The sequence below is a fragment of the Alicyclobacillus pomorum DSM 14955 genome, from assembly GCF_000472905.1.
Taxonomy (GTDB): domain Bacteria; phylum Bacillota; class Bacilli; order Alicyclobacillales; family Alicyclobacillaceae; genus Alicyclobacillus_A; species Alicyclobacillus_A pomorum.
In genome coordinates this window covers 173,015-219,419 of sequence record NZ_AXAR01000005.1, presented here as the reverse complement: position 1 = coordinate 219,419, position 46,405 = coordinate 173,015, and the positions used below count along the sequence as shown (strand labels likewise).

Sequence of the window (46,405 nt, the reverse complement as noted above, 5' to 3'; positions counted from 1 at the left end):
CTCACGTGCCCCGTGACTGCGGCCCATCCCATGAGCGGCGGCACTGCGCCAGCGCCGCCCCCAATCACGATGTTTTGTGGTGTGCTGCGCTTCAGCCACATCGTGTAGATGACCGCGTAGTAGATGAACCCGACCACCGACAACACCGCCGTCGTGGTGTTTAACCAGACTGCGCAAACCACCACGGAGAGAACGCCAAGCGCTAACCCGAACCACAAAGCCGCCCACGCCGGAACCAGTCCCATCGGGATGGGGCGGTTGGCCGTCCGCTTCATCACTTTGTCGATATCGCGGTCGTACCACATGTTGATGGCGGCCGATCCGCCCGAAGAAAGCGCCAAGCCGACGACCAACGCCGCTGCCACCCGAAAGCTTGGCAAGCCACGCTGTGCGGCAATCGCCGCACAGTAGGCCGTCAACACCACAAACGCTGTAATGCGAGGTTTGGTCAATGTGACATAGGCTTTCACAATGTTCCAGAAGGAACTGTCCACCGTTGATTTCACTGCGAGTGACTCTGCTCGCGCGACTGACATGAGCGACACCTCCTTCCCGGAAGGATTCGACACCATTCCATGGGCTATTGAACTTGTGAGCTGAACGACATAATCCAAATCGAAGCACCGGCAAACACCACAGTGAAGAAGTACCCAATCGAGAGGACCACCGTCTGATAGGCAGGCTCCCCACTGCCATCCCCGTGCGTAAAGTGCATAAACATGAACAGTTGGACAAAAATCTGCAATACGGCACAGAACAGAATCCCTATCGTCAACGGCGTCGGTGTGAGCACGTGGTCAAGCACCAACCAGAGCGGGATGACCGTCAGCACCAGTGAAAGCACATACCCAATGACGTACTGCCAGGGAAACGACGGCTCGTGATGGGCCGTCGGCGTTTGATGTTGTCCCGCCATCTCACATCACCCCCATCAAGTAGACAATCGTGAACAGGAACACCCACACGACGTCGAGGAAGTGCCAGTACATGTTGACAATGTACACCTTGCGCGCCGTGATTGGCGTAATTCCGCGCTGGAACAGCTGAATGATGATGCCCGTCATCCAGAGAATACCGAGCGACACGTGGCATCCGTGCGTTCCAACCAGCGTAAAGAAAGCGGACAGGAAAGCGCTGCGCTGCATTGTTGCGCCCTCCAGGGCCATGTGAACGAACTCGTTGACCTCGAGACCGACGAAGGCTAATCCGAGCAGCGCGGTGACAATCAACCATCCAATCACTCGGTTGCGATGGCCGCGGTGCATCTCAAAGGTCGCTAGACCACCCGTAAAACTACTCGTTAACAAGATGAGCGTTTCTGCCGTGAAGATGGGGACGTCGAACAACTCTTTGCCCGTCGGTCCCCCGTCTGTATGTGTGCGCAACACGATAAACGTTGCAAACAAGCAGGCGAACAAGATGAGGTCCGTCGCCAGGAAGACCCAGAAACCTAGAATCTTGAGAGCACCGTCTTGGGTCTGGTATTCAATGGGCCTCTCGGGATAATCCACGTGAACATGGTCCCCGGCCCCGTGGTGGTGCTCCACGTTGTTATGGGCGAGCGTGGTCATCCTTGCAACCTCCCCAGTGCCGATTCCGTGTGGATGACTTCATCCACTGGAACGTAGTAGTCGGTGTCGTATTCAAACGAACGCCGGAACATACAGAAGGCAACGCCAAGGCCACCAATCACTTCAAACGGAATGACGCCAAACACAATCCCTAAGCCGATGATGAAGAACGAGACGGACAGAATAAATGGACGCCCCGAATTCTTCGGCATGTGAATCGGCTTGATGTCGTCCTTGTCAGGAAGGAAGTCCTTCTTGTCCAGTTCTCCTTGCTTCGCCATCCACCATGCGTCACGCCCTTGAATGGTCGGGATGGTGGCGAAATTGTAGTGCGGCGCCGGTGATGGCAAGGACCATTCCAGCGTGCGTCCATCCCATGGATCGCCCGTCACATCGCGTTTACCGTGCTTGATGCTGTAAAGGATCTGCCAGACGATGAACAGGAACCCAATGCCCATCATGTATGCCCCAATGGTCGAGATGAAGTTCGGGACGGTCCAGCCGAGCCCTGCTGGGTAGGTGTAAATACGGCGCGTCATACCCATGAGCCCCAGTGCGTACTGCGGCATGAAGCAGACGTAGAAACCGATGTTAAAGAACCAGAATCCCCACTGGCCAAGGCGTTCGTCGAGCATAAACCCGAACATCTTTGGCCACCAGTAATACATGCCGGCAACCAGGCTGAGCACCGCACCTCCAATCAGCGCCTGATGGAAGTGCGCAACCAGGAAGTAGCTGTTGTGGTACTGGTAGTCCGCCGGTGCAACAGCGAGCATGACACCGGTCGCGCCACCAATCGCAAAACACGGAATGAACGCAACGGCCCACATCATGGGCAGCGTCATGCGAATCCGTCCTCGGTACATGGTGAACAACCAGTTGAACACCTTGACCCCGGTCGGAATGCCCACGACCATGGTTGCAATGGCAAAGAACAAGTTGACGTCAGCGCCGGCGCCCATCGTGAAGAAGTGGTGCACCCAAGTGAGGAAGCCGACGATACTGATGGCCACGAGCGCAAACACCATGGACCCGTATCCGAACGTCGCTTTCCGCGAGAACGTGGAAATGACTTCCGAAAGCACACCAAACGCAGGCAGAATCACGATGTACACTTCGGGGTGACCCCAGATCCAGAACAGGTTGATGAACATCATCGGATTGCCGCCGTGCAGCATGGTGAAGAAGTGCGCACCGAGCGTGCGGTCCAGCAACAACAGCGCGAGTGCAACCGTCAAAGCCGGGAACGCGAACAGAATCATGACACAAGAACTTAGAACCGACCACGTGAACAGCGGCATGCGCCACAGGGTCATGCCCGGAGCGCGCATCTTCAAAATCGTCACAAGGAAGTTGATACCCGTAGCCATACTACCAATACCCGAGATCTGCAGTGCGAGCAGGTAGTAGTTTTCGCCAGGCCCGGGGTTGAACCCAAGTTCCGTGAGCGGCGGATAACTGGTCCACCCTGCGTCTGGTGACCCACCAATGACAAACGAAATGTTCATCAACAGCGCGCCAAAGAAGAACAGCCAAAAGCTGATGGCGTTCAGGTACGGGAAGGCCACGTCCCGTGCACCAATCTGCAGTGGTACAACAATGTTGAACAGCGCAAAGATGAACGGCATAGCCATGAACAGAATCATGATGATGCCGTGTGTCGTAAAGATTTCGTCATAGTGCTCCGCATCCAAAAACGACAGGTTCGGGAGTGCCAGCTGTGTACGCATGAGCTCTGCGTCCACGCCGCCGCGGAAGAGCATGAGCAACGCTGCAATCAAGTACATGATGCCAATCTTTTTATGGTCAACAGTGGTTAGCCATTCGCGCCACAACCAGCCCCATTTCTTGAACTTCGTCAGCACGAAGACAATCGCCACACTCGTCAGGACAATCAACACGTCGGACCCGAGAATCATGGGTTCCGTAATGAAAATCCCCCAATGTGGGACGGTGTTCACAGGTGTTTCCTCCTCTCGTCAGTGACCCATGTTCATATTCGACATATCCATGTTCATGTTCGACATGTTGCCCGAGCTGTTTTTCGTGCTGTTGGAGTTGCTCGGTGTCTGACTGCCGTACATGTACTGGCCGCCGTTTTGCATCACAACGTCGTTGAACAATCCAGGCGGATATGCAGAATACGAAGCCTCGTTTGCCAGGCCATCCTTCTTCAGTTCGTTGTATCCAGCTTTCGTCAACACGGGTGACGAGGTCTTCACGTGATTTACCCAAGCGTTAAAGTCGGATTGAGATGCCGCAACGACCTTAAATTTCATATGTTCGAATCCGACACCCGTGAAGTTGGCCCCGTATCCGTTGTACTGACCAGGCTTGTCCGCCTGCAGCCAGAGCCGCATGGCCATGCCAGGCATGGTGTATTCCTGACCGCCGAGCTGCGGAATCCAGAACGAGTTCATCGGTGCGTCGGAGGTCAACTCAAACTGCACGGGCACGCCCGTCGGAATCTCGCAGTAGTTGACCGTAGCGATTTTCTGATCCGGATACTCGAAAAACCACTTCCAGTTCAGCGAGATGACCTGAACCGTGATGGGCTTGATGTTCGCTTCCGGCGGTTTGGTCAAAGTGAATATGGTTTTCGCTGTAAAGGCGGCGAGAATCCCGATGATGACGATGGGAATACCCCACCACACATACTCCAGCGTCCGACTATCCACCCATTCCGGGTTATAGGGAGCGGTGTTGCCTGGCTTGTCTCTGTACCGATACAGAATCACGGCCAGCAAGATGAATACAGGGACGAGTACAATCGCAACCAAAACGGTTGAGAGAATAATCAGATGTTCTTCTGTCCTGCCAACAGGCCCAACCGGATTGAGTACTTGGTATTCCGGACTGCAGCCCGTGAGAAGTACCGTAGCCGCGGCAACGATGGCCGAGATCTTGCCGAGGTGCCGGGAAAATCTTCGAAACACTGCACCTCTCTCCTTTCCTAGCAATATCGCACAATCGCTCTCAAGCACGAACGCGCGTGTCAATGCGCCGTTTCGACCCTCTCACGAATCCGAATGATGCTCGTATCCATAAACTCAACTCCATGGCGTCATCTCGATTTCACTTCGCCCTACCCCTTTCTTCGGTAGCGTTCTTCCTTGACCAGCGTACCGAGATGTAGAGCAACTCAACAGACGAAAAACGGCTATATTGCACATGGTGCATTTGGACTATGTGGATAGTTCATACGAAAGGTCGACATAGTTCTGGAATACTGGTTGATGTACATCAACAGGGAGTTGCATGCATCGCAAAATGTAACAAGCGATGTGCGCAGGTCTGCCCCACACACAAACAGGGCGCTCAGTGAAGAGCGCCCTTTGCGCATCATAGAAATAAGTAGGAAAAATCGGTCCACGTAGGTTTACAGCCGGACTTGTTGGAGAGTGGATTGGCACATTGGAGTTAGCATGTTTCAATCAAGCCGTAGTCTCCGTTCCTCCGTCGATAGAGTACATTGACTTGATTGGTGTCTGCATTAGTAAATACAAAGAAGTCATGTCCTAACAGTTCCATCTGCATAGAGGCTTCTTCAACGTCCATTGGCTTCATGAGAAATCGCTTGACTCGAACAACTCTTGCCCCGGATTCAAAGGTGTCCACTCTGTCCTCGGCGACGCAAGGCTGAATTCGCGTTGCCATTCCATGCTTTCGAAAGCGCTCGTTGAGTTTTGTCTTGTACTTGTGAATTTGTCGGATCAGCTTGTCCACAGCGAGGTCGATGGAGGCGTACATGTCTTCCGAGGTCTCTTCCGCGCGGCAATGGTATCCATAAACGGTAAGCATCATCTCCACCTTGTGCAGCGTCCGTTCCGTGGACAATGTCACAGACAGGTCCACGTCATGTTCAGTGTCAAAGTATTTCTTCAATCGAGCGGCTTTCTTTTCAATATAGGCAGACAATGCATCAGTGACTTGCAAATGCGCTCCGTGTACCTTGATGTTCATCCTGGTCAGCCTCCTCGTCTAATCACGGACCACCAATACAGGTACTCGGGAACAGTACAGCACCCCGTGACTTACACTGCCAACCAATAATCGGTCCACATCGCCACTACCGTGGCTCCCCGTCACAATGACATCCGCATCGTTTTCCTTCGCAAATGTGGAAATCGCGATGGCAGGTTCCCCGTACATGTGTTTGAACACGATTTGTGAAGACCAGTTTGGAAACCATTCCGCTCGTGCGGCTTGTTCAATCTCCGTGAACCGTTTGAGTTCGTATGCGGAGGTCTCGCGTTCATCGAAACCCTCTGGTTTTGTCACATAGAGGACGTACAACGTTGCGTTGGGCCAGGCTTGCATCAGATGGTTGACCATTCCGACTGCCTTCTGCGCTGAATAACTGCCGTCAGTCGCAAACAAGATTCTATCCATCACATCGTCTCCTCCTGACGTGTCCATTATGTTTTACACAAGGAAACACGAGAATCCGCTGGATGACCCATTTTGGCATAGTTGATATGGACCATCCGGCTGCGACACAAAGACTAGCTTGGTTGTCACCTTGAAAAACGGCGCGCCGTGACGATGCAGTGTTTACCACGGATCTCCGAGCTTGAAACTTGACCGAGGTCCACGAGCCTTACAAGGCTTGTCAAGGCCTTTCCTTGAAATTCAGATACAACTTCCTGAATATGAGAACGAAAACCAAACCATGATAATTCACGGACGTTTGTGTCGTTCCTGGCCCTCGATGCTTGGAGGTAGCTCCGTTCCATCCAAAGGGCTTGGATGGACTAGTCTGTTCCTCACACCTAGATAGGCCTTACGAACCTTGTCACGGCCTTTCCTTGAAATTAGGGTAAAAGTGTCCGAAAGGTGGGGACGGCAGTACAACCTCAGACTTCACGGACGTTTCATGTCGTTTTACACACGGAGGAGGGGTCTGGCTATGAAAGCGCTCGTTTATCGCGGTCCCGGTAAAAAGGAATGGGCGGACAAACCCATGCCGACCATTGAAACACCCACCGATGCGATTGTGAGAATTACGAAGACCACCATTTGCGGTACAGATTTGCACATTTTGAAAGGGGATGTACCTGCGGTCGTCGAGGGGCGTACGCTGGGCCATGAAGGGGTCGGCGTGATTGAGGAAGTGGGGTCCGGCGTCCACAACTTCAAGGTTGGGGACAGGGTGTTGATATCCTGTGTCACTTCCTGCGCAAAGTGCGACAGCTGCAAGAAAGGCATGTATTCGCACTGCGAGGACGGCGGTTGGATTCTCGGGCATCTCATTGACGGAACGCAAGCCGAATACGTGCGCATTCCGTATGCGGACACCAGTCTATATCCGATACCAGACGGCGTCGACGAAGAAGCGCTCGTGATGCTGAGTGACATACTCCCCACCGGTTTTGAGGTTGGCGTCCTGAACGGAAAGGTCCAGCCGGGAGACACGGTGGCCATTGTCGGCACCGGTCCCGTCGGGTTGGCGGCGCTACTCACGGCTCAGTTCTATTCCCCCGCAGACATCATCGCGGTGGACCTGGATGACAATCGACTGGAAGTTGCGCGGAAGTTTGGCGCCACGAAGACCGTAAACAGTTCCAAGGGCAACCCTGTGGAAGCCGTCCTGGAACTGACCGGCGGCAAGGGCGTGGATGTCGCCATTGAAGCGGTCGGAATACCAGCCACGTTCGACATCTGCCAAAGTATTGTGGGAGCTGGCGGCCGCATCGCCAACGTGGGCGTACACGGCAAGAGCGTCAATCTGCACCTCGAGAAACTGTGGATTCAAAACATCACCTTAACCACTGGCCTCGTGGACACCAATTCCACACCGATGCTGCTCAAGACCGTGGTCGCCGGCAAGATTGAGCCCAAGTTGCTCATCACCCACCACTTCCCGCTGTCTGACATCCTACAGGCGTACGATGTCTTCGGAAACGCCGGGAAAGAAAATGCGCTGAAGGTCATACTCTACCAGTGACAAGACCGTAACCGCGGCGAGTTATACCACCGCTAGGCCGCCAGGAACAGTGGAGATCCCCTTCAAACGGCGTGAAGGGGATCTTTTTCATGTCGGTGGATCCCGATGGCCGGTACCCTTTGATAGACGATACATGACGTCTTTGCATCATGAGAACGGATAGTCATTTTGGACTAGGAATCGTCGTCCAAATGGACCTGGAACGATAGATTGTTTTTATCTGTTGAGAACAATGTTGCTGGGTTACCATGATAAAGGCATGAAACAACGACCCGCCTCTGACGGCGGCAGCTGGTGAAGAGACCAATGAATGTCATACAGGAAGTTCACCGTATACGAGTGCTGTTGTCCCAATTGGACGACAGGACACTCGCCTTTGTCCGCAACCGTGCAACTTTGATTGCTGCACTCATCACGCTGGGGATCTGTGTTTGGGGCTGGACATCTGGACGACATGAGTTTGTGTTTGCCATGACGGCGATGGGCGCCGTCGGGTACTTCGCGGGACTGACCGTTGCGTTGGTCGCGGGGATGTCGTTTATCGGCGTTGAGTTGTTCAATTCGTCGACACACATAGCGAGCGCGATTCTCTTAGAATGGGGCGGCTACGTTTGTATTGGGTGGTTGGGATATCGGCACAAAAAAGTGCAGAGGGCGCAGCTCGGAGCTGAGACACATCCGGCATGGGTTCTACCATGGGCAGTGGTGAATGAAGTGCGGACTTCCCTGGCGGCGGTTCGCTTTCTACTGTTCCCAACACACGAAGATCACGAAAACCAGGCGCTTCAACAAGCCACCAATGAATTGTCTAGGTTGGAACAATTGTTCAATGAACTGGAGCAGTCTCAGCGCCCTGGTGAAAAATCGAAGCGCCGGTGACTCCTTACAATGAATCTTCGTCCTTTGTCCTATCCATCACGTATCCTTCCCGGACAGCGTACGCTGCAGCCTGTGCACGATTCGCGAGGTGCAGTTTTTCGAGGATGCTCCGAACATGGCTCCGGACAGTATTCTCGCTGATGAACAACGCCTTTGCAATTTCACGGTTGCTTGCGCCCGTACTGAGGTGTCGCAACACCTCCACCTCGCGATCAGTCAACTGGTCTACGACGGGAGTCCCTTTCCCTTCAGCGGGTCTTGAGAATTCAGTGATGATGCGCATGGCCAAGTTTCCGGGGATGACAGGTTCTCCCGCGCTCACCCGCTTCACACTGTCTATGAGCAACGCTGGCGTCACGGTCTTTAACACGTACCCAGAAGCGCCAGACTTAATCGCTTCGAACAACATCTCCTCTGTGTCGGTGACCGTTAAAATGAGGATTCTAATGTCGGGGTGATCCACCTTGATTTGTCGGGTTGCTTTTAATCCGTCGCACACCGGCATGTTGATGTCCATCAGCACAACATCTGGACGATATTCTCTCGCTTTCTGCACTGCCACCCGACCGTTTTCGGCTTCTGCAACCACTTCCACATCATCTTCACGAGACAGAATGGAGCTGACACCCTGGCGAAACAGTTCGTGATCGTCCACGACCATCACGCGAATGGACGAGCCACTGGCTTTTTCACTCATGTGAAATCTCTCCCTTGGATTCAGTCACTCATTACAACCATCTACCAATTTTACCGAAACGGGTAGAATCCGAAACCTGACCGTACAAAGATTGGGATTTCTCAGCCGAGAAGTACAGATGAGGTGCTATACGAGTGGTAATTCAGTGATACGTGCGACGTCTGGGTCCCACGCAACAAGGTCTTCGCGATTCAGTTCGCGAATCGATGTCTTTCCAAGGGCCCGGATCCCTGTTTCCAGTTCCAAGGAACTGCTTTTCAGGAAATTCGCCAAACTTTGGGCCCCCTGTTTCTAGGTCCAACTTGTTCCACGATGATCCGTCCGCCAACGCCAACTGCGTTGGAGGTTCAAATGGCAGAACTTCATCCAGTTGTCCGTGCGCGACAGCAAATAGTGCGGCGGAGCCCAAGTTGACTGCACTGGCTCCCAGTGCTAACGCCTTCAAAATTTCGCCAGGTGTACGAATGCCACCAGATATGACTAGATCCACGTCCTTACTATAGCCATTTTCTTTGAGAAACCTGCAAAGTGCAGACAATGTTGGCAAATCTTCCCTGCACCACTGGGTCCGACGATGGCAATGGTTTCCCCGGGGTGAAACATAAGGCTATGACACCTTGATTGGTGAAGCAGGTGCAAGATTATCTGGGGGTGAACGCCAACGCCTCGCATTGGCTCGGGCAGTCTTGAGACCGGCACCCATCCTTGTGTTCGACGAACCTACAAACGCTTTGGACTCAGTGACTGAACAAAGCTTTGTACGTGCCCTGCGTCCCGTGATTGTCGGACGATCCACAATTTATATCACACATCGCCTCTTTGGCCTTGAAGAGATGGACGAAATCTTGGTGATGCAGCGCGGAAGAATGGTCGAGCGAGGCACTCATTACGCATTGTTAGAGCGAGGTGGTCTGTATCGCACCATGTGGGAATTGCAACGTGAAGTGTTGCGTTCGAATCCAGCGTAATTTGTGATGCTGCAGGAATGACTTGCGGTAGACGATGGATGGAAAGGCGGAGTAACCCGCCTTGAGGATGATGCGAGGTATCGCATCATGGCGAATCCACCGTCTTTCCTGTCACAAAACATACATGGTTGACGTATAACTCATACACCCATAAACCAATCGTTACTGGATGCCCAAGATGATTACAGAGCAGACATTGTGCCTAGGACGAATTCACAGATCCCAATCAGTATCACAATGCCAATGAAAAGCTTGGCCATTGGCTTTGGCCAAAACTTGGCCCCATTGCGATGATATAATGGTCCGTATTTGTCCATAGCCATTGCCTCCTTCCCAATATATAAAGATACCACAGGCACATGGCTTACACTGTCGCGATGGATCTAGGATAAATATTCAAGGCAATGATTCCTTTGAGGAGGACGGAAGGATGGATACAAAGCCAACAAAAAGACATCCATCGTTACAGCCATTATCTAGACACCATCATCATGCGCTGGTCGTTGCGCAAATGCTGATAAAGCAACAGGAACCACTTGACGTCATTCGAGACAAGTTGCGTGATTTTTGGGAACACGGAGGCAGAGAACATTTTCGCGAAGAAGAAGAATACTTGCTGCCGGAATTTGCGAAACATCAGCGATTGATATCCCCGAGATCCGTGAGCTCCTTCTTGAACATATTCGAATTCGGAGTTTGGTCAGCGAGATAGCCATCGATGCGCACCATGAAAAGATGAGTCAACTTGGCGAATTATTGCGTGAGCACGTCCGTAAAGAGGAACGCGTTGTCTTTCCCATGATTGAAGCTGGATTGCCAGAAGCATCACTGCGGAAACTGGAACCGTTTTTTTCGGAGCACAAGAAATCCTCGGTCTTTTCCAACCGCGATTCGGATGACTGAACGGAAGTACACTTATTCTGATTCATCGGTGCACAACGTAATGGCTCGCTTCGCTTCAAGGAGTTGTTGTCTATCGCCAATGTCATGTGCGTGGAGCAGAATGACAATGTTTGTGTACAGTGACCGGAATTTGGCTAACAAGCGCGTTTCGGGACACACGTCACCGTACGCCTTCCAAAAAAGAGGTCGGGCACTTGGTGGGAGAAAACTGTACACAACGGAGAGATCAACGGCAGGGTGACCGATGTGAGCGTCCCCCCAGTCAATCACGCCGCACAGGCCCCCCTCATCATTCACCAGGAAATTTCGGAAGTTCAAGTCCCCGTGAACCACAGTACTGCACTGCTGCTTGACGTACTCCGTCGTTGGTACACTCTCCGTGATGTGAAGCAGAGCGTATGGGTTGTCAATCAGCCCTTGCGTGTGCGCTTCTTCTACTTTGGCGATAAATATAGGGATGCGCTTATCGACGTCCATGCGACCCATATCGTCCGAACGAGCAATCCCCCATTCAAGTGCTTGATGGGTGGGAATGCCGTGCAAAGTACGAAGGAACTCAGCCCAACGGACGGCTGATTGAGTACGTTGCTCGTCCGTGAGATGCATCATATACGGCACAGTACCTGTCAGTTTCGGATATCCCGAGAAGGGAAACGGATACTCCTTCGTTGGCTGCCCGATAAAGCATGGATTCGGAATCGGAACAGGGAGATGTGAGGACAACGGTGGCAACATACGATTCTCCATCTCGATGAGGTCAACGGCAATCTTACGGCGAGGGAAGCGAAACACGTATGTCTCATTGACCAGGAACAACGAGTTGTCCCATCCCTCGCTGAGTGGTCGGAGTTGGATAGGGACGAGTTGCGGGAACTGCCGCTCTAATACATCCTGAACCAGTGTTACCGTAATGGGAATGTCAGCCGCCCACGGTTTGCTCATGAGAATCCTCCTATAAAGATGGAAACCGACATAAAATGTACCATTCTATCGAACCATATATGCTGAACATTAGGACTGAGAAGGAGATGTCTCATTGAAAAAGAAGAGTCTGATTTCTCTGTGTGCTACTACCATTTGTGCGAGTACTGCCGCCGTTTCAATGCCTTTGACCGCGTTTGCGAATGTTAATACTCCATCCATACATGAAAAGGCCATCGTCGTCAATCAACAACCTATCTCTAAACCATACGGTTTCATCCACGACAACACCACGTACATGCCGGTTTGGTACCTCATGAAAGCGCTCGAAAAACTCAATATTCATAGCACGTGGCACAACCATGCGTGGAGCCTCACCACATCCCGGCCGCTGGATTTGAATGATGTTCAGCCAGGTGTCGGATCGAGCTCGATTTATGTAAATGGCCACCTCGTGCAAAAGGTCAACGAAATTGTGGCGGAAGACCCCAATTCGGGACAACAGACGACGTACATACCTGCATGGTACGTGATGAAAGTCCTAAATCGACTTCACGTCAACTCCGGCTGGGATGGAGCTGTCTGGAAAATTGACACCGAACCTCAAGCGCCATCCAGTCAGTCGAATCCGCGCTCATCGGCCGATCACTCATTCTCGTCGGATGATTCGAACGTCGGTCATCCAATCACAGTGACTGAAGCCTATTTACTGGTGTTGGAGAAGTTCAAGGACCAGCTCTCAGATCCGAATCTCCGTGTACACCTGGACCACATGGACGGCAAGAATTACGTCTTTCAAGTATATGACCAGATGCCTCCACTTCAAGGGGATGACGGAACAACGTTTGGTGGACATACGGCGACCATTGCCTGGATCACAGTGACCGACACAGGAAACCTTCAGACCACTCCTTAATCGGTACCAAGCACGAGGAACATTGCACCAAAATGCCAGGACGACATCGAGATACTTCGCAATTCCCATCTGATTCCGACTGATGTTCCAATCTATGGCGCCATCTACGATGTCCAATGTCCACACAGGTCGACTGAGTCCACTCACGTAACAGATGTTACCTTCTCCATCATGATGCGCAGTCTGAACCACACTCCCTACGTTGTAGGGAGTGTCTTGCTTCGTACATCTGCCCCTTAGGCGTATGCCGACACAAGTGGTGGGCGATGGCATAGGATACGTCGTCAGATCCACTGGGTTCCACTGAACCGTGGTGAAGGAGTACGTCGAGGGGGGATGTGCGTGTATAAGGAAATCAAGGCACGACCTTTGCCGGATCGGCTGTTGAAACTCAACGGCATCTCGGCGCGCACCATCAAAGAGCACTATAAACTCTATGAGGGGTACGTGAACAAGGCGAACGAAGCTCGGGCGAAGCTTGAACAGGTGGACCTTGCCAAGGGCAATGCGACCTACAGTGACATTCGAGCCCTCAAACGCGGTGAAAGTTATGCGTTAGATGGTGTGAAATTGCATGAACTGTACTTTGCCGAACTCGGCGGGAAAGGCAAACCTGGCGGAGACATCGTGAAAGCGATTCAGAGCCAGTATGGGTCTTATGACCGATTTCTCGCTGAATTTCGAGGTGCTGGGTTGTCCGGTCGAGGTTGGGCAGTGCTCGCGTTGGATCCCGAGTGGGAAGAACTGTTCATCTACATCACAGACGATCAGCACAACGGCCACGTCATCCAGTCCGTTCCGATTTTGCCGATGGACGTGTTTGAACACGCCTACTACATTGACTATGGAACGTCCCGCGGAGAATACATCGATGCGTTCTTTCGGAATCTCGACTGGACGGTAATCAACCAGCGCTACGCACAAACCAAAAAAGCCATTCGACCACGGTTTCGTATCTTTGGCTGAGTGGATACATCTCCAAATGGCGTTCCGAAGGCCTAGCCTGATGACCATCCATTGGTTTGGACGATGGTTGGACCTCGGGCGGTTGGGCCTCGGTATCCGCCCTTTCTTTGTGTGGAAAACCGTCCTCCTCTTTCTTCGCGTGGTTGGAGAACGGTCTTCGTTATTGGGAAGGCCAGTGAACCGAGCGCAGTCAAGCCGGGCAGCTGTCGAAACTCCCATGATATGTGACAAACACCCGCCTAGAAGGCAGGTGTTTGCGACACATTCAATAACCGTAGCCAGATTCGTAGCCATCGTACATGCCATATCCACTGCACGGTGTTGCTGCCGCTGCCGTGTAACCAGCATACCCAGGAACTAACAGGAAGAACAACACGAAGATAATCAGGAATACGACTGCCCATCGGGTATATCCACCAAATAATCCGTCCATCATTCGTTACCCCCCTCCGCATCCGTCATGCGGTGTGCGACACGTGGGTCACTCTGTACAAATCGCTGTCAATAGTGACCGGGTCGGGGGCGAGGGCATGGGCATGGGCATCCTGGATCAACAACCACATTTTTTGTGATGGGTTGATAGTAATGCTTCGGCACGTTCACGATGACGTGTCTGTTGACGTTGACGATAGGATGGACCACAGGAACCTCACGCGGGACGTAGCAATCCCGAACAACGTATCGTGGGTCACACACTATCGGCGGGCAGTGATGTGATGCGGGTTGAGGTGCATGTGAGGTGTAACCTGGATCGTATACTTTTTTCACTTTCTGTACTTTTACCGTCGCTTTCACATGAGGAGCGTAAGTGTATTTTGGTTGTACTGCCGGCGATTCATCATGATACTTGTACTCGGGCTCAGAAACAGATTCATACTCGTGTACATGTTTGTACTTAGCGTGGTCATGTGGTTGGTATCCATACTGTTTTTCAGCCATCTCTGACACTCTCCCTTTGCGCGAAGTAATACTACATGTATGACCATCTAGTCAGCCAAGTCCTAGTCATTCGTCCATTTAAGACTGCTCCTGCGTAAAAAAGTACAACCGATAAGTCGTCCGTGAAGGCAAATGACCCATAGTTTTATACATCGGTGGATTGTCTACATTGGATGCAACGTTTCCAATAAGATCGGTCCCTTTGTCCATCGAGGACCTTCGTTGCGAAACATCGGGATGGCGAGATGCGACCCGGACAGTCGTTCTCATCTTCGACACAAAAAGCCACCGAAAACCGATGAAGTCGTCCTTCATCGCTTCCGATGGCTTTTGTCTGACTGAAATGATCATGTAGCGGAAAGTCGGTTACAGGTACATCCCGAGATTGTATGATGGAAACATTCACAATTGTCGTGTTACGCTCATAGCATTTGAGAGTGAATTAAGCGCTTACAACCTTGACGTGTGCACCTAGATGGTGCTGCACGATGACCTCACCTTGCTGCTCCGTTGGTAACTGGCAACCTGTGCATTTCCCGTACAGCACTTCAACTTTCTCACCGTCAACATAGTCTACGACGTCATTACAATCTTGACAGACAATGATGGTCATTTTGTACATCCCCTCCGCAATTGGTATGTACCATTTGTCAATTAGGGTATCACATTTAGAGAGGTGCGGGAAGACTGCAAATCATGTCCCGGGGAGCCATGCAGGGTCCCGATTACTTATTCGTTGTGTCTACTTTCTGGACTAGCTTTACCTTTTTCCTTACATTCTCTTAGAATCGCTTTAATACGATTGTAGATGGACCTATCCTCTAATTTCTCAAACAGCGTCCATCCAGGACCAGTGTTGGCTTCAATCATCCAAAGCTTGCCCTCTGCATCTACACCCACGTCTATGCCAATCTTCCTAGACACCTTGTAATCGTCAAATCGTTTACATATATTGTAACCGAGGTCAATCATCTCTTGCTGAATCGTTTCAACTTGTTGGTTATCCCATTGCAGTGATTTCTTCAATGCCTCATCCACTGTAAGAACTTTTCCGTTGCTTCGCTTGTTTGTAATGATCCACCCAGATCCAGCCCCTTGGCAAGCATCCCGATGTACTGCCACTGCCCGTTACCGTCTCGTATCATGATGACAAGCGTATAACATCACATCAAAATTTCTCTTATGTTCATTGGCAATAATTTTCCTATCAGGGTATATTACGGTCATGAAATGTAAAGGAGAGGAATGAAATGTCTAAACAAGTCGAGCTGGTTATCACGCGTACCTTCGATGCGCCACGCGAGCTTGTATTCAAGGCAGTTACGGAGCCAGAGCACCTGACGCACTGGTGGGCTCCGAAAGGTTACACGATGAATGTCGCCAAGTTAGATCTCCGCCCCGGTGGTGTCTTTCACTACAGCCAGCGGTCTCCTGAGGGCCAAGAAATGTGGGGCAAATTTGTCTATCGCGAAATCATGGAGCCGGAGAAGCTCGTCTTCACCAATTCCTTTTCCGATGAAGAAGGCAATACGGTGCGGGCTCCCTTTAATCAAACCTGGCCTCTAGAAATCCTGAATACCTGGACATTCGCCGAACATGAAGGTAAAACAACGCTCACAATGCGTGGAGTTCCCCTGTCCGCGACGGAGGAGGAACTGAAGACCTTTGAGGCGGCACACGATATGGTTCAGAAGGGATTTGCCGGAACCTTGGACCAACTCGCCGATTACCTGGCGAAGGCCTGAACGCTTGGCCTCGTCAGTAAGCTCCCAGGGCATCCTGGGAGCTTACTTCGCACATGGACAGCTAACGGTCGGCCCTTCAATAAAACGAACTATTCTAATCCTGCTTCTTCCGAAGCAATCATTGTAAGAGCGGACCAATCCTGATTTTCGCGACCTTTCGCTACAGAGGAGAGCAGACGGTCATGTAATAAACTAGCCAATGGCATTGGCGTTTTCGTGGCATTCGCTTCCTCTAAGACCAGGTTGCAATCCTTGAGGCCCAGCGCCAGCTGAAAACCTGCAGGTTCAAACACCTTCTTGGCAATCATCTGGCCGTACCCCTGGTACACGGTACAGTTAAATAAAGTGGACGCATACACTTTCGCAGCCAAGTTCCGGTCAATCCCATTCTTCTCTGCCAGGTTAAAAGACTCGGCCATGGCCTCCATTGCTGCCATAATCATAAAATTTCCGCCTAGCTTGATTACATTCGCACTGCTAGGATCTTCGCCAATGTCAAAAACACGTTGCCCCAGCGCCTCCTGCACTGGCTTCACTCGCTCCTTTGCTTCACTGGGGCCTGATGACAGCACAAACAGTTTCTGAGCTACAGCAGCCTCTGGGCGACCAAAAACAGGGGACGCGACATAGTGGCTACCATGCTGATAATGATATGCTGCAAGTTTACGCGAGGTCTCCGGGGAGACGGTACTCATGGATAGATGAATACCTCCAGGCCCCAGTTTCTCACCAAATCCGTCATCTCCATGTACCACGCTTTCTAGTGCCTCATCGTTCGCCACCATGGTGATGACAATGCCACCCGTTTTTACTACATCTGATGGACGGTACACCTGCTGCGCACCAGCAGCCACAACATCCTTTGCTTTATCTGGCGTTCGATTGTAGACCTTCACTGTAAAACCCGCTTTAAGCAAATTCATGACCATCGGCTGTCCCATCTTGCCCAGCCCAATAAAACCGATTTCTTCATTCATACGACCTACCTCCGCTCCTTTGGCTTCAACAGAAATGTTAAAATGTCCCGGTGTTAACGTGCAATCCTTGGACGTGCAACTCATTCATCAAACACCCACTATATCTGCGCTTATTAAGCATTGGTCCCATTTAACCCCATATAAAACATCACCATATAAGGAACTAACAACGCGATGACCATCAAACCTATGCCAATCATACCTTTCGTAAGAAATGAGTTTCGATTTGTCCCTTCTCTTAGGTACCACGCAGCCTGTAATAGGTGAAAAGCACCACTTAAAAACAAGAGAAAAAATACAGTAGCCAATACGACCATCATCAAAGGAATCAAACTCCTATCCAGAGGAAAATAAGAAAATTTGTTTGCGTATAACTACTCTTTGACGACCAGATTTCTCTGCCCATCACAATTGGGTCGAATACCATCTTCGTGTCAGCTCGCATTGCATTCCGCTACATATACATCGGAGTCATCGCCGTGTACCAGTTGAGCGAAGTCATTTTCTGAGACGACAACGTCAACGCTCTGAAAAACATCAGGAATTGCTTCAACATGATGTTCATGCACTTCATGAGCGACACGGTAGAATGCAGAGTAATCTGATAAATTCGCAGTTCTGATGCTTAAACTCATCTCGTTTCCCCTCCCGCTTGTTAGTCCAGATATAACAGATCACGTGCGCTCAAAGAAACTGTCCCTTTGTTACGCTGACTTCTTTAAGGAAAGGTTTCGAGCCTCCGTACAGCCTACACCTTGACATTGGATGGACGGGAATCTATTATAACTGAGGCGAACAGAACAACGTCTGCTAGCATTGTAAGGGAGTAGCTGCCGCGAATCAGAATGGATCGCGGATAAGAACGTCGTCAATACGGCTTGAGCCCGGCGTCTTACATGATACCGAGAGCAACATCGGTCATGAGCGAGACTTACAGTCCCTAAATTGGGCTGTGAGTCTCGTTTTTTGCATTTATCATACCCGAAAAGAATCATGAGGTGAGAATCTGTGAGTTGGTTCATTCTTCTTTGTAACGTCATACTGATAAACCTTATCCTGTCTGGAGACAACGCGCTTGCCATTTCCATGGCAGCGAGTAGGCTGCCCCACTCGCTGCGAAAAAAGGCCATTGTGCTTGGCAGTATTATGGCCATTCTATTATTAATCGTGTTTATTGCGATAGGATCTTATGTCGTAAAACTCCCGATTTTAAAGAGCATCGCGGGGCTTTTGTTCATGTGTATTGCCATCAAGTTAACAATCGATAGGATCAAGCCATCCTCTCAAGAAACGCCATCTAACGTTGCTCAGTCAGCGAGTTTGTATCAAGCGATTGGAACCATTGCGATTGCTGATTTGGGCATGGAACTTGACAATGCGATGGCGATGATAGGTGCTGCAAACGGAAGAATGAGTGTTCTTTTGGTCGGCCTACTCATCACCATTCCATTTCTCGTCGTTGGGAGTCATTTCATCGCAAACCTCATGGAGAAATTCTCGTGGATTATCTACGCTGCATCCACTTATATTGCTTGGATTGCCGGAAGCATGTTTGCGGAAGATCCCATTTTCCAAAATACCCCCTGGAGCTCGATATTACAGTCAATTGCTCCGGTGATTTGCGTTCTCATTTTCCTTATCTTATCGGTATCGATACTGCGGTTTCGGCATCATAACCACGTGTCAAGTCAGTAAAGCGATATCGGGGCTTGTGGAGCATCCGCTCCGCTTCGCCCCATATCAAACATCATGAGTGGACCGCACAATATGATAAAGGACCCTGGTAAAATACCAGGGTCCTTTATCTCGATTTGGTGTCGAGGACGGGACTTGAACCCGTACGGGAAAACCCACACGCCCCTCAAACGTGCGCGTCTGCCAATTCCGCCACCCCGACATGATGGCTGACCGCCCGACGGAGGACTTTCCACCGAACAGCCAACGAATTTGATTATACGGATGACTGGGGGACATGTCAACCTCATCCGACTTGGTTATTTCAACCGATCTTGCCATTGTGCGTCAAGCCCGTATATCCGCTTGTACAAATTGTAGTTGTAGAAGACGCGGTCCACGAAGTGGCGCGTTTCGCCCACCGGAATGCTGTTGATGGTTTGCAGTTCGCCGTTCCAGGTGCCGTCGCGAAGCCATTCCTTCACGCGCTTGGGGCCGGCGTTATACGCAGCGATAGCAGCCACTTGATTGCCGTGGAACTGGTCTGTCAGGTACCGGATGTACCAGCAACCCAGCTGAATATTGAGATTCGGCTGGGCCAAGTCAGAATTCTGACTGCTGGCGTTGTAGCCAAGATAAGTTCCAGTGGTCGACATCTTTCCGGCAATCCACTGTGCCGTGTCAGGCATAAGCTGCATGAGCCCAATGGCGCCAGCGTGAGACACGTCTTGCGTCTTGTACTTGCTCTCCACGTGGATGACGCTGGCGACGAGGAGTGGATCGACATGGGCGGAAGACGCTGAACTCTGGATGGTGTTTTGGTAGCTAATCGGATACATCCAGCGCCAGAATGTATTTGACGTTATCAGCCATACTACACAGACAAGCAGTACAATGGACAACAGCACGCGTCGATTCAAGACAAAGACTCTCAATGCTGATCCACTGCTTGACTGCGGAGGATTTGCCATATACGTGCCACCTGCTCTCTGGTCTGTTCGGTTGTTCCTCGATTGTCAATGATGTAATCGGCAAGTTTTCGCTTGTCTTCAATCGGCATCTGCGCTCGGATTCTCGCAGTGGCATCCTGTTCGGTGAGCCCGTCACGTGCCATCAAACGAGCCAGTTGTGTAGCCTCGTCGACATACACGAGGATGGTGGTATCGACCAGACGATGTGTCTCCCCCTCAAAGAGCAAGGGCACGTCCCACACCACGGGCTCGCCAGGATGCGTACGAACGTATTCTGCCGTTTCCTGCTTCATTCCTTCCCTTACTTTCGGATGGGTGATGGCATTCAACCGCTGGCGCGCTTGGGCGTCGTGAAACACAATGGCTCCAAGCGCTTGTCGATTCAGCGTCCCGTCGGGATTCAAGACGTTCTCGCCAAACGATTCCACAATCTCCTTTAAGCCACGTGAACCAGGTTCCACCACGCGTCTCGCCCAGACATCTGCATCCACGACGTACGCGCCTAGGTCGCGAAGCATTTTGGTCACAGTACTTTTCCCCGTTGCAATGCCGCCTGTGAGTCCAACAATCACGCTCACGCTTCAAACTCCTTCTCCCCTGTTGTTCGCAGCAGTGTACCATTTCTTGTCTTGTGCGATGTCCTACGCTTGCGAGGGCGCATCTGACAGACGGGACAGACGTGAGTCCCACGCCCGGCCACGCGAAGTTTGACAATCTCTGTTCCACACACTCGGCACGGTTCGCCGTCTCGTCCGTAGACGTTCAATGCCATTTGGAAAGCGCCGTGCCGGCCGTACCCGTTCACGTACGATTTAATGGACGATCCGCCCGCGTCAATCGCCTCCTGCAACACATCCCGGATGACCCCAAGCAAGCGTTCGCACTGCGCCTTGGTCAGGCGGTTGGCGGGACGCTCAGGATGAATACCGGCGCGAAACAACGCCTCGTCGACGTAGATGTTACCGAGTCCGGCGAGGACGCTTTGGTCCAACAGTACGGCTTTGATGGGCGCGGTGCGGTGGTGAATGCGTTGGTAGAGCGTGTGTGGGTCCAGCTGTGGATCGAACGGTTCCAACCCAAGGGATTGCAACCCTTTCGGAAGCGGTTCACCTGGCCCGATGAGGTCCATGGTGCCGAACTGCCGGACATCCCGATACCGCAACTCCGTCCCGTCGGTAAATGTGAACACCACATGGGTGTGGGGTGCCGTTTCCTCGCCACGCTCTGCGAGTCGGTACTGACCTTCCATGCGCAGGTGCGAAACCAGCGTATACGGTGGAACGTCGAACAACAGGTACTTGCCGCGGCGGCCCACACCCTCGATGGTGCAACCGCTGAGCATGAATTCAAACTGCCGCACGTCGTCAGGCGTGCGGACAATGCGCGGCAGACGAACGTCCACATGTTGAATGGTCTTGCCAACAACCAGGGATTCTAAACTTCTCCGTACGTTTTCAACCTCGGGCAACTCTGGCAATGTTCTGCCTCCTACTTCGCATCGTACCACGTCGGCCCAGCGTTGATGTCTACCTTCAAGGGCACATTCAACGTGACGGCATTTTCCATGTTTTCCCGCACGAGGTCAGAGAGTGCTTCGAGTTCAACTTCTGGGCATTCAAAGATCAATTCGTCGTGAACCTGCAACAACATCCGAGCTTTCAGGTCGCTCGTACGCAGCGCTTCGTCAATATGCACCATGGCGAGCTTGATCACGTCAGCGGCGGATCCCTGAATGGGGGTGTTCATCGCCGTGCGCTCGGCAAAGCTGCGCACGTTGTAGTTTCGGCTGTGAATGTCCGGCAAATACCTGCGACGATTCAGCAACGTGGTGACATATCCCTGCTTGCGAGCCGTCTCCACGATTTCATGCATGTAGCGGGCGACACCAGGGAACTTGGCAAAGTAGTCTTCAATAAACTTCGCGGCCTGCGCCCGCGAAATACCGAGGTTTTGCGACAACCCATAGTCGCTGATGCCGTAGACAATCCCGAAGTTCACGGCTTTGGCCTGACGCCGCATGGTCGGCGTGACTTCGTCCAGAGGTACGCCAAACACAGTCGCCGCGGTACTGGTGTGGATGTCATAGTCGTTCCGGAACGCCTCAATCAGCGCTTCATCCCCAGAGAGGTGCGCGAGAATCCGCAATTCAATTTGCGAGTAGTCGGCAGACAGGATGATCCAGTCCCGATAGGTGGGTTCAAACACCTTCCGCAGTTTACGCCCCTCTTCCATTCGAATAGGGATGTTCTGCAAATTCGGTTCTGTGCTGGACAGCCGCCCTGTGGCAGTCAACGCCTGATGGAAGCGCGTGTGAACGCGTTTTGTCTCGGGTCGAATGACCTTGAGAAGACCTTCCACGTACGTGGACAGCAGTTTCCCCAGTTGCCTGAATTCAAGGATCTTGGCGACAATCTCGTGATATGGCGCGAGCTTCTCCAACACGTCGGCACTGGTGGAGTACCCGGTTTTCGTCTTTTTCATGGCAGGTAGTCCAAGCTTGTCAAACAGGATTTCACCGAGCTGCTTGGGAGAGTTGATGTTGAACTCGGTACCGGCGAGTTCGTAAATCTGTTTTGTCAACGCCTCCAGCTGCTCGGACAGTTCCCGTCCGAGTGCCTTCAGTTTCTCCTCATTCACGTGAAATCCAAGCACTTCCATCCGCGCGAGGCAAAACTCGAGTGGTATCTCCACCTTGTAGCAGAGATCATCCAGCTCCTGCGCCGAGAGCGCATTGGCCATGTGCACCTTCAGTTCCGGCAACGTACCTGCGAGGAGCGCCAGCGCTGCTTCGCGCCCCGGTTCACCGTGCTTCGGTACCACAATTCTGCGGTTCAGTTCCCGTTCGACGATATCGGTCAGGGTGGACTCGCCATCCGACGGATTGAGCAGGTATCCGGCCACCAAGACGTCAAACCAGGTGTCTCCGGGTTGCAAGGTCATACCGTGTCCATCGAGAAGCACAATCAGTTGCTTCAGGTCGAATACCACTTTCTCGTAATCAGACGACCAGATCTCTTTCACGTCGGTAAACTCTAGTTCGCCCGTAAACGAGATGTACGCGCAGGTATCCTTGGTCCCAATGGCGAACCCGAGCAGCGTGGCAGTGTGATAGTCGTCCGAGTCACAGACTGGGATAATGCCCACGGGATCTGTCAATTGACCCCAGAACTCTGTAAACGCCCGCTTTGTCGTGATGTTCACAACATCCTGGAAAGCAGAGGCTTTAACCGCCACAGCCGCGTCGGCAACGGCAGTGTCATCTCCATCAGCGACCTTATCCAACAACGATTTGAATCCGAGTTTCTGGAACACTTTGCGGACCGCTTCCGAGTCGTACCCATGATATTGAAGGTCGTCCAGTGTCCACTCAAGCGGCACGTTGCGGTGAATGGTCGCGAGTTGTTTGGACATGATGGCCTGATCTTTGTACGTTGTCAACCGTTCCTTCAGCTTAGCGCCAGAGATCTCCTCAATATGAGAAAGCACCTCTTCGACACTCGGGTAGGCTTTCAACAGTTTGATGGCTGTCTTTTCACCAATCCCTGGAACGCCAGGGATGTTGTCCGAGGAATCTCCCATGAGTCCCTTCAAGTCGATGATTTGTTGCGGGGTCAGCCCGAAACGCTCATGCACACCTTTGGGCGTGTAGTAATCGACTTCCGTAATGCCCTTTCGCGTCAAGGCCGCATGTACGTTATCGGACACCAATTGCAACAGGTCCTTGTCCCCGGAAACAATCAGCGTCTGTATCCCCGCCGCGTCTGCCAGACGCGACAACGTCCCAATGATGTCGTCCGCCTCGTAGTTCCCTAGTTCGAGCGCTGGAATGCCAAAGGCGGCGAGGACGTCCTTGACGAGCGGAAATTGTTCAGAAAGCTCACTCGGCGTCTTCTGCCGCGTACCCTTGTATTCTTCATACACAGCGTGGCGAAACGTCTGTTTTCCTGCGTCAAACGCTACCGCTACGTGTGTCGGTTGTTCATCCTGGAGCATGCGTAACAGCATTTGCGTAAAGCCGTAGACGGCGTTGGTAAACTGCCCTTCCGCGTTGGACAGCGAAGGCAGCGCGAAAAAGGCGCGATAAGTAATGCTGTTTCCGTCAATCAGCATCAGTTTGGTTTTTCGATCTTCAGTCATGGAGCACCCCACTCTGGGAAGTGTTCGACTGGACGCGGCCCAAGAACGGCTTCCGCCCATCTCCCCCATTGTAACACACCCGTGCGTCGGCGCCCGCTGTTCGTGCACCGGGTACGCCGAGCCAAAGTCATGAAAAAAGCTGCCTGCGAAGCGCAGGCAGCCCCTGTTGATGATGTATTTGGAACGCGCCGAATTACCGACCCGCTTTGACGACGTTGATGACGTTGCGGACCGATTCCGCAGACTTGTCCAGCGCAGCCTTTTCTTCGGGCAGAAGTTCAATCTCCACGATTTTTTCAATGCCGTTTCCGCCGAGAATCGTCGGAACGCCGAGGAACAGGTCTTTGTAACCGAATTCACCTTCCAGCAGCGCAATGGATGGCAACAGGCGACGCTTGTCTTTGAGGATGGCTTCCGCCATTTCTACCAAGGATGCGCCCGGAGCATAGTACGCGCTGCCATTGCCCAGCAGGTTGACGATTTCGCCGCCGCCTTTGCGCGTACGTTCCACAATTGCGTCAATGCGGTCTTTCGGGAGCAATTTTTCAAGCGGAATGCCGCCGACATAAGAGTAACGAATCAACGGAACCATGTCGTCCCCGTGCACGCCAAGCACGAAACCGGAGACGTCCTCCACAGACACGCTGAGCTCTTCTGCAACGAACGTGCGGAAGCGCGCAGTGTCAAGCACGCCAGCTTGACCAATGACACGATTCTTCGGGAACCCAGATGCTTTGTACGCCACGTAGGTCATTGCGTCCACCGGGTTGCTCAAAACGATGAGCACTGCGTCCGGCGAGAACTTTACGACCTGCTCAGTGACAGACTTCACAATCCCCGCGTTGGTGTTGACCAAATCGTCGCGGCTCATACCCGGCTTCCGGGCAACCCCAGCGGTGATGATGACCAAGTCGGAATTGGCCGTGTCTTCGTAGCTGGACGTTCCAATGATGTGCACGTCAGATCCGACCACAGGCGTCGCTTCGAGCATATCGAGCGCCTTCCCTTTCGTCGGATTCTCCATCTGCGGAATGTCGAGCAATACCACGTCGCCCAGTTCCTTCATCGCGAGCATGAGTGCCGTGGTCGCGCCTGTGAAACCTGCACCGATGACTGAGATCTTCCTGCGTTTGATCATGGGCTGATTCCCCTCCACCTTTTCAGGTTATCCGAAAAGGGGCAAGTGCTCTTGCCTTGTCCACTTTTCGGACACGCATGTTTGTCTAAGCGACTTGCAAAATTCCACGAGAGTGGTTCTGCACGACGAGAGGTCGTTGCACTTTGCAAGCCGCTGATAGGTTGGGTGCTTTGCAAAAATACTTGTACACAATCCTTGTGTCACGGCGCTTGGAAACGCATTCGTGCAAGCGTCAACAAATGTCTGCCTGTCGAAGATAACTACTTAAAAGTTCGCGATGATGGCATCCGCAAATTGAGATGTCTTGACTTCCGTAGCCCCTTCCATCAGACGGGCAAAGTCGTACGTGACCGTCTTTTGGGCAATGGTTTTCTCCAATGCGGCTGTAATCAGATCTGCAGCTTCTTTCCATCCGAGGTACTCAAACATCATGACGCCGGACAGGATGACGGAACCAGGGTTGACTTTATCCAGGCCCGCATACTTCGGCGCTGTGCCGTGCGTCGCCTCGAAGACAGCGTGACCCGTGACATAGTTAATGTTTGCCCCAGGTGCAATCCCGATACCGCCGACTTGTGCAGCCAGCGCGTCTGATACGTAGTCACCGTTCAAATTGAGCGTCGCGATGACGTCGTATTCCGCTGGGCGAGTCAAAATTTGTTGCAAGAAGGCATCGGCAATGACGTCCTTGACAATGAGCTTGCCGCTTTGCTCTGCCTCTTTCTGCGCTTGATCCGCAGCTGCCTGGCCTTGTTCCGCCTTGATTTTGTCGTACTGCGCCCAGGTGAAGACCTTGTCGGCGTATTCTCGTTCTGCGAGCTCGTACCCCCAGTTCTTGAATGCGCCTTCCGTGAACTTCATGATGTTCCCCTTGTGGACGAGGGTCACGCTCTTCCGGCCGTGGCGCAACGCGTACTCAATCGCCGCCCGAACGAGGCGCTCCGAGCCTTCGCGGGATACCGGCTTAATGCCAATGCCGGACGTTTCCGGGAAGCGGATTTTCTTCACGCCCATTTCATGCTGCAGGAACTCAATCACCTTGCGAACTTCCGGTGTGCCTTCCTGCCACTCGACACCCGCATAAATGTCCTCCGAGTTCTCCCGGAAAATTACCATGTCTACGAGTTCAGGATGCTTTACAGGGGAAGGAACCCCGTTGAAGTAGCGAACTGGGCGCTGGCAAACGTACAGGTCCAGTTCTTGTCTCAGCGCAACGTTGAGAGACCGAATACCGCCACCCACTGGTGTCGTCAATGGTCCCTTGATGCTCACGATATATTCGGACAGCGCCGTCAGCGTATCTTCCGGCAACCACTCACCGAACTTGTTGAAAGCCTTTTCTCCAGCATACACTTCGTACCAGGCAATCTTGCGCTTACCACCATACGCTTTCTCGACGGCCGCGTCAAAGACGCGCTTGGAGGCTGCCCAGATGTCTGGTCCGGTGCCGTCCCCTTCGATGAAAGGAATAATAGGATGATCCGGAACGTTCAGTGCACCGTTCCGCAACGTGATAGGTTCTCCGACTGTCGGAGGCTGATACTGCTTGAACTGTACCATCCTGAGGTCCTCCTCTGTCCAGCGTGGCACTTTCCAACTCACTTACCGAGCAATCCAACGCTGTAGTGTGGACGGAATCTTCACGAACGCTTTCCCGTACCACCAGAAATCATACCACACTTCAGAAATAGGTGCGAGAAATCCATAGCATACAAGAGAATCAGGCCGCCACAGGCGGCCCAGATCTCTCCTTATATGACGACTGACTCTTTACAGAACAAAGCCAAGCCGTTCCTTCACGGTTTTCAGCGTGGCTTCCGCTCTGGCCGCAGCTCGCTCCGCTCCGTCCCGCAACACGTCGAGAATCTCTCCCGTCGCGAGCAACTCACGGTAGCGCGCCTGAATCGGTTCCAGTTCGCTGACGACGACTTCCGCCAAGTCCTTTTTGAACTGACCGTACCCTTTCCCCTCGTATCGCGCCTCCAACTCTGCAATGCTTACGTTGGCACAGAGGGAGTAGATGGTCAGTAAGTTGCTGACAGCCGCCTTGTTTTCTTTGTCAAATCGAACCTCACGTCCCGAGTCGGTGACGGCGCGCGAAATCTTCTTGCGAATGACATCGGGCGTATCCAACATGGAAATATATGCGCCGGCACTGGCATCGCTCTTGCTCATCTTCTTCGTGGGATCTTCCAAGCTCATGATGCGACCGCCGATTTTCGGGATATATACGTCAGGGATGACAAACGTCTCGCCGTACCGCTGGTTAAACCGTTCTGCAAGGTCGCGCGTCAGTTCCAAGTGCTGCTTCTGATCTTCGCCCACGGGAACCAGATCTGTCTGATACAGCAAGATGTCCGCCGCCATCAGTGCGGGATAGGTGAACAAACCTGCAGTCACCACGTCGCGCTGCGCAGACTTGTCCTTAAACTGCGTCATACGCCCCAGTTCCCCGTAGTGGACCACGCACTGTAAAATCCAACCCAGTTCTGCGTGAGCTGGAACATGCGACTGCACAAACAAGGTCGCCTGCTGCGGATTGATTCCTGCTGCCAGGTAGAGTGCCGCGAGGTTGATGGTGTTCTCCCGCAGCGCTGCCGGATCTTGAGGAACCGTGATGGCGTGCAGGTCTACCACGCAGAACAAACAGTCGGCTTCCCCTTGCAACTTGACGAAATTTTTCATGGCACCAAGGTAATTGCCTATGGTGAGCGTACCGCTCGGTTGGATGCCAGAAAACACACGTTTGGTCATAAGATCCACTCCTTCTTCGTCTGAGAGGTGCAGTGAGCGATTGGCAAAATTCCAATGGAGTGGTTCAGCACGACGAGATGTTGCCTGCGTTTTGCCAATTTCCGTGCTGAACCCGTTCGTCGTCGTGATTTTGCAAATCGCTGTCAATAAAAAACGCCCGATTCCCATACCATGGGACGGACGTGATTCCGCGGTGCCACCCAACTTCGCAACCCGGATAGAGGCCTGGGCCGCGCGCCTTGTTTCCTTTCCACGCTGGAAAGGTGCCGGATAACGACGGCAATCGAACGTTCCTACTGCCTTATCGGGTTCAGAACGCTGGCTCAAAGGTCCATTCCGCACGCTGCTCTTGCCGGTTTCCACCATCCCGACTCTCTGGAAAGGCGCTGACATGCGTACTCTTCCTCGTCACAGCCTGTTGAGATGCAAGTTTTGCTCAATATTATATGGGGATTGCTTGACGGACGCAACTTCGTGCAGAGTCACCTTCTTTACACTCCCCGTGCTGCTGCGTGCGCGTTCGGGTGTCCCACCACCTGCAGCATGACTGCGGGGTCATCGGTAATGATGGCATCCACCCCCCAGCGCATGAGGCGCTCTGCCGACTCCACATCGTCGACAGTAAATGTATGCACTGCGATGCCGCAGTTACGCGTGCCTTCGACCACTTCGCGGTCAATGGAGAGGTAGAACGGATGAATGGCGGTTGCATCCAGATGCTTTGCGTACACCCACGGATTGACGAGGCCTTCCATGTACAGCAGACCAATTTTGGCCTCTGGATGGGCCGATTTCAGGTCGCGGAGCACGAAGTGGTTAAACGATGAGAAAATCACCTGATTCGTCAAGCCGTACGCACACACCATCTGCCACGCCTGTTCTTCGAGACCTGGATACGCGACCATGCCTGCCTTTCTCTCTATATTCACTTCCACCGTGCGCTTCGAATCAGCAATGAGACGGAGCACCGCCTCCAGCGTAGGTATCCGCGTCCCTGCGAATGCTGGACCAAACCAACTCCCGGCGTCCAAACGCTGAATTTCTTCCAGCGTCAAATCCCGTATCCATCCACTTCCATTGGAGGTCCTATCCACCTGTTCATCGTGGTGCACGACAATGTGACCGTCCTTTGTGAGGTGAATATCGAACTCAATGCCGTCCACTCCGATGTCGAGCGCCGCTTGAAATGCTGGCATGGTATTCTCCGGATACGTGGAAGAGTACCCTCGGTGCGCCCATACTTTCGTTCTTCTGTGCTCAGCCATGTCGTCATCCCCTCGTTGCGCGCTGTACATCGTAAAACGCCTCATGTTTACAAAACCACAGTCACGTTACGCGTACGTATACCCTTTGTAAGGGTTATGTAAAACCGCAATCTGTCCGGGGGCAGAACGCAGCATACGGTACGTACCACTCTCAGACAAAGCACCCCTCGTCGCGCAGTCGGCGACAAGGGGCATCACGGCACAGATGTTTTGCAATGCTCGATTACGCCTTCATGACACGGGCCAATCCAAGCAGGGTCCGAATGGCGACCAGGACAGCTGCCACGTAGTACCAAATGAGAACCAGGAAGTGCGACGGGTCAACGGTCGTTAGGATGGCCAATAACAAGAGCGGAAAAACGTCATAGAGAACTGGCTGCGTTGCGGTGCTGGCCAGATTTTCGAAGTCTGCTCTTCCCCGAAGACTGAGGAACAGGTTGACGACGATATTGAGTCCAATCAAGGCGAGCACGGCGAGCAGGGTGACCAACATGGCCAGATTACCGGCGATGATGCCTATACCCATATGAATAACCTCCTCTGCTTGTCTCTTTCTGTGCACGGATAAGAACACTACACAGTATGAGTGCAAGAGGAGGCGTGAAGCGGCGGGTGTCCGAGAGGCACCCGCCTACCGTCAGTACTTCTGATTACAAAACCTGCGCGCGTCCGCGGTAGACAAGACCGCGTTGCGGATCCACAGTAATGAGTAAGCCGTCTTCCACTTTCTCCACGGCGCCTTCGGCACCTACAATGACAGGTTTACCGAGCGTCACGCCGACAACTGCCGCATGGGACGTCAAGCCGCCCTCTTCCGTGATGATGGCTGCGGCGCGCTCCACAGCGGGCATGAGGTCCTTGTCTGTAGCGTAGGTGACGAGAATATCCCCTTCCGACACGCGTTTCAACAGTTCGTTGTTGTCGTTAGAGACCACCGCTTTACCACTGACGGCGTACTGGCCAATGCCGGTCCCCTGGACGACCACGTCGCCGATGGTGTGCACTTTGATGAGGTTTGTGGTGCCTTGTTGACCCACAGGCACACCGGCGATGACGAGCACCATGTCGCCATGTCGCGCGTAGCCGGCGTCCAGTGCCCCTTCCACGGCGACTTCCAACACCTCGTCTGTGGTTTTGCTCTCCCGGACGACTACCGGGTACACGCCCCAGACCACAGCGAGTCGCCGCGCAACCTCCGCCTTCGGCGTCGCCGCCACGATGAACGTACGTGGACGGTGCTTGGAAATCATCCTCGCCGAGTGGCCAGAGGTCGTGGCAGTGACGATGGTCGACACACCAAGTTCTGCAGCCATGGCTTGAACCGCGTGCCCAATTACGTCAGTGACGGTGCGCTCCACCGTCGTCGCGTGACGGTCACTGACTTCCTGATTACAAAGTGCCTGTTCCGCACGGATGGCGATTTGCGCCATGGTTTGCACCGATTCCAGCGGGTACTTGCCCGCGGCCGTTTCGCCACTCAACATGATGGCATCGGTACCATCGAAAATCGCGTTCGCAACGTCGCTCGCTTCGGCTCGCGTCGGGCGCGGGTTGCGCTGCATCGAGTCAAGCATCTGCGTCGCCGTAATGACTGGTTTGCCAGCTCGGTTGCAGAGCGAGATCATGCGTTTTTGCGCCAGCGGTACTTCCTCCGTGGGAATCTCGACGCCAAGGTCGCCGCGAGCAACCATGATGCCGTCGGCCACTTCGATAATCTCTTCCAGCCGTTCAAGGCCTTCCTGCGTTTCAATCTTGGCAATAATGTCGGCTTCGTAGTTGTATTCCTCGAGGATTTTACGAACCTCAAAAATGTCCGCCGCCTTCCGCACGAAGGATGCGGCAATCAGATCCACTCCTTGCTGAATGCCAAAGCGAATGTCCGCCTGATCCTTCTCCGTAACGCCCGGAATGCGCAACGTCACGCCCGGCACGTTGATGCCCTTTCTGTCCTTCAGCGTGCCACCGTTGGTGACGCGGCAGACGATGTCGTGTCCTTCCACCTTTTCGACGACCAGGCCAATCAATCCGTCGTCAATCCGGATGGGTGCCCCCGGATACACGTCTTCGACAAGCCCCTCGTAGGAAATCCAAACGCGTTCCGCAGTGCCGTACTCCAAGGGATCCGTCGTGAGCGTGATCAGGTTTCCTTCAACGAGTTCCACGGCTCCACCTTGAATCTTTCCCGTGCGGATTTTCGGCCCCTTGATGTCCAGCATGATGCCGACGTGTTTACCGACCTCGGCTGCGGCCTGTCGAATCCGGCGAATTCGCACCTCGTGCTCCTCGTATGTACCATGCGAAAAGTTCAACCGTGCCACGTCCATGCCTGCGCGAATGAGGGCCTTGAGCATGTCCAGCGATTCGCTCGCAGGTCCAATGGTGCAGACTATTTTCGTTCTTCGCATCGAAAATCACCTTTTTCGTGTAGTATCCCAAACAGCGGCCGTCTAGATGGACATACCGCCGGAAGTTTGGTCAAATCGACAGCATATCCGCGAGTTTGTACAACGATATATCCGGCTGCCGCGGAGTTGTAAAGACCGTTTCAAAGTCCACGGCCACCAGCGCTCCATTCTGAGTGGCAGCCATCTTCCCACTGACACCCGACTGCAGCAACTCCACCGCGTACGCGCCGAGTCTGCTGGCCAGCAGTCTATCCCGCGCGGAAGGCGCACCTCCCCGCTGGATGTGCCCCAGCACCGTCACGCGCACCTCAAACCCAGTATGCTCCGACAAGTATTTTCCAATTTCGATGCCGTTTCCCGCACCTTCCGCAACGAGGATGATGGAATGCTTTTTGCCGCGCGCGACACCACGTTCCAACTTTTGAATGACGTCGTCCAAGCGATACGGGACTTCCGGAATCAACACAGACTCGGCGCCACCCGCGAGTCCGACGTGCAGCGCGATGTCCCCCGCGTTGCGGCCCATTACTTCCACAACGTAGGTACGCTCGTGGGACGTGGCCGTATCACGAATCTTATCAATCGCCTCTATTGCAGTATTGACCGCTGTGTCAAATCCTATGGTCTCGTCGCAACACGAGATGTCGTTGTCAATGGTGCCCGGTATCCCGACCGTAGCAATGCCCATGTTCGCCAATACCGCCGCACCGTGAAAAGATCCATCCCCGCCGATAACGACGAGTCCTTCAATGCCGTGCTTCCGCAGAACCTCGTAACCGCGCTTCTGCCCCTCTGGCGTTTTGAACGCTTCGCAGCGTGCAGTGTAGAGAATGGTGCCACCGCGCTGAATGATGTCGGCGACGGAGCCCAGCGTCATCGGCTGCAACTCTTCGTTGATCAGTCCGCTGAACCCCCTGCGAACGCCAATCACTTCCATATCATGGAATATACCGGTTCGAACCACCGCTCGTACGGCAGCATTCATCCCCGGTGCGTCCCCGCCACTGGTCATTACTGCAATCTTCTTCACGCTGCTTCGCCTCCAGCTTGTGATCTCCACGCCCATCTCTGGAACAACGTATGCCAATTCTGTCCCTCAGGGACAAAAAAAGTCCCACACGACACAAACGCAGTGCCCACCAAATGGTGGACACTCCCTTACCGTTCCTTATAGATCCCCATATCCCTGTACTTATGGTACCGCGCATCCAACAGTTCGGCAATAGGGATCTGAGTGAGTTCTGCTAAACTTTCCAATACTTTTTCCTTGACACGAGCGACCATTTCCTGCGGATTTTGTTGAGCTCCACCGCGAGGTTCCTCGATGACTTCATCGGCAATCCCGAGCTCCAGTAAATCCTGCGCCGTAATCCGCATCGTTTCGGCCGCACGCGGACCTTGTGCACTGTCCTTCCACAGGATGGCTGCCGCTGATTCTGGCGCAATCACAGAGTACCAGGCGTACTGGACAACAAAAATCCTGTCCGTCACGCCCAGTCCGAGCGCTCCCCCGCTGCCGCCTTCGCCAATGACAAACGACACCGTCGGCGTCTTCAGTCCGGCCATCACGCGCAAATTGGTCGCAATCGCTTCGCTGATGCCGCGTTCTTCCGCAGACATGCCAGGATAGGCGCCTTTTGTATCAATGAAGAACACAACGGGACGGCCAAACTTCTCCGCCTGCTTCATAAGACGCAACGCTTTGCGATATCCTTCCGGATTGGCCATACCGAAGTTGCGGTAAATATTCTCCTTCGTGTCATGTCCCTTTTGGTGCCCAATGATGGTCACCGGTTTGTCGCCTATCAGTCCGACGCCACCGACAATAGCGGGATCATCCCGGAAATTGCGGTCGCCGTGGAGTTCAACAAATTCTGTGCAAATCCCCTGGATGAAATCTAGCGTGGTCGGGCGACCGGGTTGTCGCGCGAGCTGCACGCGCTGCCAGGGTGATAAGTTGGAATAGACGCTCTCCGTCAACTCTTCCAGCCGATCTTCGAGCTTTTTTAACTCCCCTGACAAATCAATTCCGCTTGTGGACATAAAGCGGCGCAGTTCTTCAATTTTCTGTTTGAGCTCCACAATCGGCTTTTCGAACTCCAACTCATTCAACACGCGCCCACCCCCTTGCCGAGTGCACACGGAGCAAGGTCGCAAGCGTTGACTTCATATCTTTGCGTGGAACTACCATATCAATCATTCCGTGTTTCAGCATAAATTCTGCAGTCTGAAAGTCGTCCGGTAACTTCTGGCGAATTGTCTGCTCAATCACGCGGCGCCCTGCGAAACCAAACAACGCGCCAGGTTCCGCAATGATGATGTCGCCAAGGCTGGCAAAGCTGGCGCTGACCCCGCCGGTGGTAGGGTGCGTAATCACGGAGATAAACAAGACCGCTTCGTTGTGCATTTTTTCCAATACGGCACTGGTCTTGGCCATCTGCATCAGCGACAGAATGCCCTCCTGCATGCGCGCCCCGCCAGACGCTGTGAAAAGAATCATCGGGTAGCGTTTCTCGAGGGCTCGCTCCATCGCGCGGGCAATCTTTTCGCCGACGGCAGATCCCATGCTTCCCATAATGAAGCGGCTGTCCATGACACCGATGACCACCGGGTGTCCTTCCAGTGTGCCCTCTCCCGTCACGACACCCTCGCGAAGACCTGAGACTTCCTGTGCCTGCTTGATCTTCTCCGGATAGCCAGGAAAGGAGAGAGGATCTTCCGACGTGACGTCCGCGTCATACTCAAAAAACGCGTTGTCGTCCAGCGTCAGTGCAACCCGGGTGTAAGCGTCCACGGGAAAATGGTACCCGCAGTTCGGACACGTGTACGCGTTCTTCTGTAATTCTCTTGCAATCAGAATCGATCCGCATGATTTACATTTGTTTACAAGCCCTTTGGGAATGTTATCTTTCGCGGCGTCCTTGGCGCCCGCACCCGGCTGCGCGTCGCTCTGCCGGCCAATGGTTGCATAATGACGTTTTTTATGGAACAAGTCTTTTAACACCTTGTCACCTCATCATTGTCCATGCCCTGCCACCGTCCATGGCCCAGTGTTCCGTTCCGGGCAACATGAGCATGCCAAACCACGCGCCTGGTGCTCGCGTTGGCGCGTCAGGGCTGGCTGTGGTGGTCGAAGGAGGAGTGAAGGACGTCGTTCAAGACTTCCTGCACTTCATCGAGCTCCGCTTCTGGTACCAAAATCTCATACTGTTGCTTGGAAACGTTCGTCTGACGAACTTTCACCAAAAATCCTTCATCTATCAGTTTGTTGCGAATCTGCTCCGCCTGTTTGTCCGACTGGGCGATGTAGATCACGGTCCACATAGTCTTCTCTCCCTGCGACTCCAAGGTATGGTATCCCTAGGTCTGATGAGACAATGATGCCCGAACTTCTACAGGATGTCCGAAAAGGGGTCAAGCGTGTCGCTTCGTCAGCGTTAACCCCCGGTGCGGACACGAACTTCTATGAAATCATATCACAGTGTCTACATCCCGCCAAACAAAGAAGTACTCGATGCTTCCGCTGTACTGACACACCGGGATCTCCTTCGAGATAACGCCCATTATATCACGATTTTGGAAATCGGTGTTTTGCACACGCCAGACCGTTCACTCTTGCGGTGCGTCATCGTCCATCTCGTACGACTTTGCCACGTGTTGATGCGCCAGGCGCGCGGCTGCTGACGCGGCCACGCCGGCAATCAGGTCGTCCAAAAACACGTGAATGGCGGAACCGTGATTGTTGAGTCGGCCAATCACACCCACCTTCATCTTGTCGAGATAACCAAAGTTGGTCAAACCAATGGAGCCGTACACATTGGTGATGGATAAGGCGAGGATCTCATCCACGCCATACAGCGGTTCATCCTGCTCCATAATGGACTGCAGCGGAGCAGGTAAGGCCTTTTGCTCGGCGAGCATGTCTAAGGCTACGCCGGTGTAAATGGCATGTTGCACTTCGCGCTTGTTGAGCACGTGCATCACGTTGTCCAGACATTCCTCTAACGACAGCTGGCTGTAATAGGGGCGCTGCAACTCGTATACAATCTCGGCAATGTCCTGTACTGTGACACCCCTTGTGGCCAGCAACTCTACAATGGTCGACTTCATGACTTGCCTGGCCCTCCGCTTGGGAAGAGCCAGTCACCTCCCCTTAGAATGTTTACAGCGCTGACAAAGCCCAGAATGCAGGGACGTATCAAGGGCGAACGGGATACTCGCGCTCGCAAGACCATGGAGCGCAACCTGCCGTCCATTCCACGATACGGGCTGTGTCCACAATTTATGCCGACAAGGTATCTGTTGCGCACCCAAAACAGACCGTCACAGTGATGAATGACCTGTTTTGCTGGGCTGATGCCCTGTTTTCACATTGCCAATCCCAACGAGCTCTTCGAGTTCCCCAATCAATTCCGCTGAAAGGGTGACACTCCATTTTGACTCCAGAATCCGCATCTTTTTGCGGGATCTATCGTACAGCGCAACGCCGATGTCGCCGGTGTGCCGCTTGAGGGCCTGCTGGATGCGCTTCAATCCATCTGCCCCCAGTTTCCCAGAGTCATACCGAATGAATAGCATCATGGGCGCGGTGTCACTGGTCGACGATGTGCCATCACGGAAGTCCAGCCCCAGGCCAACCAACGCTTTGCCCTCTTCCGCCGTCCGGTAGGCCTCTTCGAGAATGTCTTTCGCAGCTTCCAGCGAAGCGCCATCTGGCAGAAATTCGGACAACGCCCCGGCCTCCAGCAGACTCTCTACCGACTTTCGGTTGCACGCCCGGGAATTCACGCGGCGCAAGAAATCAGCCAACGAGGTGAACGGCGCCTCGCGCCGCGCAGACAGGATGGCGTCGACGGCGCCCCGGCCAACATTGCGCACACTGAGCAATCCTGCTCGGATGACCCGCTCGGATTCTGCGGTGTATCCGTAGTCGCTCTTTTGTATGCTCGGCGGCAACACGCGGATGCCGTTTTGTTTGGCAATCCTGATATAATCCCGCGTTTTGGCGGCATCGCCCATGACCATCGTGAGCAGGGCCGCCAAAAAGTCAGGCGTGTGATGCGCGCGCAAATACGCGGTCCGGTACGCCAGCACAGCGTATGCGGCCGCGTGGGATCGGTTGAAGCCGTAATCGGCGAAGCGAACAATCAGGTCGTATACACTGTTGGCCACCGCTTCGTCGTATCCACGGCGTAGGCATCCTTCCACGAACCGAGACCGTTCGGCGTCCAGTACATCCCGCTTTTTCTTCCCCACGGCGCGCCGCAACAGGTCCGCCTGGCCGAGCGTAAACCCAGCCATCAACGAGGCAATCTGCATGATCTGTTCCTGGTACACAATGACGCCGTACGTGTCCTTCAATATTGGTTCAAGATCCGGATGTGGATAATGAATGGGTGTCCGACCGTGTTTCGCCGCGATGAACGTGGGAATGTTCTCCATCGGCCCGGGCCGGTACAGGGAAATCACGGCCACCAAATCGTCCAGCCGCGTTGGGCGCAAGTCGCGCAACACGCGGCGCACGCCGCCGGACTCCAGTTGAAAGCATCCTTCCGTCTCGCCGCGCGTGAGCATGTCGAACGTCTTTTTGTCCGACTCAGAGATGGATTTCCAATCCAGCCGCCGCCCCGTTCTTCGCTCAACACTGGCCACACAGGCGTCAATCAACGTCAATGTGCGCAAACCTAGGAAGTCCATCTTCATCAAGCCGAGGTATTCGATATCTTCCATCGCATACTGTGTCACCGGCGTACCGTCCGCACCTGGCTGCACCGGCACCAGGTCGGTCAATGGAATGGGTGAGATCACCACCCCTGCCGCGTGCACCGACGTATGCCGCGGAAACCCTTCCAATCCCTTTGCTGTGTCCCAGACTTGTCGAGCATGTGGATTGGATTGCAGCAGTGCCTCAATCCCCAGCACTTCCTCGTACGCCTTTTGCAACGTCACGCCCGGATGTGACGGAATGAGTTTCGCCAGCCGGTCCACCACGGCCGGGTCGGTCTTCAGCACCCGGCCCGCATCTCGAATGGCTGCGCGTGCTGCCAGGGTCCCAAAGGTCCCGATTTGTGCCACTCTGTCCGCACCGTAGCGGCTGACCACGTACTGAATAACTTCACCTCGCCGCTCGTACTCGAAGTCCGTGTCAATGTCCGGCCAAGACACGCGCTCAGGGTTTAAAAAGCGTTCAAAAAGCAGATTATGGCGCAGCGGATCCACATCGGTAATGCGCAGCGCGTACGCAACGAGGCTTCCCGCTGCCGATCCGCGGCCCGGGCCCGTGGAGATGCCGTGCTTATGCGCGTACCGGATAAAGTCCGCCACCACCAGAAAGTAATCGGCGAAGCCCAGGCGCTCAATCACCGACAACTCGTAGTCGAGCCGCTCGCGAACTTCGGGAGACATCTGGCCGTAGCGCTGCCGAGCCCCCACTTCGGCAGCTCGGCGGAGGACCTGACTGGAAGGCTCATCCCCTTGCGTCGGGTATTGGGGCAGCAGTGTTTGCCCCACCGGCAGTTCCAAGTTGCACTGATCTGCGATGACCAGGGTGTTGCGGACGGCTTCCGGCAGATGCGTAAACCTGTGCACCATCTCTGCTGGGGAAGCCAGGTCGTAGCGATCCCCTTTCAGCAGGTGAGGGTTGGTGTGTCCCTCTAATTGAGCCAGGACGCGCTGCACCTCGGCATCTTCCGGCGCTAGGTAGTGGACGTCGTTGGTGGCCACCACCTGCTGCTGATGTGCCCGCGCCCAACGCACCAACGCCGGCAATCCTTGCCGCTCTTCGGGAATTCCGTGATCCTGGATGTCGATGTATAAATCGTCCTTTGGCCAGGCTGACGTCCACCGATTCAACCAGATTTCCGCTTGCCTCGGGTTCCCCGCAGAAAATTGACGCAGAATCTCAGATTCCCCGCCGGCAATCAAAGCAATCAGAGACTGGGAGTGCGTGGCGAGTTCCGAAAACGTCACGAAGGGATGGCGCGGCCGCGACTGTGCCAACGTCACCAACCGCACCAGGTTTTGATATCCCGCAAAGTCTTTGGCGAGCAATACTGCGGCATCGACAGCCGGTCCGCCAGGACGTCCTTCCTTCAGTACGTCCTTGTCCTCGTCGAAGCCAACGGAGAGTTGCACACCGACAATCGGCTTCACACCCTCCGCCTTCGCCGCACGGTAAAACGTAACCGCTCCGTATAACGCATTGGTGTCCGTGACAGCGACGGCCGGCATGTCCAGCTCGCGGCACTTCCGAACGAGATCCGCAATGCGGACGGCGCCCTGGCGTAGAGAGTATTCGCTGTGGACGTGCAGGTGTACAAAATCAGCCACAAAGCTCACCTCTCCAGCATCTGGGTCGTCAACAACGCTTTCGCTGTCCGCTCGGAACCGGAAAATACTTCGACGTCCACTTTGGCAAAGCGCCGACCGAAGTCGAGAATGCGCGCTCGCACTTCAATTCGTGTGTCGACCGCAACCGGTTTAAGGAAGTACAACGTGACGTTCTCCACCACCATATCCACTTTGCGGTTTCGCTGAACGCACAGGACCGCGCTGTGTTCAATCAAGGTGGTCAGCGGCCCCATGGCGAGCGTGCCCACAGATCCTGTCATCTGTGCATTGACCTCGCCGAACAATGACAAGCTCTTGTCGTCGTTCCAGACTTCTTCGAAGCCGCCCACCACCATGCCCTCGACGGTCTCGCCGACCTGAGGCTGGCGGTTCATCAGCTGCAACGCTTTAATCACGTCCTGGCGGCTCACCACGCCGACCAACTTTCGATTCTGCACCACAGGAAGCAACTCGATACCTTCCCAGACCATTTTGTGCGCCGCCGAGGCAATCGGGGTTTTTGGCGATACGACGTGCAGCTGCCGGGACATGTACTGCTCAATGCTGTCGTCGACCGAAGCGTCTGCCACGTCGCGTGCGGTGACAATGCCGACCAGACGGAAATCCTCGTCCACCACCGGCAGGCGCGCATGTCCGGTCTGTTCGACGATAGTGAAATAGTCTTTGACCGTTTGTCCCCTATGCAAAGCCGCCAATTGTTGATTTGCGAGTACATCCTCGACAAACAGGATATCTTTCTTGATAAGGCGGTCGTAGATAGCGCGGTTAATCAGCGTGGCCGTGGTAAAGGTGTCGTAGGTGCACGAGATAATCGGCAACTGCTGTTCGTTGGCCAACTGTTGCACTTCTTCGGACGCCTCAAACCCGCCCGTAATCAACACGGCCGCGCCGTGTTCCAACGACATCTTTTGGACCAGTTCGCGGTTTCCAACAATCATGAGGCTGCCGGGTTCGATATAGCGCGCCGCAGCTTCCAACTGCATGGCGCCGATGACGAACTTATGCAGCGTCTTGTGCAACCCGTCACGCCCGCCGAGCACCGTGCCGTCAACAATGTTGACCACTTCGGCGAAAGTCAGGCGCTCTATGTTTTTCTTTTGCTGCCGTTCAATGCGCACCGTGCCAATGCGGTCCATGGCGCTCACAAGGCCTTGTGCCTCTGCTTCCTTGATGGCTCTGTACGCCGTGCCCTCGCTGACCTGCAGGGCTTTCGCCACTTGGCGGACGCTGATTTTGGTGCCGACCGGAAGCGACTCTATATATTTCACGATTTTCTCATGTTTCGTGCTCATGAATCGTCCTCCACGACTTTGTCCGAAACCACTTGTTTTATTATACACGAGGACATCACAGGACTTGGCAACCGCCACAGGTACGATACATTATTAGTGCGTGTTCGAAAGGAGCAATTGGCCGCTTCGAGCCATCGCTCACAGCATCCACGTGTTCAAAGGGGGCACTATCCTTGCAGCAACAAAAATTGTCCATGGATTACATCATCCAGCCCACCAAACATCCGGTGTGGACGTACATCATCCGGGTGGTCTTGGTACTCGTGGGGTGTTTCATCGGCGCCGTCTCTGTCAACAGTTTGCTCGTACCGGGGCACATTCTCGCCGGTGGGTTGACAGGTCTCGCACAGATGATCCACCACTATACCAACTGGCCCATCGGTACCATGTATTTTCTCTTCAACGTGCCGCTGTTTATCTTGGGTTATCGGGATCTCGGGCGGCGCTTCATCCTGCTGACCGGCGTCGGCATCGTTGGCTTTTCCGCGTTTACCGACCTCGTTCAAATTCACTTCACCTTGCCTCAAGACCCCCTGCTCGTGGCCCTATACGGTGGCGTTCTTGGTGGCGTGTCAAGTGGACTCATTCTACGCGTCGGCGGTTCCGCTGGTGGCACCGACATCCTGAGCCTTGTGTTGCACCGGCGAACAGGCAAAAGCGTCGGAGCAGTTTCGTTTGCGATTAATGTCATCATCGTCCTCTTGTCCATGACCGTCTTCGGTGTCGCCGCAGGCATGTATACGTTAGTCGCCATGTTTGCAACGTCTCGCGTCATAAACGCCCTCATGCATTACCAAAACCGTAAAACTGCCCTCATCGTCAGCACCAAGGCGTCAGACATTGCGCAGGCGATTACCCATCACCTGCAACGCGGCAGTACCTTGATAAATGCCTCCGGCGCATACACGCATGCCGAGGTGGGTGTTCTTATGTGCACACTGACCAGTATCGAACTCGCTGACTTGAAAGCTCTGTGCATCGGCATTGATCCAAACGCGTTCATCAGTATCCTTGACACGACCGAGGTCGTAGGTCGCTTCCGAAACCTTCCGGTGTAGCCGAATGGAACCTGGCGTCCTTCGTAAATGTCGGCTGTGATGGCATCTTGCAAGTTTATCACCAGATCAATTTGTCAATAACTAGAGTGAGAGAGGTGAGTCCGGGACACCCCCCGGCATCTCACCCAAGGACAGCGTTGGTTGCCGAGTACTGTCGGCAAAGGAGGAAGTCTATGCGGTACGTTCCATCGACCATTGTCGTTGCCGTCCTGGCATTGATTCTGGCCTGCTGGCCAGGTGTGCAAGCCTGGAGCGAAACCGGCCCAATCCATCACTATCTGGTGCACTTGTTATACCTGTTCGCTGGCGCCCTCGTCGGCTTGCAAACCGCGTGGTGGGCGCATGGATTCGTGGCTGTACGAGAACTGGATGACGGAGGGGTGAGTTCGTGAAACGCACAACCGGCCAGGCAACTCTCCTCGCCTACGCAGGCGTGATTTTGCTGGTTTCCGCTTATTTTCCAGGGTTACAGCAACGCATGGAATCCATACGTTTCCTTCACGCACTGTGGCATGTCGCCATTTTTGTGGGTGCTGCGTGCTTGGTCTACGGCCTGGAAACGTTGCGAGGATATGCTCGACGATATCGAAGACTCACTCAGTAAGTACCGACTGCAGACCTGTCTGTGAAGCGCAACTGTAGATTCCCTAAACCCCCGAATAGTCGCCGCTTGGCGGCTATTTTCATTTCTCAATCATGTCGAAATTTGACGAGACGAAACTCACCGACCCTCACACCCCACGCTTCCCCTTCGAAACTATGAATGAATCTTGGGAGTCAGGAACAAGGGGATGATGACTGTGAACATGAAAAGACTTCGCGCGCTGGTTGTCTGCGTTTTCCCGGTGCTGGCGTTGACGGCATGTGGAGGAGGCAGCTCCTCAGACAATTCAGTGCACAAATCGGTTCCCCTCACCCCGGCTCCCACGAATCGCGTGGCAGAAACAGGGTCAAATCCTGCAAACACACCCGCACACCACGCGGTCAACGGGAAAGGGGTGAACAGCACAGTACCCAGCAGTGTCAAAAGCGAAGCACAAAACAACGTCAACCAACTGGTGAATGCTATCAACACACTTCATTGACACGCACGGATTGAGAGCAAACATATGAACGATTGTTCTCAAAACTAAAATGAGTGTTTTGCAAAATTTCGCTAGATATCCGTTCATCGAGATTTTGCAAATCGCCGAAATACACAAATTTCGTTTTCGTTACACGAGGAGGAATTCACGTGAAAAAATCGATTTGCGCTCTTTCCACCGTTCTGCTGACTGCCAGCGCCGCTGCCCCGTTTGTGCTCAACACGAGTGTCGCATATGCGGATGACAACCATGGCAAAACACACGTGGAGGCCACGCGGCACGTAGACCGGGACCACGACGAGGACAATCAAAAGCTGGATCAACTGCTGACCATGTTTGCAACAGCCCCCACCGCGCCAAAAGCTGCGGACGATAAGGAACACGCGCACGCGCATGGGGACAAAAAGGCAGAGAAGGACAATGACAAAAAGGCTGAGAAGGACAATGACAAAAAGGCTGAGAAGGACAATGACAAAAAGGCTGAGAAGGACAATGACAAAAAGGCTGAAAAGGACAACGACAACAAGCACAGTGAGAAAAAAGCTGTCGTAGATACGCATAAAGCGCAGCTGAATCAGTTGCACGCTGCCATTGACCAACTACATAAGGACCAGAAGGCGGAACAAGCCGCCCGTCAGGCTCTGTTGAAACAGGGACAAGCGTACGTGCAAGTCATGGAACAAGCGATTGCCAGCGGCAATGCGACCGCCGTACAAGCCGGAAATCAGGGGATTCAGACCATCCTCACAGATCTGAAAAAGGCTTTGAGCACACAAGCTGATGAAGATAAGCAGGTCAAATCCTCCATGGAAGCCGGCAAGCACGGTGACCTCGCACGCGCACTGCAGGCAGTTCGCACGGCCGACAACCGTGTGAAAGCAAAGACTGCAGCGATGCAAAAAGCTGCGGACGAGTTGAAGAATCTGGTCGCCACGCTGAAAAGCCAGCTCACATCCAGCAAGACAGTCAGCGGCTCCACCAGTGGTGCTTCGGCTTCGGGAAGCAGCCGCGCAAGCACATCGACCGGCAGCTCCAAAGCCGTCACCAACGAAGGCAATACGACCATCACCATCAACAACTGAGTTTTCAGTAACATCCTCTCATATCAAGTACGTCCAACTACATGCCCTGTACACCTGTACAGATGAACATGCGGTGAAAACCTGTGACATGACAAAAATCGGCCCGGATTGGGCCGATTTTTGTCCCTACACCTTACCTCCATCCATCACCTGTCATGTCCCCACACGTCTCATGTCGGTGTTCTGCACTTCACGGGGACGAACCACCGAGAAGTAGTAGATTGCGCCAACCACAATAGCAATCGCTGCCAACAACGGAACAGAGTAGTTACTGTACCACGGCGTTCCGGGATTGCGGGGCCAACACAAGTTGATGACGACGAAGATTCCCCAAGCAGCCGCAACAAGGTTGATAGGCAGGCCAAAGCGACCGAGGTTCCACGGCGACGCGGTGGAGTTCCACCCCCGGCGTCTGGCAATCAAACAGCCCACCGGGACACTGAGATAGGCCAGATACATGCCCACCACGCAGATGTTGACGATGTACGCCTCTGCAGACGCTGACAGAATCAGGAGAACGGCGAACAAACCACTGAAAACGATGGCTGGCACTGGCGTGTCGAACCGCCTCGACACGTGTACCCAGAGCCTGGACAAAGGGATTTTTTGGTCGCGGCCGAACGAGTACAGAAGCCGCGACACGGTAGCCTGAACCGCTGTACCGCAGACAAAGATGGCAATCACTGCAACCCCAATGAAAGCAGATGCCACACCGCTCCCTAAATTCGTCTGCAAGATATACGTGAGCGGAACATCAGCCTTCAGCACGTCGGAGAGGTTCGGAATGCTGAGTACAAACGCCCAGAGCGCGAGGGCGCCGATGACAAACGTGAGGCCGAGTGCCGAGATGATAGCCCGCGGAACGACGCGACGGGGGTTAATCACTTCCTCGGCCAGGCTGCCTGCCGAGTCAAACCCGTACAGCACCCATGTGGATGTCAGCATTGCAGCGAGAAACACCGGCAGGTAACTCCCGCCTTTCGCCCCTGTCCCTCCAGTATTGAACGTGTACGAAAAGCTGTGGTGCATCCCAAACGCATAGAGCGCGCCAGCCAGAACAATCATGGCGACAATCTCGGCCACCATTCCAACATTGTTAATGAAGGCGACGACTTTAACGCCGTACACGTTCAAGACCGTCTGCAACAGGATGATCACGGCTGTGATGAGCACCAACACGGTCTGGCTGCTGGCATCCCAACCAACAAACTGAGCAATGTATGGAGCAGCGCCAAAGTCGACAGCTGCAATGGTTGCAAGCAGTGCAATCAAGTACATCCACCCTGCGAACCAGGCATAGGTCGGACTCACCAACCGTTTCCCCCACTGGTAGATGGAGCCCGCAATCGGGTAGTGAGACGCAACCTCTCCCATTGAAAGACCGACCAGTAATTGCCCGACAAAAACAATCGGCCAAGTCCATACAAAGGCTGGTCCTCCTGTGGTCAGGCCATACCCAAACAAACTAAAAATTCCTGTCGTCGCTGAGATGAATGAGAACGCAATGGCAAAGTTGGATATAAACGATAGATTTCTCTTCAGCTCCTGCTTGTATCCGAACCGAGCCAGGTCCTCCGCATCCCTGTCCATTGTGACATTCGGGTCCATAGACACTTCACCTCAATCCCGTCAAGTGGACGTACATCGAATTTCAACGTGCGTAGATCCCGATGAAACTTACCTCCGATACCAACCTGTCGGTTCTACTGCAAGATTCACGTTGATTTGCTTGACTTCCGTGTACTCTTCATAGCCGAACGTCCCGAGTTCACGTCCGATGCCGGACTGCTTGTATCCGCCCCACGGCGCCTCGTTGTACGTCGGGTGGTACGTGTTGATCCAGGTGATGCCGGCGCGAACGCGCTTGATCACGCGGTGTGCTTTCGCTGTGTCAGCCGTAAAAACGCCGGCGGCGAGCCCATAGACCGTATCGTTTGCCAGCCGAACCGCGTCCTCCTCATCCTTGAATGTCTGTACCACCAACACAGGCCCAAAAATCTCTTCTTGGACAATCCTCATGTCAGGGCGGGTGTCCACAAAGATGGTGGGCTCCAGGAAGTTCCCCCGCTCAGGCAACCCCGCAGGGCGGCTGCCGCCACAAGCCAGGCGTGCACCTTCTTCCAGCCCAAGTGCAATGTACTGCTGCACCTTGGACAAATGCTGCGCAGAGACCAGTGGTCCCATCTCCGTATCTGGATGAAATCCGTCTCCAACCCGGATCTGCTTCGCTCGTTCCACGAGCCGTTCCATGAAGCGGTCATAAAGGGATTCCTCCAGCAATAACCGTGAACCCGCCGAGCAAACTTGGCCAGTGTTGACGTAGATGCCAAACAATGCATAGTCGACGGCAGTCTCGAAGTCGGCGTCCGCAAAGACAATGTTTGGCGACTTTCCGCCTAGCTCTAGCGAGATCTTTTTGAGATTCCCCGTCGCGGCCTGCATAATCTTGCGCCCAGTCACCGTGCCTCCCGTAAACGCGACTTTGTCTACCAAATGGCTCTCGGCGAGCGCGTTCCCCACGACAGGTCCCGCCCCTAAAAGCACGTTGACGACCCCTGGTGGAATGTCCGCCTCTTCCAACAAGGCTGCTAGTCGCAGCGCGGAGAGCGGGGTGAGTTCCGATGGTTTGAGAATACAGACGTTGCCCGCAGCCAACGCCGGAGCCAGCTTCCAAGCCGCCATGAGGAGCGGGTAGTTCCAAGGGATAATTTGGCCGCAAACGCCCACAGGTTCACGCACCACAAACGTCTGCGATGGAGCCGGAA

Annotated in this window: 49 protein-coding genes, 1 tRNA gene, 1 pseudogene and 1 other annotated feature (1 of these 52 only partly in view); of the genes and pseudogenes, 13 read left to right on the top strand and 38 right to left on the bottom strand. The window is 53.7% G+C overall.

The window, feature by feature from the left end:
• The 7 genes from YWK_RS0107355 to YWK_RS0107325 form a co-directional block, all read right to left on the bottom strand.
• On the bottom strand, nucleotides 1-536 hold a 536-nt coding region (locus YWK_RS0107355), incomplete at its 3' end, for a protoheme IX farnesyltransferase (protein WP_169727150.1).
• A gap of 44 nt (nucleotides 537-580) precedes the next feature.
• Nucleotides 581-916: a cytochrome o ubiquinol oxidase subunit IV gene (locus tag YWK_RS0107350; RefSeq protein WP_026964294.1), complete on the bottom strand. Its 336-nt coding sequence runs from the start codon at nucleotides 914-916 to the stop codon at nucleotides 581-583.
• A gap of 1 nt (nucleotide 917) precedes the next feature.
• On the bottom strand, nucleotides 918-1,571 hold the full coding sequence (gene cyoC, locus YWK_RS0107345; protein ID WP_026964293.1) for a cytochrome o ubiquinol oxidase subunit III: 654 nt from the start codon (nucleotides 1,569-1,571) through the stop codon (nucleotides 918-920).
• A complete protein-coding gene (locus YWK_RS0107340) occupies nucleotides 1,568-3,490 on the bottom strand; it encodes a cbb3-type cytochrome c oxidase subunit I (RefSeq protein ID WP_051375328.1) in 1,923 nt (640 codons plus the stop codon). The genes cyoC and YWK_RS0107340 overlap by 4 nt, the downstream gene beginning before the upstream one ends.
• Before the next feature lie 60 nt (nucleotides 3,491-3,550).
• Nucleotides 3,551-4,507: a ubiquinol oxidase subunit II gene (locus YWK_RS0107335; protein ID WP_051375307.1), complete on the bottom strand. Its 957-nt coding sequence runs from the start codon at nucleotides 4,505-4,507 to the stop codon at nucleotides 3,551-3,553.
• A 484-nt stretch (nucleotides 4,508-4,991) separates the two neighbouring features.
• Nucleotides 4,992-5,534 carry a ribosome hibernation-promoting factor, HPF/YfiA family gene (hpf, locus tag YWK_RS0107330; RefSeq protein WP_026964290.1) on the bottom strand — a complete coding sequence of 181 codons (543 nt, stop codon included), beginning with the start codon at nucleotides 5,532-5,534 and terminating at the stop codon, nucleotides 4,992-4,994.
• A gap of 18 nt (nucleotides 5,535-5,552) precedes the next feature.
• Nucleotides 5,553-5,963, bottom strand: coding sequence for a universal stress protein (locus YWK_RS0107325; protein ID WP_245578549.1), 411 nt, complete (start codon nucleotides 5,961-5,963; stop codon nucleotides 5,553-5,555).
• Nucleotides 5,964-6,480: 517 nt separating this feature from the next.
• Between YWK_RS0107325 and YWK_RS0107320 the strand changes: the two genes are divergently transcribed.
• Both YWK_RS0107320 and YWK_RS0107315 read left to right on the top strand, forming a co-directional pair.
• Nucleotides 6,481-7,518, top strand: coding sequence for a zinc-dependent alcohol dehydrogenase family protein (locus YWK_RS0107320; RefSeq protein WP_026964288.1), 1,038 nt, complete (start codon nucleotides 6,481-6,483; stop codon nucleotides 7,516-7,518).
• Nucleotides 7,519-7,824: 306 nt separating this feature from the next.
• A complete protein-coding gene (locus YWK_RS0107315) occupies nucleotides 7,825-8,397 on the top strand; it encodes a hypothetical protein (protein ID WP_026964287.1) in 573 nt (190 codons plus the stop codon).
• 4 nt (nucleotides 8,398-8,401) lie between these two features.
• On the opposite strand, the gene YWK_RS0107310 is transcribed toward YWK_RS0107315, so the two are convergent.
• From YWK_RS0107310 to YWK_RS22400, 3 genes and pseudogenes are all read right to left on the bottom strand, one after another.
• Entirely contained in the window at nucleotides 8,402-9,094 is a 693-nt protein-coding gene (locus YWK_RS0107310; protein ID WP_026964286.1) for a response regulator transcription factor, read from the bottom strand.
• A gap of 126 nt (nucleotides 9,095-9,220) precedes the next feature.
• On the bottom strand, nucleotides 9,221-9,367 hold the full coding sequence (locus YWK_RS22405) for a hypothetical protein (protein WP_245578550.1): 147 nt from the start codon (nucleotides 9,365-9,367) through the stop codon (nucleotides 9,221-9,223).
• 160 nt (nucleotides 9,368-9,527) lie between these two features.
• A pseudogene (locus tag YWK_RS22400) lies at nucleotides 9,528-9,584 on the bottom strand (hypothetical protein); the annotation flags it as partial.
• A gap of 127 nt (nucleotides 9,585-9,711) precedes the next feature.
• On the opposite strand from YWK_RS22400, the gene YWK_RS0107300 reads away from it, so the two are divergent.
• Nucleotides 9,712-10,062 carry an ATP-binding cassette domain-containing protein gene (locus YWK_RS0107300; RefSeq protein WP_026964284.1) on the top strand — a complete coding sequence of 117 codons (351 nt, stop codon included), beginning with the start codon at nucleotides 9,712-9,714 and terminating at the stop codon, nucleotides 10,060-10,062.
• Nucleotides 10,063-10,534: 472 nt separating this feature from the next.
• Here YWK_RS0107300 and YWK_RS22395 read toward each other — a convergent pair whose 3' ends face one another.
• Nucleotides 10,535-10,699: a hypothetical protein gene (locus YWK_RS22395; protein WP_245578542.1), complete on the bottom strand. Its 165-nt coding sequence runs from the start codon at nucleotides 10,697-10,699 to the stop codon at nucleotides 10,535-10,537.
• A gap of 59 nt (nucleotides 10,700-10,758) precedes the next feature.
• Here YWK_RS22395 and YWK_RS22390 point away from each other — a divergent pair, with 59 nt between their 5' ends.
• Complete coding sequence (locus YWK_RS22390) at nucleotides 10,759-10,965, top strand: hypothetical protein (RefSeq protein WP_245578541.1); 207 nt, start codon at nucleotides 10,759-10,761, stop codon at nucleotides 10,963-10,965.
• A 12-nt stretch (nucleotides 10,966-10,977) separates the two neighbouring features.
• Here the strand turns inward: YWK_RS22390 and YWK_RS0107285 are convergent, their stop codons facing one another.
• Nucleotides 10,978-11,907 (bottom strand): phosphotransferase, encoded by a 930-nt coding sequence (locus YWK_RS0107285; protein ID WP_026964283.1) that lies wholly within the window; start codon nucleotides 11,905-11,907, stop codon nucleotides 10,978-10,980.
• Nucleotides 11,908-12,001: 94 nt separating this feature from the next.
• On the opposite strand from YWK_RS0107285, the gene YWK_RS0107280 reads away from it, so the two are divergent.
• Both YWK_RS0107280 and YWK_RS0107275 read left to right on the top strand, forming a co-directional pair.
• Complete coding sequence (locus YWK_RS0107280) at nucleotides 12,002-12,802, top strand: hypothetical protein (RefSeq protein ID WP_026964282.1); 801 nt, start codon at nucleotides 12,002-12,004, stop codon at nucleotides 12,800-12,802.
• 342 nt (nucleotides 12,803-13,144) lie between these two features.
• Nucleotides 13,145-13,768: a superoxide dismutase gene (locus tag YWK_RS0107275; protein WP_211231384.1), complete on the top strand. Its 624-nt coding sequence runs from the start codon at nucleotides 13,145-13,147 to the stop codon at nucleotides 13,766-13,768.
• A gap of 265 nt (nucleotides 13,769-14,033) precedes the next feature.
• Here YWK_RS0107275 and YWK_RS21830 read toward each other — a convergent pair whose 3' ends face one another.
• The 3 genes from YWK_RS21830 to YWK_RS0107260 form a co-directional block, all read right to left on the bottom strand.
• Nucleotides 14,034-14,204 (bottom strand): hypothetical protein, encoded by a 171-nt coding sequence (locus tag YWK_RS21830; RefSeq protein ID WP_156909065.1) that lies wholly within the window; start codon nucleotides 14,202-14,204, stop codon nucleotides 14,034-14,036.
• A gap of 945 nt (nucleotides 14,205-15,149) precedes the next feature.
• The gene (locus YWK_RS21405; protein WP_156909064.1) at nucleotides 15,150-15,320 is read right to left on the bottom strand and encodes a GapA-binding peptide SR1P; all 171 of its coding nucleotides are present in this window, start codon (nucleotides 15,318-15,320) and stop codon (nucleotides 15,150-15,152) included.
• A 116-nt stretch (nucleotides 15,321-15,436) separates the two neighbouring features.
• On the bottom strand, nucleotides 15,437-15,829 hold the full coding sequence (locus YWK_RS0107260) for a YheC/YheD family protein (RefSeq protein WP_026964280.1): 393 nt from the start codon (nucleotides 15,827-15,829) through the stop codon (nucleotides 15,437-15,439).
• Nucleotides 15,830-15,957: 128 nt separating this feature from the next.
• On the opposite strand from YWK_RS0107260, the gene YWK_RS0107255 reads away from it, so the two are divergent.
• Complete coding sequence (locus tag YWK_RS0107255; protein WP_026964279.1) at nucleotides 15,958-16,452, top strand: SRPBCC family protein; 495 nt, start codon at nucleotides 15,958-15,960, stop codon at nucleotides 16,450-16,452.
• A gap of 89 nt (nucleotides 16,453-16,541) precedes the next feature.
• On the opposite strand, the gene YWK_RS0107250 is transcribed toward YWK_RS0107255, so the two are convergent.
• The 3 genes from YWK_RS0107250 to YWK_RS0107240 form a co-directional block, all read right to left on the bottom strand.
• Complete coding sequence (locus tag YWK_RS0107250; protein ID WP_026964278.1) at nucleotides 16,542-17,429, bottom strand: NAD(P)-dependent oxidoreductase; 888 nt, start codon at nucleotides 17,427-17,429, stop codon at nucleotides 16,542-16,544.
• A gap of 113 nt (nucleotides 17,430-17,542) precedes the next feature.
• A complete protein-coding gene (locus YWK_RS0107245; protein ID WP_026964277.1) occupies nucleotides 17,543-17,752 on the bottom strand; it encodes a hypothetical protein in 210 nt (69 codons plus the stop codon).
• A 111-nt stretch (nucleotides 17,753-17,863) separates the two neighbouring features.
• Nucleotides 17,864-18,064, bottom strand: a complete 201-nt coding sequence (locus tag YWK_RS0107240) for a hypothetical protein (RefSeq protein WP_026964276.1) — start codon at nucleotides 18,062-18,064, stop codon at nucleotides 17,864-17,866.
• A gap of 373 nt (nucleotides 18,065-18,437) precedes the next feature.
• Here YWK_RS0107240 and YWK_RS18780 point away from each other — a divergent pair, with 373 nt between their 5' ends.
• Nucleotides 18,438-19,124: a YjbE family putative metal transport protein gene (locus YWK_RS18780; RefSeq protein WP_051375304.1), complete on the top strand. Its 687-nt coding sequence runs from the start codon at nucleotides 18,438-18,440 to the stop codon at nucleotides 19,122-19,124.
• Nucleotides 19,125-19,241: 117 nt separating this feature from the next.
• Here the strand turns inward: YWK_RS18780 and YWK_RS0107230 are convergent.
• The 18 genes from YWK_RS0107230 to YWK_RS0107145 all read right to left on the bottom strand — a co-directional run bounded on the left by YWK_RS0107230 (nucleotide 19,242) and on the right by YWK_RS0107145 (nucleotide 40,415).
• Nucleotides 19,242-19,326, bottom strand: a tRNA-Leu gene (locus tag YWK_RS0107230).
• A gap of 97 nt (nucleotides 19,327-19,423) precedes the next feature.
• Complete coding sequence (locus YWK_RS0107225) at nucleotides 19,424-20,023, bottom strand: lytic transglycosylase domain-containing protein (RefSeq protein ID WP_245578540.1); 600 nt, start codon at nucleotides 20,021-20,023, stop codon at nucleotides 19,424-19,426.
• Nucleotides 20,024-20,034: 11 nt separating this feature from the next.
• Complete coding sequence (gene coaE, locus YWK_RS0107220) at nucleotides 20,035-20,652, bottom strand: dephospho-CoA kinase (protein ID WP_026964274.1); 618 nt, start codon at nucleotides 20,650-20,652, stop codon at nucleotides 20,035-20,037.
• Nucleotides 20,649-21,551, bottom strand: a complete 903-nt coding sequence (mutM, locus tag YWK_RS18775; RefSeq protein WP_084453541.1) for a DNA-formamidopyrimidine glycosylase — start codon at nucleotides 21,549-21,551, stop codon at nucleotides 20,649-20,651. Before mutM ends, coaE begins: the two co-directional genes overlap by 4 nt.
• 11 nt (nucleotides 21,552-21,562) lie before the next feature.
• Entirely contained in the window at nucleotides 21,563-24,211 is a 2,649-nt protein-coding gene (polA, locus tag YWK_RS0107210; RefSeq protein WP_035466311.1) for a DNA polymerase I, read from the bottom strand.
• 193 nt (nucleotides 24,212-24,404) lie between these two features.
• Nucleotides 24,405-25,349, bottom strand: coding sequence for a malate dehydrogenase (mdh, locus tag YWK_RS0107205; protein ID WP_026964272.1), 945 nt, complete (start codon nucleotides 25,347-25,349; stop codon nucleotides 24,405-24,407).
• Between the two features lie 264 nt (nucleotides 25,350-25,613).
• Nucleotides 25,614-26,909: an NADP-dependent isocitrate dehydrogenase gene (gene icd / locus YWK_RS0107200; protein ID WP_026964271.1), complete on the bottom strand. Its 1,296-nt coding sequence runs from the start codon at nucleotides 26,907-26,909 to the stop codon at nucleotides 25,614-25,616.
• Between the two features lie 210 nt (nucleotides 26,910-27,119).
• Entirely contained in the window at nucleotides 27,120-28,103 is a 984-nt protein-coding gene (gene trpS / locus YWK_RS0107195) for a tryptophan--tRNA ligase (protein ID WP_026964270.1), read from the bottom strand.
• A gap of 169 nt (nucleotides 28,104-28,272) precedes the next feature.
• Nucleotides 28,273-28,524: a binding site (T-box leader), on the bottom strand.
• Between the two features lie 70 nt (nucleotides 28,525-28,594).
• Nucleotides 28,595-29,368, bottom strand: a complete 774-nt coding sequence (locus YWK_RS18770; protein WP_035466408.1) for a glycerophosphodiester phosphodiesterase — start codon at nucleotides 29,366-29,368, stop codon at nucleotides 28,595-28,597.
• Nucleotides 29,369-29,591: 223 nt separating this feature from the next.
• Nucleotides 29,592-29,894, bottom strand: a complete 303-nt coding sequence (locus YWK_RS0107185; protein ID WP_026964269.1) for a hypothetical protein — start codon at nucleotides 29,892-29,894, stop codon at nucleotides 29,592-29,594.
• Nucleotides 29,895-30,018: 124 nt separating this feature from the next.
• A complete protein-coding gene (pyk, locus tag YWK_RS0107180) occupies nucleotides 30,019-31,773 on the bottom strand; it encodes a pyruvate kinase (protein ID WP_026964268.1) in 1,755 nt (584 codons plus the stop codon).
• Nucleotides 31,774-31,843: 70 nt separating this feature from the next.
• Nucleotides 31,844-32,803 (bottom strand): 6-phosphofructokinase, encoded by a 960-nt coding sequence (pfkA, locus tag YWK_RS0107175; RefSeq protein WP_026964267.1) that lies wholly within the window; start codon nucleotides 32,801-32,803, stop codon nucleotides 31,844-31,846.
• Between the two features lie 128 nt (nucleotides 32,804-32,931).
• The gene (locus tag YWK_RS0107170) at nucleotides 32,932-33,888 is read right to left on the bottom strand and encodes an acetyl-CoA carboxylase carboxyltransferase subunit alpha (RefSeq protein ID WP_026964266.1); all 957 of its coding nucleotides are present in this window, start codon (nucleotides 33,886-33,888) and stop codon (nucleotides 32,932-32,934) included.
• Nucleotides 33,878-34,777, bottom strand: coding sequence for an acetyl-CoA carboxylase, carboxyltransferase subunit beta (gene accD, locus YWK_RS0107165; RefSeq protein ID WP_026964265.1), 900 nt, complete (start codon nucleotides 34,775-34,777; stop codon nucleotides 33,878-33,880). The genes YWK_RS0107170 and accD overlap by 11 nt, the downstream gene beginning before the upstream one ends.
• Before the next feature lie 107 nt (nucleotides 34,778-34,884).
• Complete coding sequence (locus tag YWK_RS0107160) at nucleotides 34,885-35,097, bottom strand: hypothetical protein (protein WP_026964264.1); 213 nt, start codon at nucleotides 35,095-35,097, stop codon at nucleotides 34,885-34,887.
• 285 nt (nucleotides 35,098-35,382) lie between these two features.
• Nucleotides 35,383-35,883 (bottom strand): phosphatidylglycerophosphatase A family protein, encoded by a 501-nt coding sequence (locus YWK_RS0107155; RefSeq protein WP_026964263.1) that lies wholly within the window; start codon nucleotides 35,881-35,883, stop codon nucleotides 35,383-35,385.
• Between the two features lie 213 nt (nucleotides 35,884-36,096).
• Nucleotides 36,097-39,102, bottom strand: a complete 3,006-nt coding sequence (gene dnaE, locus YWK_RS18765; RefSeq protein ID WP_051375302.1) for a DNA polymerase III subunit alpha — start codon at nucleotides 39,100-39,102, stop codon at nucleotides 36,097-36,099.
• Between the two features lie 5 nt (nucleotides 39,103-39,107).
• Nucleotides 39,108-40,415 carry a DRTGG domain-containing protein gene (locus YWK_RS0107145; RefSeq protein ID WP_026964262.1) on the bottom strand — a complete coding sequence of 436 codons (1,308 nt, stop codon included), beginning with the start codon at nucleotides 40,413-40,415 and terminating at the stop codon, nucleotides 39,108-39,110.
• 173 nt (nucleotides 40,416-40,588) lie between these two features.
• Here YWK_RS0107145 and YWK_RS0107140 point away from each other — a divergent pair, with 173 nt between their 5' ends.
• The 5 genes from YWK_RS0107140 (at nucleotide 40,589) to YWK_RS0107120 (ending at nucleotide 43,640) form a co-directional block, all read left to right on the top strand.
• Entirely contained in the window at nucleotides 40,589-41,473 is an 885-nt protein-coding gene (locus YWK_RS0107140) for a YitT family protein (RefSeq protein ID WP_245578539.1), read from the top strand.
• Between the two features lie 173 nt (nucleotides 41,474-41,646).
• A complete protein-coding gene (locus YWK_RS18760; protein WP_035466307.1) occupies nucleotides 41,647-41,865 on the top strand; it encodes a hypothetical protein in 219 nt (72 codons plus the stop codon).
• Nucleotides 41,862-42,077 (top strand): hypothetical protein, encoded by a 216-nt coding sequence (locus tag YWK_RS0107130; RefSeq protein WP_026964260.1) that lies wholly within the window; start codon nucleotides 41,862-41,864, stop codon nucleotides 42,075-42,077. The genes YWK_RS18760 and YWK_RS0107130 overlap by 4 nt, the downstream gene beginning before the upstream one ends.
• A gap of 196 nt (nucleotides 42,078-42,273) precedes the next feature.
• Nucleotides 42,274-42,558 carry a hypothetical protein gene (locus tag YWK_RS0107125; protein ID WP_026964259.1) on the top strand — a complete coding sequence of 95 codons (285 nt, stop codon included), beginning with the start codon at nucleotides 42,274-42,276 and terminating at the stop codon, nucleotides 42,556-42,558.
• Nucleotides 42,559-42,707: 149 nt separating this feature from the next.
• A complete protein-coding gene (locus YWK_RS0107120; protein WP_026964258.1) occupies nucleotides 42,708-43,640 on the top strand; it encodes a hypothetical protein in 933 nt (310 codons plus the stop codon).
• Nucleotides 43,641-43,793: 153 nt separating this feature from the next.
• Here YWK_RS0107120 and YWK_RS18755 read toward each other — a convergent pair whose 3' ends face one another.
• Nucleotides 43,794-45,248: an amino acid permease gene (locus tag YWK_RS18755; RefSeq protein WP_051375300.1), complete on the bottom strand. Its 1,455-nt coding sequence runs from the start codon at nucleotides 45,246-45,248 to the stop codon at nucleotides 43,794-43,796.
• A 69-nt stretch (nucleotides 45,249-45,317) separates the two neighbouring features.
• Nucleotides 45,318-46,405: the 3' portion of an aldehyde dehydrogenase family protein gene (locus YWK_RS0107110; RefSeq protein ID WP_035466391.1), read on the bottom strand. The gene runs 367 nt beyond the window's last position; only the last 1,088 of its 1,455 coding nucleotides appear in the window; the start codon falls outside the window, past its right edge; the stop codon is at nucleotides 45,318-45,320.

What these genes read in the sequence shown, in the direction of transcription:
- YWK_RS0107350 (WP_026964294.1), bottom strand. Translation starts at nt 916, where the DNA reads ATGGCGGGACAACATCAAACGCCGACGGCCCATCACGAGCCGTCGTTT.
- cyoC (WP_026964293.1), bottom strand. Translation starts at nt 1,571, where the DNA reads ATGACCACGCTCGCCCATAACAACGTGGAGCACCACCACGGGGCCGGG.
- YWK_RS0107340 (WP_051375328.1), bottom strand. Translation starts at nt 3,490, where the DNA reads ATGATTCTCGGGTCCGACGTGTTGATTGTCCTGACGAGTGTGGCGATT.
- hpf (WP_026964290.1), bottom strand. Translation starts at nt 5,534, where the DNA reads ATGAACATCAAGGTACACGGAGCGCATTTGCAAGTCACTGATGCATTG.
- YWK_RS0107325 (WP_245578549.1), bottom strand. Translation starts at nt 5,963, where the DNA reads ATGGATAGAATCTTGTTTGCGACTGACGGCAGTTATTCAGCGCAGAAG.
- YWK_RS0107320 (WP_026964288.1), top strand. Translation starts at nt 6,481, where the DNA reads ATGAAAGCGCTCGTTTATCGCGGTCCCGGTAAAAAGGAATGGGCGGAC.
- YWK_RS0107315 (WP_026964287.1), top strand. Translation starts at nt 7,825, where the DNA reads ATGAATGTCATACAGGAAGTTCACCGTATACGAGTGCTGTTGTCCCAA.
- YWK_RS0107310 (WP_026964286.1), bottom strand. Translation starts at nt 9,094, where the DNA reads ATGAGTGAAAAAGCCAGTGGCTCGTCCATTCGCGTGATGGTCGTGGAC.
- YWK_RS22395 (WP_245578542.1), bottom strand. Translation starts at nt 10,699, where the DNA reads ATGTTTCGCAAATTCCGGCAGCAAGTATTCTTCTTCTTCGCGAAAATG.
- YWK_RS0107285 (WP_026964283.1), bottom strand. Translation starts at nt 11,907, where the DNA reads ATGAGCAAACCGTGGGCGGCTGACATTCCCATTACGGTAACACTGGTT.
- YWK_RS21830 (WP_156909065.1), bottom strand. Translation starts at nt 14,204, where the DNA reads ATGATGGACGGATTATTTGGTGGATATACCCGATGGGCAGTCGTATTC.
- YWK_RS21405 (WP_156909064.1), bottom strand. Translation starts at nt 15,320, where the DNA reads ATGACCATCATTGTCTGTCAAGATTGTAATGACGTCGTAGACTATGTT.
- YWK_RS0107255 (WP_026964279.1), top strand. Translation starts at nt 15,958, where the DNA reads ATGTCTAAACAAGTCGAGCTGGTTATCACGCGTACCTTCGATGCGCCA.
- YWK_RS0107250 (WP_026964278.1), bottom strand. Translation starts at nt 17,429, where the DNA reads ATGAATGAAGAAATCGGTTTTATTGGGCTGGGCAAGATGGGACAGCCG.
- YWK_RS0107240 (WP_026964276.1), bottom strand. Translation starts at nt 18,064, where the DNA reads ATGAGTTTAAGCATCAGAACTGCGAATTTATCAGATTACTCTGCATTC.
- polA (WP_035466311.1), bottom strand. Translation starts at nt 24,211, where the DNA reads ATGACTGAAGATCGAAAAACCAAACTGATGCTGATTGACGGAAACAGC.
- mdh (WP_026964272.1), bottom strand. Translation starts at nt 25,349, where the DNA reads ATGATCAAACGCAGGAAGATCTCAGTCATCGGTGCAGGTTTCACAGGC.
- icd (WP_026964271.1), bottom strand. Translation starts at nt 26,909, where the DNA reads ATGGTACAGTTCAAGCAGTATCAGCCTCCGACAGTCGGAGAACCTATC.
- trpS (WP_026964270.1), bottom strand. Translation starts at nt 28,103, where the DNA reads ATGACCAAACGTGTGTTTTCTGGCATCCAACCGAGCGGTACGCTCACC.
- YWK_RS18770 (WP_035466408.1), bottom strand. Translation starts at nt 29,368, where the DNA reads ATGGCTGAGCACAGAAGAACGAAAGTATGGGCGCACCGAGGGTACTCT.
- YWK_RS0107185 (WP_026964269.1), bottom strand. Translation starts at nt 29,894, where the DNA reads ATGGGTATAGGCATCATCGCCGGTAATCTGGCCATGTTGGTCACCCTG.
- pyk (WP_026964268.1), bottom strand. Translation starts at nt 31,773, where the DNA reads ATGCGAAGAACGAAAATAGTCTGCACCATTGGACCTGCGAGCGAATCG.
- YWK_RS0107160 (WP_026964264.1), bottom strand. Translation starts at nt 35,097, where the DNA reads ATGTGGACCGTGATCTACATCGCCCAGTCGGACAAACAGGCGGAGCAG.
- YWK_RS0107155 (WP_026964263.1), bottom strand. Translation starts at nt 35,883, where the DNA reads ATGAAGTCGACCATTGTAGAGTTGCTGGCCACAAGGGGTGTCACAGTA.
- YWK_RS0107145 (WP_026964262.1), bottom strand. Translation starts at nt 40,415, where the DNA reads ATGAGCACGAAACATGAGAAAATCGTGAAATATATAGAGTCGCTTCCG.
- YWK_RS18760 (WP_035466307.1), top strand. Translation starts at nt 41,647, where the DNA reads ATGCGGTACGTTCCATCGACCATTGTCGTTGCCGTCCTGGCATTGATT.
- YWK_RS18755 (WP_051375300.1), bottom strand. Translation starts at nt 45,248, where the DNA reads ATGGACCCGAATGTCACAATGGACAGGGATGCGGAGGACCTGGCTCGG.